The following is a 57,671-nucleotide window of genomic DNA, read 5'->3' as shown; positions in this document are numbered from 1 at the left end:
CGCAACTACATGTTAGAGCTCAGTGGTGGAGATTATTTCCGTTGTTGGCAAGATGCGCTTGCAGATTATATAAAGTAGACTAACCTTCAGATGGGGTTTTACCCCACCTGAAGGTTAGTCTACTTTATCCAGGGACTTGGCCGCTCGCCTGTGCCCTTTGGGTATAACTCCCACTTGTATACCCTAAAGGGCACAGGAAAGAGCGAGTCTTAGAGCGGGTTAGTCATCGGATAAACAAGGATAGATGAAACAAAGAAAATAATACAGCAGTAACTAAATAATAGTCTCCGGCATAGTATACATTGAAATGAACCCCATAATGATAGCTAAGCGGAAGGAGGGAATTTACATGGGCTTTGGTTTTGGCGGTTGTGGTGGCCATGGTCGCGGTGGGTCGTGGGTTGTGATCATCATCATTATAATATTGCTGTTATGCTGCTGCGGTGATGACGATAGTTGTAGCTGTTAAACCTATATGTATTTGAGCCAATACTTACAGATGAGCCGGTGCCTACGACTAGGCCCGGCTTATTAATTTATAAAGAAAACACGGCTTGCACCGAGCCTCTGGCGAGAGTGGAAGCCGATGAAAAAAGCTGCTGACTATGTCAGCAGCTTTAGCATTATTAGCCTATAAATTCTTGGGAAATCATGAGGCCGTATGGTCCACCCTTGATGATACCAATACCAACTTTAGTGAAGCCGGAGGATAAAATATTAGCCCTATGGCCTGGAGAGTTCATTAGTGAAGTGTGAGCACGATCTACTGTTGAATTACCGGCAATATTCTCACCAGCGGTGCGGTAGGTAATGCCTTGGGCTTTCAACATATTCGAAGGAGAACCATAAGTCGGCGATTGATGACTAAAGTAATTATTCTTAATCATATCCAGGCTTTTCATTCGTGCTACTTTTAACAGACGTGTGTCCATTTGCAGCGGGGAAAGCTTATTAGCTACCCGATCTTTGTTTACCAGATCAAGCATCTGCTGTTCCAGGGCAGTAATAGGGGCCGAGAGCAAGGCACTATCGGTTGTTGGAGCAGGAGTGGTAGTTGGGGTAGTGGGAGTTGTGGGCGTAGTAGGAGTAGGCTTAGTCGGAGTAGTTTTCGCTCTTAAAGCAGCAAGCTGTTGGTATAATCTAGTTTGTAGGCTCGAGTATGGTGAGGTAAAGGTGTAGCTTGCAGCAGAAGCGGGAAGCATGGACGATGCTAAGAAGGCTGTTGTCAACGCAACTGCGAGTACCTTACGAAGTTTTTTCATCCAATTCCTCCAATCGATTTGATAATAGTGATTATAAACGAATATTTATTATTCGGCACTATTGAATTTTTGCTTTTAGGGGTGATTGACGTGGTTTGGCTTGTACATAATCGGTAAAGCTCACTATTTTTTCATGTATCTTGGCTATGGATAATTAAGGTGTAGACTCAGTGAGAAGATTCGCAATAAATAACACCTGTGTATACAAAAAACAGATTGATTTTTGTATACACAGGTGTTATAATGAATTCAAGAATAAAGTATACATAGCCGATTGGCGACAGAATGAATGTAATTATTCGGGGTCTGCCGCTAGTCGTGTCGGAGTATACGCTTTATAAAAAAGCCCCATCATGGAGTTCCGGATGTACCGGAATTGCATGATGGGGCTTTTTCAACCGTTACAGACGGGGCATCCTTGCATGCGAAAGGGTTTTTCCAGGTGGGCTCTGTCCAAAAGTTCCTGGTCATTGAAAATATCTAATGTTGGGCCGTCAGCGATGACTCTACCGGCGCTGATGACCACCGTGCGGGCGCAGAGGTCTAAGACTAAATCAAGATCATGGGTAGCAATGATCTTGGTATGTTCAAAGGTTTTGAGCAAGTTAATTAATTGTCGGCGGGCCAGCGGGTCAAGTCCAGCTGTAGGCTCGTCCATGACTAATATGCACGGATCCATCGCCAGAACAGCCGCAATGGCTACAGAACGCTTTTGGCCGCCCGAGAGTCTATAGGGGGTACGCCCTTTAAGATGCAGTGCCCCTACAGTAGTTAGGGCAGCTGTTACGCGGGCATCTACTTCAGCAGGTGGAAGTCCCAGGTTTAAGGGCCCAAAGGCAACATCATCATATACGGTTGGCATAAATAGCTGGTCATCCGAGTTTTGAAAGACCATACCAACGGCGCGGCGGACATGGGGCAAGGTTTGTTTGGTGACAGGATAGCCGCCAATATTGATTGTGCCCTCAGTTGGAAAGAGCACGCCAATCAGATGCGACAACAGTGTAGTTTTCCCAGAACCATTAGCGCCGACGATAGCTACTGATTCGCCATGAGTAATACGGACAGACAGGCCGCAGAGTGCTTCCGTCTGGTCCGGATAGGTGTATTTTACATCTTTTAGTTCGACAATATGATGACTCATTACTAGACCCCCAAGACTAATTTACCGAGAAGTTGTGGAAGGCTGAAGAAGCGGGCACAGAGAAAGAAGACAATCCAAAAGGAAAAATAGATGATATCTGGTGTATGTAATGTGCTGGTGCGCATGAGGCGCACTTCACCATCAAATCCCCGGCATAGCATTGACTGATAAACACGGTTGGCCCGGTCAATGGAACGAATCAGGAGTTGGCCCAGTAGAGAGCCCCAGGCTTTAAAGCGGACACCTTCGCCATGGAAGGAGCGTAAACTGTAGGCCTGAATACTACGGACAAATTCTTCAATTAAAACATGAAGGTAGCGGTACATAAACAGCAATTGAACAACAATGATTTTGGGAACACCAATACGGAGCAGTGCTGAACCCAGGGCATCAATTCCAGTTGTTGCTACTAGAATTAAGGCAGTAGTCACGGTCAGACATAACCGGAGGGTGATAGAGATAAAAGAAATCCAGCCGCCTGTTACGACAAAGGAGCCTATAGTGGCGACTGGCGAATGGTCAAGTAATGGGTTAAATATTCCAACGAAAATTACAAAGGGAGCAACCAAAAGCAACCTCTTTAGAATCGGCCCAGTGGGCAAATCCCCTAGTGAAATTAGGACTGCCGGAAAAAAGAAAAAAGGCAGAAGGCCAGTAATTTCATATTTGGGGAAGGAAGTAACAGTAAGTATAAAAATAAGAGCGGCCATTAACTTGACAGTAGGATTGAGCTGGTGAATAAGGGTCCTTTTAGCGGACAGTGTGTCAAGATAACGTAAATCAATCCAGTTCGCTTCTATCTTTATCATATAACATCCTCTTTCATAAGGTAGGAGGGGATACGACCTAAAGGCCGTATCCCTATTCTCTTAATGACTACTGTTTCGCGAAATGCTGCAGGCCTTTTCCGATCGTATAGGCCAGCACTAAGGTCAGGAAAGAGCCAACAATACCGGCAGCCGAGGTACCTGTGTCCACAGATGGCCAGGACGGAGCAGCTTTTTCATTGGTTTCGGCTGTGGCAGGCTGTTCTGTTTGTTTAAAGTTATAGTCAGGTAGGAAAGCAATTTTTTCTTGTATTTCGGCAAGGACACCGTGAATTCCTTCAGGGGTTTTTAACTCATCTTCACCAGCGACATTGGCAATGGACCATTCAAGCCCGTCAGGATTGCTAGAGGCAAACCACGATAAACCACCGGCAGTAAGTACTGTAGCAATGACAAGAGCTGTTACTACTCGTTTATAAGAAATAGCGGCGAACGACGAACTTTTAGTAGATTTTTTGAGAATTTCAGGTGCTTCCTTCCAAATAAACAGGATAACTGTTGCCGTAATCAGGCCTTCGACAAAACCGATAGCCAGGTGAATTGGCTGCATGAGAAGAACAAAAGCGCCGAATGGCAGTTCGGAAATTCCTGAGAGGAAGGTCTCGAGGACAACTCCGAACGCACCTATTTGTAACCCAATCACGGCTGATAACACTGCAGCAAAGAACAGGCGGCCCTGTGACGGATTATCACCAACCAAAGGTTTATAAATAAACGGATATGCGATAAAGGCCGGGAAAAAGCCCATGTTAAAGATGTTACAGCCAAGCGCTAACAGGCCGCCATCGGCAAAAAACAAAGCCTGAATTGTCAATATTGATGATATGGTTAAGAATGCAGCCTGCGGCCCAAGCAAAATGGCGAGCAGGAGTCCACCACCCAAGTGACCACTGGAACCTGTAGCCGGGATAGTAAAATTAATCATTTGGGCTGCAAAAACGAAGGCTCCCAGCACACCCATCAGGGGAACTTTCCGCTCATCAATATCGTGCTGCACTTTCTTGGCGGCGTAGGCAGCCAAACCAGCTGTTGCTGCCCACATAGCCCCGCCGACTGCTGGGGAAATTAACGCGTCTGCCATATGCATGTCAAATCACTCCTAATAAATATAAATTAATATTTCCGGTTGCTCATTACCAACAAAAAAAGACTACCCAAGAAACCCCATGCACTGCTGCAGGGATGAGACTTTCGTAGCCTTGTTTCACCGGTATAAGATTGGATGAAAACACAGGACAAGGGTAGTTCTTCAGAACCTAGGTATCTTCATGATACACTATATTGTGAATATTTTCATCAATGTGAATTATTCGCTATTGAGTTTGTTATTCCTGCTTATTTGATTTTTTTTTTTTGCAGGTTTTTGGATATTGGGACAGAATAATATGGAAGTACTTTATAATATGTATCCGGAGGCTATTATCATTGATGAAAGGTTTAAAACGCATACTAATAAGCATCGTGTTGCTTCTCTTTGTTGTACCAGGCGCAGGTTGTGGGCCTAGTGCGCTATTTGCCCCCAAACCATATAAAGAAACGCAGTTTCTTATGGATACCATCATCGATATCACAGCTTATGGCTCAGGAAATGAGGCGGCAGTTAAAGCAGCTTTTGCCGAGTTTAAGCGAATAAACGATTTGACTAACCGGTTTGATGAGAATACTCAGGTATCTAAGATTAATCAAGCAGCCGGCAAAGAGAAGGTGCAGGTTGATGCTGACGTGATTGCCATGCTTAAGCTGGCGCGCAGCCGCTCCGAGCAGCTTGATGGCGCCTTGGATGTAACCGTAGGAGTGCTGACCGAGCTGTGGAGTGTAGGGCATAAAGGCGAGTTTGTGCCAAGCCAGGCCGAGGTCAAAGCTCTGCTGCCGTTGGTCAATTACCGGCTAATCGAGATTGACGACAAAGCCAATACTGTATTTTTACCCCAAGCTGGTATGAGAATTGATTTAGGCGCGGTAGCTAAGGGCTACGCTAACCGTAAAGCCATTGATGTGTTAAAGGCCAAGGGTATTAAGTCAGCGCTGGTTAATGCCGGTGGTGATGTGCGGGTTATCGGAACCCGGCCGGAGGGTCAGCCTTGGCGTATTGGTGTACAGGATCCGCGCAATTTGGAGAACATAGCCGCAAAACTGTCACTTTCTGAATGGGATGTACTCGAAACTTCGGGTGACTACCAGCGTTTTTTTGAGAAAGATAATGTGCGCTACTCTCATATTATTGATCCGCGTACTGGTTTCCAGCCGCGAGAAGTGGCTAGTGTAACCATAGTTGCCAAGTCTGGCAACTATGTCGATATTCTAAGTACAGCCATATTCGTGCTTGGCGTTGAGCGAGGTCAGGAATTGCTAAAGCAATATCCTGGAACTGAAGCCATCATTATTACTGCTGATGGTAAAAAGATTGCTACACCCGGTTTAGCGGGAAAAATAGAATTTTAGGTGATACTATGGATGCCGATAAAATTAAAAACCGACTGGCCGCTGCTTTGCACGGCCGAATAGCGAAGATTGCCAACGCTGACGATTACTTGCAGGCGGCTGTTACAGTACCGCTTGTGGATATTGCCGGTCAGCCGTCTGTTTTATTTGAGGTGCGTTCAGGCAAGCTGCAGTGGCAGCCTGGAGAAATTTGCTTTCCCGGTGGCCGGATTGAGGCCGATGATATTAGCCCATTACATGCCGCGGTGCGTGAGACAGTTGAAGAGCTGGGAGTACAGCCGGAGAATATCGAGGTTCTAGGCCCGCTTGATATTATGGTCAGCGCCATCGGTGTTATGCTCTATCCGTTTGCCGTACAGTTGACGGCTCAGTGGCCGCTTGCGCATAATGCTGATGAAGTGGCTGAAGTGTTTACTGTACCCCTGGAATTCCTGCTTAATACCAAGCCGCAGGTGGCTGCGATGGAGACGGCGACCAAGCCGCTAACTGGGTTTCCCTTTGACCTGATGCCGCCTGATTACCCACAAGGCTACCGGCGTCGGGCCAAATACCCGGTGCTTTTCTACCAATATAAGCATTATGTCATATGGGGGCTGACAGCCAGGATTTTAGACGATTTCCTCAACCTGTGCAGGGAAAGATTGGGTGGAGATAAAGAAATATGATACCCCATATCATCCTACTTGTCAGTATAACTGGTCTGATATTTACCTACCCCTTTGATGGCTATTTCCGTTTTACGCTAAGTGTGGCAGTACTCGCCACACTACTCTTATATTTTGAGCGGTTGCCGATTGTGCGGGTGGCGGCGGCTTCGGGCAGTCTGATCCTTTTGTTTCGTACAATCATTAAGTATCCATTTATTAATGAGACACTGCTAAATGCGGCTCTTCACAACTTACCGTCTTTTGGATATTACCTAGCCTATGGCTTGCTGTTTAAAATGCTTAGGGTGCGTGATTACACTGGTAATGTGCCTGCATTGATTCTGTTACTAAGTATTTGTGATATTGGCAGTAACTGTATTGAATTGATTATTCGCTGGGAGCTAGTTGGTCGGAGCTTGGAGACTGTATTAACAAGTGTCGTATCAGTAGGGATTGGCCGTGCCGTATTGGCAGTAGCCGGCTATTACTCGCTGAAACGCTATCGGGACTTTGTACTGGCTGAAGACCATGCGGCCCGCTATGCTGAGCTGATTTTAATTATCGCCAGGCTTAAAGCCGAGTTATTCTACCTGAAAAAATCATCAGCCGATATTGAACTGGTTATGGAAAAAGGGTATACACTTTATCAAAACCTTAACGCTGCCTACCCAGGTGAGCTGGCCAAAGTCGACTCGCCAGCCGCGCGGGCTTTGGCTATAGCCCGTGATATCCATGAAGTAAAAAAAGACTATTATCGTGTAACCCGCGGGATTGAGGAGATCCTGGATGTAGCCGTCAGTGATGAAGGATTGCCCTTAGACGAGTTTTTTCAAATTGTTGAACAAAATACCAGGAGGTATATTAGCAGCCTAGACAAGCCTGTCACTATTACCTTTGATAATGACGGCAAGCTAATTACTGATCAGTACTATGCTGTTGTTTCCATCTTGGATAACCTGATTACCAACGCAGCCGAAGCTGTCCAGCCAGCTGGTGTCATTGCTGTAACCGGACTTTGCAGCGGTGGCAGGTTGGTTCTTACCGTAGCAGACAATGGTCCTGGCATTCGCCCTGAGGACCAGGAACTTATCTTTGCACCAGGGTATTCAACCAAATTTTCAGAGGTAACTGGGCAAATGTCAACAGGGCTGGGCCTCAGTCATGTTAAGAATCTGGCTGAACTATTGGGCGGTGAGATCACAGTGGTATCGGTACCCGGGAAAACAGTATTTACTGTGTCTTTGCCACTGGCTAAGCTGGCAGTAGCAAAGACGAGCCAGTAGGCACAGGGAGAGCTTGATGGGAGTGTGGGGCTATGAGGTTTGTAATTATTGAAGATGATGTTAGTGTCCGAAAGATTATCGGCAATATTATTGATAAATACCAGTTGGGGACGGTGGTAGCCGAATGCGGTGACGGTCTTAAGGCTGAGTCAATTATTGGCGAATATTCGCCAGATGTGGCCTTGGTTGATATGCTTTTGCCAGGCCAGGACGGGGTAGAACTGATCAGGAAATTGCTGGAGAAAAGAATTGAGACTTCTTTCATTATGGTTTCTGAAAGTACCAGCCAGCCAATGATCACTAAGGCGTATCAGACCGGTATTGACTTCTATATTCATAAGCCGATCAACGTCTTGGAGATTGTATCAGTCATCCGTAAGGTAGAAGAAAGCAGGCGACTGAGGGCCGTTATGTCGCTGATTTCCCAAACCACCGCCCGGTATGGCAGCCCAGCATCCCGAACGGCTGACTCTGACGATAATACTAAAAAGAACCGGATTAACCGAATGTTTTCTGAGCTAGGTATTATTGGTGAAGCCGGAGCAAAGAACATTCATCAGCTTATTCAATTGGTGGATTCCCGGCTAACCGGCGGGGACAATCAGTCCTACCAATTGCACGAATTGTATCAAGAACTGTCATTGTCGATTGGACAAGATGTCAAGACAATTGAGCAGCGGGTGCGCCGGGCGATTGCTAAAGCCATGCAGAATGTTGCCAATACGGGTATTGAAGATTATCATAACGAGAAATTCGAATTGTACAGCGGAGCGCTGTTTGACTTTAAGGAAATCCGCCAGGAAATGGCTTTTATTCAAGGTAAAGGCTTGTATCGGGGCAAAATAAATATCAAAAAATTTCTTGAAGGGCTGCTGTTTTTAGCTGCTTCTGAATGACCCCGCTGGGCGGGGTCATTGCATTTTGTATACATGCTGGCTTGTCGTGAAACTTTGTGTCTGTTTTTGTAGTTTTTTATAGAGAGACATTTACATTATATTCAGACATATTAATCAAGTTAGAATATATAAAAGGAGGTAATGTGTATGTCTCACACTGAAACTGCTAACCCGAAAAAAGGCATAGGTTTAACAACTCAAATTTTTATCGGTCTTATCCTTGGTGTCATTTTTGGCTATGCCTTCCCTAAGTACGCAGTAGAGCTTAAACCGGTTGGCGACATGTTTATCCGTATGATTAAGATGATTGTTGTGCCATTGGTAGTAAGCTCATTGGTAATGGGTATTGCCGGTACCGGTGATTTCAAAAAACTTGGCCGCTTAGGTGTTAAATCTATCCTCTGGTTCGAACTCGCTACAACCATAGCGCTGTTTGTCGGCCTTTTTGTGGTCAACGTGTTCCAGCCTGGCGTAGGTGTTAACGTTGTAGCCAGTGATGCCGGTTCTGCCGCTGCTGCAGCTAAGAAGACCATTGACATGACCCAAATGCTGGTCAACCTTGTTCCGACCAACTTTGTGGATGCAATGGTTCGCGGCGATATGCTCCAAATCATCGTGTTTTCAACTTTCTTCGGCGTAGCTGCCGCTGCTATGGGTGCAAAAGGTAAACCGGTAGTAGACATTTGCATCAGCGTTGCTGAAATCATGTTCAAGTTTACCTTCTATGTAATGAAGCTGGCTCCTATCGGCGTATTTGCGCTTATTGCCTTCACTGTTGGCAAATTCGGTCTGGGTATGCTGCTTCCGCTGGCTAAATTAATTGGTTCGCTGTACTTTGCTTTGATTTTATTCCTCGCCCTGATTGTGGCCGGTGCTACGCTGGTTCTGCGGGTAAACTTCTTCCACCTGATCCGTGCAATAAAAGAGCCAATGCTTATTGGCTTCTCGACTGCTTCTAGTGAAGCCGCTTTGCCGCTTGCTATGGAAAAGCTTGAGAAATTTGGTGTGCCCAAGCATATTGTCACTTTTGTACTGCCAACCGGCTATACCTTTAACCTGGACGGTTCGACACTGTATAGTGCTCTGGCTGTTGTGTTTATTGCTCAAGTATATGGTATACCATTTGATTACTCCCAACAATTACTCATGCTAATTACCCTGATGTTATCCACCAAAGGAATTGCTGCTGTACCTGGTGCTTCGCTCATCGTTATCGCCGGTACTCTTGCTGCCTTCGGTCTGCCTGTTGAAGGTATCGGTATTATCCTGGGTGTTGACCGTATTTTGGATATGGCCCGTACTGCCTGCAATCTCACTGGTAACTGTATAGCTGCCGTTGTTGTTGCTCGTTGGGAACAAGAACTGCCTGACGAAGTGCTGCAAGTGGCTTATGCTCAAAGCTACGAAGACTAATTAAATTACAATAGTACGTATTACAGACTGCCTCACGGCAGTCTGTAATTTTTTCACCTCTTTACTTTAGCGAAAAAAAGGATAAAAGAAGAAATGGTAGAATTAGTATAGGTATAAATATCCAGTGTGAATGGAGATCAGTATGACGAAACAATTTCCCCTGGACTTTGGGCTCAAGGAGCTTATGATTAGTCTTCCCCAAGAGCGCTTAGTTGAGGTTATTGAAGGTCAGGAAACAGAGGCTATCAAGGATGTTCCTGCAGCGGTGCGCGAGGCACTTAACTACCCGAGTGACTCGCTGGCTTTGCGGGAGGTGGTAGGCCCGGGCGATAAAGTAGTGATTATTGCTTCAGACATTACCAGGCAGTGGGTGCGCCATGACCTGTTCCTGCCAGCGTTGTTGGATGAACTCAATGCGGCGGGTGTTGCTGATTACAATATAACATTGGTGACAGCGCTGGGGGCGCATCGATATCATACGATGGAAGATAATAAGCTGACCTATGGTCATGAAGTGGTTAGCCGGATATCTATTATACAAAGCTGCGCGCTGGATAATGCTGATTTTGTTCATATCGGGCGTACCAGCCGGGGGACAGAGGTACATATAAACCGGCATGTCGTCAATGCCGACAAAGTCATACTGACCGGTGGTATTGCCTATCACTCGATGGCTGGTTTTGGCGGCGGACGTAAAGCTATCATTCCGGGGGTGGCAGGTTATGATACAATCCAGGCTAACCACCGGCTTTGTTTAAGTCCGGAGCAGGGGCACGGGCCCCATCCGGAATGCTGCCAGGGGAATCTTACAACAAACGGCATGCATCTTGATATGCTCGAAATTGCTGCTATGGTTAACCCGGCTTTTCTCCTTAATGCTGTATTCACTGCTGAGGGAGACTTCGCTGCATTTGTTGCGGGTCACTGGTATGAGGCGTGGCTGCTAGGCTGCCGCAAAGCGGAAGAGATTGCCGGTGTACTGGTAACCGAGGCGGCTGATGTTGTCATTGCGTCCGCAGGTGGCTATCCCAAAGACATCAACTTTTATCAGGCATCTAAGGCCATTGAGAATGCTTGCCTGGCTGTCAAGGCAGGCGGTATGCTGATTGTTGCCATGGAATGCCCGGAAATCAGCGAGCCGCCTGATTTTAGTCAATGGTTTGATTATCCTACCCTTGATGCGAGGGAGGCTGCCCTGAGAAAGGCCTTTACTGTACCAGGTTTTGTTGCCTTAAAGCTTGGCTTTATTGCTAAAACAACCCCGGTCATTGTCGTTTCGCGGCCAGATAACCAAAGATTTCTAGAAAAGGCAGGCATGTTGTTTGCTATTTCGCTGGAGGCTGCGCTAAAGCTGGCGGCAGAAAAGCTTGGACGGCAAGACTTTCTTGTCAGTATTATGCCGCACGGTGGCAGTGTTGTCCCTTGCAAAAGTCCGGCAAGTGAAGACTATGTGCATAATAATACTAGAAACAAAGACAAAACCAATATAATGTAATGTGCAGGAAATTTACACTATTATGGAGAATTACAAAAAAAATAAATTTAATAAATATTACTTAGGAGGGGATTTTTATGCAGAAAAAGTTAATTTCGCTGCTACTAATGGCAGCTATGCTGGCCATGGTAGTTGCCGGCTGCGGAGCCAATAAACCCGCACAGCAGGCAGCACCACAAGCAGCAGAGAAAAAGCCCATCATTATTGCCTATACTCCCTGGACGGGATATGGCCCGTTGTTTGTCGCTAAAGAAAAAGGTATGTTTAAAAACAAGGGCGTTGACGTTGAGCTTCAGGCTATTGAGGGGGTTGGCGACCGTAAACAGGCACTGGTAGCCGGTAAGATTCAAGCTATGGCTGCTTCACTTGACGTATCGGTTTCGGCAGCTGGCGAGGGTGTTCCCATGAAATTTGTCTGGGCATTTGATGCATCCAACGGCGCTGACGGTCTTATTGTAAAAAAAGGTAAAGGCATTGAAAAAATTGCTGATCTCAAGGGGAAAGAGGTAGCTTTTCACCGTGGTTCGGCAGCCCACTTCTTCCTGTCGACCTTACTAGAGAAAGCTGGTCTTCAGGAAAGCGATATCAAGGCTGTTGACATGAAGGCCAGCGAGGCCGCCGCAGCTTTCATGGCTGGCAAGGTTGATGCCGCTGTTACCTGGGAACCGCATCTTGGCAAAGCCAAGGCTGCTGGTGAAACTGTTTTGGCAACTACAAAAGATACTCCAGGACTCATTGCAGACGTACTAGCTTTCAGAGAGGACATGACTAAAACCAACCCTGAAACCGTGCAGGCTGTAGTGGCTGCATTAGCTGAGGCTACTGAGTTTATGAGTAAAAACCCTGAAGAGACCAACAAAATTCTGGCAGCTGCTTTTAAGATGAAGCCTGAAGAAGTGGCAGCCGATATTGCTACCGTTAAGTTCTATGGTTTGAAAGACAATCTTGAGTTCTACGGCACCAAAGAAAAACCAGGCGCAATCTATGATGTAGGTAAACGGGCAGGGGACTTCTATGTCAAACTCAAGCTCTTAGCTCAAGCGCCTGATTTAACTAAATATGTTGATAATACCTTTATTACTAAAGTTAAGTAGCTATATTCCGCATTGAAGAATTTTGCAGGCTCAGGCGGATGGTGCATTGACAACGCTCCACCGCTGGCGCTTGACTTCCGCTTTTGCCAATACACCACCTGTCTGCAAAACTTTAATGCGTTATAGCTAGCGAGGGCAATGAGGTCGCGCTAGAGGCGTTCCCGCTTCTACGCGGCCTTTATCCATAAAAGGAGGATGCATTATGGTCAAGTGCAAGCTTTTGACACCCAAAGCTGAAATTTCCGCGCCGCTGTATCTGACGTTAAGCGCATTGACCTTTGCTCTGCTGGCAGCCGTATGGTCAGCGCTAACCTACAGCGATCTAATTCCCCCAATGTTTTTACCGCCGCCTGACAAGGTGGTAAAAGATGGTATATTATTATTTTCCCACTTTAACCTGATTGATGATATCGGGGCCAGTGTCTTCCGGGTGACTGTCGGCTTCCTGCTGGCCGCAGTGATTGCCGTGCCGCTGGGCATTATGATGGGCAGTCTCAAGGTATGTGAGGCGCTAGTTGAGCCGCTCCTTAGTTTTATCCGGTATATGCCGGCATCGGCCTTTATCCCACTTTTTATCTTATGGCTGGGTATTGGCGAGAGCGAAAAAATCGCCGTTATTTTTTTCGGCACCTTTTTCCCATTGGCACTCATGATCATGGATGTTACCAAAAATGTACCTCATGATTTGATTGATACTGCATACACACTGGGCGTATCGCGTGTTGGCGTGTTTCGCCGGGTAATACTGCCGGCCAGTATGCCTGGTATTGTTGATACACTGAGAATTGCTTTTGGCTGGGCATGGACGTATTTAGTTGTGGCCGAAATAGTAGCTGCCGGTTCAGGTTTGGGCTACATGATTATGCAGTCTCAACGTTTTTTAAAGACCGGCAACATTATTGTCGGTATTATTGTCATTGGGGTAATTGGCATTATTATTGATGTGGTATTCAAATGGCTGTATGCCAAAACGTTCCCCTGGATGGGTAAAGGAGGCCGGTAGTATGACCGATAAGGCGCAGGATAAATTAATCATCGAGGGCGTTAGTAAAACATTTACCGGCAAAGAGCGCCAGGTTGTCGCGCTGGCTGAGGCCAGTTTCAGTGTCAAACCCAGCGAGTTTGTCACCATCCTGGGACCGTCAGGCTGCGGCAAATCCACCATCTTGAAAATTGTCGCCGGGCTGGAGGCCCCGACCTCAGGCCGGGTACTCCTAGATGGCCGTGAAATAACCGAACCCGGTCGTGACCGGGGCATGGTGTTCCAGACCTATACCCTGTTTCCCTGGCTCACGGTGCAGGAGAATATTGAGTTTGGCCTGGATGTTGCTGGCAAAACCAAGCAGGAGCGTAAAGAGGTATCAGAGCATTATATTGAAAAAATCGGCTTAAGAGGCTTTGAAAGCTTTTTTCCTCGTGACCTGTCCGGCGGTATGAAGCAGCGGGTAGCCATTGCCCGGGCATTGGCTAATGATCCGGAAGTGCTGTTAATGGACGAGCCGTTTGGCGCACTGGATGCCCAAACCCGGACAGTTATGCAGGAACTCTTACTGGATGTATGGGATGAATCCCATAAGACAATCCTGTTTGTCACTCATGATGTCGACGAAGCCGTCTTTATTGGTGATACGATTTATGTAATGACAGCCAGGCCAGGACAGATTAAAGCCAGGATTGATGTGGGTCTACCTGATCAACGAACCTTTGATCTAAAGCTGAGTGAAGAGTTTATGCAGATAAAGCGTCAAGTCATGGGGCTAATCCGGGAAGAAGCCTGGAAAGCCGCCAATACCAATACGTAGTGCGGAGGGATAGCCTGCAATGAAACCGTTGTCGATAATTACCGAGACTTTTTCCGAATCAGTGATTCGCGAAATGACCAGAATTTGTGATGAGGCTGGTGGCTATAACCTGTCGCAGGGCTTTCCCGATTTTGAAAGCCCCAAGGCCATTCAGGAAGCAGCGATTCGCGCCATTACAGCAGGGTATAATCAGTACCCTGTGACCTTTGGCGAGCCTGAGCTAAGAGAAGCCATCAGCCGCAAGGTACGGCAATACAATAATATTGAATGTAACCCCAAGACAGATATTACTGTCACCTGCGGCGCTACCGAGGCTATGATTGCCACCTTGAAAGCGCTGATTAACCCCGGGGATGAAATAATTATCTTCGAACCATTTTATGAGAACTACGGCCCTGACTCCATTCTGTCAGGTGCTACGCCACGCTATGTTACGCTCTATGGCCCTGATTGGCGCTACTCCTCAGATGAACTAGCAGCCGCCTTCAATGAAAAGACCAAGGCCATTATTATTAATACACCCAACAATCCGACAGGCAAGGTGTTCACTAAGGCTGAGCTAGAGGAAATTGCTGCACTCTGCATCAAGTGGGATGCCTATGCCGTAGCTGATGAAATCTATGAACATATCCTCTATGACGGAACTGAGCATATTTCGATTGCCTCACTGCCAGGCATGGCTGAACGGACAATTACCATTAATTCGATCTCCAAGACCTATTCAGTCACCGGTTGGCGGGTGGGCTGGGCCATAGCTGCGCCACCGATCACCAAGCGTATCCGGAAAGTACATGACTTTTTCACTGTTGGCGCGCCGACACCCTTCCAACATGCTGCCGCCGAGGCTATGACTTATGGACCAGAATACTATGAAGGGCTAAAAAGCCATTATGCCGAGGCCCGGGACTTTATCCTGGGTGCCCTCCGCACAGCCGGATTTCAGTGTGAGCTGCCTAAAGGCGCCTATTATGTGCTTGCTGACGCCAGTGGCATTATGGAGCGCTTAGGTCTTACCGATGATACTGCCTTTAGCCGTAAGTTGATTGAGCTTACTGGTGTGGCTACCGTACCAGGCTCATCATTTTATGCAGAGAAAGCCAAGGGCAGTCGTCAAGTCAGGTTCTGTTTCTGCAAAAAGTGGGAGACGCTGGAGAGTGTGGCACAGGCGCTGACGGCCAAGCTGCCTAAGTAGAGATAATTTCAAAACGAATTTCAGGCATAAGAACTGTCACTCAGACAATACTAGGGTTGAGAGAATTCAACGAAAGTAATGGAAAGGGTGACAGTTTTGCGTATTAATCATCACAGTAAAGGGATCGCAAGTGTTCTCCTTGTTCTTTTTGTCATAGCTGCCGTATTTGCTGGCGGCTGCGGCACAAACAAACCGGCGCCTAAGCCTCTAGACCCGACGGCCCCTGGTGCAAAAAATGCTCCTCCAGGCGCACCAGGCAATGTTGCTATGCCGCCGCGGATGGTTATTGGTTACTACGAAAATCCCTGGCCAGGGACACCTGACCAATCCGGCTCATTCCCCAGTATGAAAACCTATGCCAAGAGCATGTCGGCCGTTGGTCCTTTCTGGTATAAAGCCACCAAAGACGGAACACTTGAAGCCAAGGATAGCCAGCTGGTCTTTGATACCGCCCGGCAGCTTGGTCTTAAAATGTATCCGCTGGTGACCAATAAAACCGGTGCTACCGACATGGTGCTTGGTGATCCGGCAGTACGTACCAAAGTAACTGACAGCATTGTCAAAATGGTGCAGGAGAAGGGCTATGACGGCATTAATATTGACTTTGAACTGCTGCCGCCTAAACATAAAGATAACCTGACTGCCTTTATGGCAGAATTGTACCCCAAGATGAAGGCCATTAATAAACTGGTGATTATCTCGGTATTTCCGCGGGTCGAAGTGGCCGAAGACGTATCTGGGGCGTATGACTATCCGAAACTGGCTCCAAATACTGATTTTTTGCAGATTATGACCTATGATAAGCACTGGGCGACCTCAGAACCTGGTGCAATTGCCCCGGTAGACTGGTATGAAAAGAATATTAAATACGCCATCGAACAGAGTGGCGGTCCCCATAAAGTCATTATCGGCATTAGTGCCTATGGCTATGACTGGGTTGGCAAAGAAGGTGAGACAATTAAATATGTTGATGCCATTGTCCTAGCTGAAAAAAATGGTGCCAAAATAAACTATGACGAAAAAGCGCAGGCACCCTGGTTTAAGTACAAAAATCATGAAGTATGGTTTGAAAATGATAAAAGTACGGCCGCTAAGCTGGACATTGTGGCTAAATATAATCCTGCTGGTATTGCTATCTGGCGGCTTGGTCAAGAGCAGCCAGAGATTTGGGGAATTATTGATAAGAAGTTTCCTAAGGGACAGTAATAATAGCAAAATAACTGGAATCTGCCCATGCCGCCGGCATGCGGCAGGTTTTTTTTACCTATAACACGAATAATAGTAAAAAGAAAATCAGCAGGGAGGACAAAGATATGGAAAAACATATAATAACAGTGGAAGGTATGAGCTGCGGTCATTGCAAAAACGCGGTAGAAAAGGCTGTACTCGCTTTGTCTGGCGTAGCCGCTGCGGAAGTAAATCTTGCAGCTAAAACGCTGACAATCGAAATCGACGAGGCTAAGATTGGTCTGACTCAAATTAAAGAAACCATAGAGGAACAAGGCTTTACGGCTCTATAGCCCTCACCAAAAAATGCTTGACCGTTTAAATGATTATTTGCTATACTTCAAGACAAGCCCCCGGCGACAGGGGGCTTGTCTTGTTATGTAATATTATGTAGTAACAAATGATAAAAAGACGATGAAAGGGTGATTGTGTCATGACATCACGCCTCGAAAAACGGCTTGTTGATCAGCGCAAAAACCGGCGCAACCGATTTTTGCTTATGCTAACCTGTTTACTACTGTTCATCAGTGTGGCTGGCGCCACATATTATTGGTCAACAGGCGGTAAATTCGAGAAGGCAAGGAAGGCAGGTGCTATTACAGGGCTGCCGCATAAAGTCAATATTCTGGTTATGGGGGTAGACGAGCGCAGCGATGATGTCGGCCGTTCGGATACCATGTTTGTCGTTACTGTTGACACCTCGACCAAGGCGGTTTCAATGCTCTCAGTGCCGCGTGACACCAGGGTAAAGATTCCTGGTTACGGCTGGGATAAAATTAACCACGCTTACGCGGAAGGTGGATATAAGCTGTCGCAGCGTTCGGTTGAGGATTTATTAGGCATTCCTATGGATTACTATGCCATTATTAACTTTGCTGCCTTTAACAAAATTGTCGATGCTGTTGGCGGCGTAACCATTGATGTCGAAAAGCGCATGTATTACGAGGACCCATATGATAACCTTTTAATCGATCTAAAGCCAGGTGAACAAAAGATGGATGGCCGAACAGCTATTAAATATGTACGCTACCGGGACGAAGAAGGGGATATAGGCCGGATTGAGCGTCAGCAGAAATTTATTAAAGCTATGCTTAAAGAAGTGACTAGCCCCTTTATCTTGCCGAGGATACCAGGCATCATTCGGGAAGTCAACTCAGCCCTTCAGACAGATATGACTACTGCCGAAATGCTGAACTTGGCCAAACTCCTAAGCGATGCGTCTAAAGCTGGACTAAAAGCAGAGACTGTCCCGGGGAAACCGGCCTATATTTCAGATATTAGCTATTGGCTGCCTGATATAGTTGAACTGAGGAACTATGTGGCTCTTTCGCAAGGGATGACTGCAGACGACAAGTTTGTGGCCTCGGCACGGACGACAGCCACCCAGTATGAGCGATCTATCCCGCAGGAAATGAAAATTATTGACGTCCCCAAGAAACCGGCTGCCGAATCCAAGGATGCCAAAAAGACTACTGTAATTGATCCTAAGGCGCCGGAGAAACCCAAAACGACAGATAAACCTAAGGCTCCTGAATCCAAGCCGGTTGCTAGCAGTAAACTGCGGTTTGAGGTAGTTAACGCCAGCGGCGTTCCTGAAGCTGGCGATAAAATGGCGGCAGCACTACGCAGCCAGGGCTACGATGTGGTCAGTGTGGCCGGTATTAGTACTGCTAATAAGAACACCGTGGTTGTGGCAAATAGCACTGAAGCCAGTAGCAAATTAACAGGGCTGCCTTTCCGTTATGCACTGCAGGTTAACCAAGATGACAGCAGAGCCAATACGGTAAAAGTAATAGTAGGTAAAGATTACGTGAGTCAATAATGGTTTGGCCTTCCGCTTTTATGGAAGGCCAAGCTATTTTTTTTGCCCATTTTTGGGATACTAGGTATGTTAAATTCCTACTGTTTAGAGAAAAGAGGACAATATATGTGGGACGAGAAAAGCCGTCGCATTAAGATATTAGCCATCATTGTCGTCGGTATAGTTAGCCTGCTGGTGCTCAGGCTGGTATGGATGCAGCTCTTTCAGGGAGCACAATATAAGAAAATTGCCGAGCAGAATCGCATTAGACAAATTACTGCCCAGGCGCCGCGTGGCACCATCTATGATAAAAATGGTGCAATCATTGTGGCCAACCGGCCAAGTTTTGCTGTATCCATCATTCCTGGCGAGTATTCCAATCCGCAAGAGGCTACGCCATTGCTTGCCGTAATTACTGGTGTACCGGTTGATGAGATTAATAAATTACTAAAGGGCAGTGAGGATTATCCTTACACGCCAGTACGCATTAAACGCGATGTTGATGCCACTACTGTAGCCAAGATTGAGGAACGGCAATACTATCTGCCAGGAGTGGTTATTGAGGCTATTCCTGTCAGGCAATATGTCTATAAGGAGCTGGCAGCCCATATACTGGGTTTTGTCGGCAGCATTAGCGAAGAAGAATATGTCAGGCGCAAAAAGCAAGGGGTTCATCCCAATGATTTAGTCGGCAAAGACGGGCTGGAGCGCGAGTGGGAAGAAGCACTGCGTGGTACAGATGGTGGCCGCCAATTGGAGGTAAATGCTGTAGGCGAAGATGTACGGTCGCTGGGTGAACGCGCTTCCACCCCCGGTAAGGGACTGGTGCTGACGATTGACGCCAACCTGCAGAAAGCAACAGAAGAAGCGTTAAATGTTCAAGTGGAAGCCAGCCGTAAAATGGGCCAACCGGCTAAGGGGGGGGCAGTGGTAGCGCTTGATGTTAAAACAGGTGGTGTGCTGGTGATGGCTAGTACCCCGGCTTTTGACCCAAATATTTTCGCTGGGGGCATTACCAGCAAGGATTGGAATCAGCTTATCACCAATTCGAATCATCCGCTGAATAACCGTGCACTTCAAAACTCCTACCCGCCTGCGTCGGTATTTAAGATTGTCACAGCCGCTGCCGCGCTTGAAATGAACCTAACTACACCGCAGGAGATTTTTGATGATCGTGGCGTATATGTATTAAATGGGTGGAGTTTTTATGGCTGGGAGACCAAGGGGCTTGGCAAATTAACAATTATCGACGGCCTGGCATGGTCGAGTGACCCAGTGTTTTATGAATTGGGCCGCCGCCTGGGTGCCGATAACCTAGCCTCGTATGCGCTGACTTTTGGTTTTGGCGAGAAAACTGGAATAAAATTGGCTGGCGAAGAAAAGGGGATAGTGCCCACTGCCGACTGGAAAGAGGCTAATTATGGTGAGTCCTGGTATCCTGGCGAAACCCTGATTGCTGCTATTGGCCAAGGCTATTACCTGGTCACCCCCCTGCAGCAGGCTATGCTGACAATGGCAGTTGCCAACGGTGGCATTGTCTACAAGCCAATGCTTGTAGACAAGGTACTGACGCCAGATGGCAGCCTTATCGAGAAACTACAGCCAGAGGTATTGCGGACTATCTATCTGCGGCCTGAGGTGTGGGACACTGTTCGTCAGGGAATGATGGCTGTCACAGCCAAGGGGACAGGGGCTGCCGTTTTTAAGGGGTTTCCGAAAACAGTGGCGGGTAAATCAGGCTCAGGCGAGACTGGGCGGGGAACCACCCATTCCTGGTTTGCCTGCTATGCTCCGGCTGAAGCCCCCGAAATTGCTGTGGCCGTTCTTGTTGAAGAAGGGGGCGAAGGGTCGATGGCGGCTGCGCCTGTCACCCGCCGTGTGCTGGAGGCTTACTTTAGTATCCAAAGTAAGCCTCTGCCGCCGGCACCTAGGACAGATTAAGGTAAAATAGTGTGGGAAATATTATAAATAAAGTAATAAAAAAATGGATGCTGGGCCAGGGATAGGGAAAGCCTGGCCCCAGCATTATTTTATTTGCAATAAAAAGGAAAATTACCATTTGCCCGCGAAATATGATAAAATACTTGTGGCACAATAACTCATCCAGGACGTGAAATGTATGGAGTTATACCCGATAAATCTTAAATTGGCCGGACGGCGCGCTGCTGTCATCGGCGGCGGGGGAGTAGCTGAGCGGAAGGCGACATCACTGCTTGCAGCAGGCGCTGAGGTAAGCGTATTTAGCCCTGAATTGACACCAGGGTTAAGCGCTCTACATGAGGCTGGCCGCTTGGTGTGGGTGCCGCGTGCCTATCAGTCCGGCGATTTACATAAATTTTTCCTGGTGTTTTGCGCCACCAATCAGGCAGATATCAACCGACAGGCGGCTGTGGAAGCCCGGGCAGCGGGTGCCTTAGTCAATATCGCTGATGCGCCTGAGTTGTCTGATTTCTATGTGCCGGCGCATATTGCGCAGGGTGACCTGTTGATTACAGTATCAACAGGCGGCGGCAGCCCAGCCTTAGCCAGACGGCTTAAAGAAGATATTGCCGCACGGTATGGCCCTGAATATGGCCAGTATCTGGCTCTTATTGCAAAACTTAGACCAGAGATGAAATCCCGCTTGGCAACAGCCAAAGAGCGGGAGAGTTTTTGGCGGGAAACCATTGACCATGAGGCGCTTTACTTACTTAAAGAGGGCAAGTTTAGCGAAGCAGAGGAGAGAATACGACATGCAGCTTGTTGTACTGGGCCTGAATCATAGAACCGCCCCGGTAGAAGTCCGGGAATGTTTCTCCTTTTCTGAAGAACAAATCAAAGCAGCCTTTAAGTGCCTTCATGAATATGACGATATTCGGGAATGCGTTATTTTGTCTACCTGTAACAGGACAGAAATGTACGCTGTTGTTGAGGATGCAGATGATGCCCTGCCTGTTATGCAAGAGTTTCTTGATCATATGGCACCTGGCGTGTTAGCTGAGACAAGCTATGATTATCTGTTCTATTTCCAGGAAGAGGAATGTATTCGGCATTTGTTCAGAGTAAGTGCCAGCCTTGATTCACTGGTACTTGGCGAAGGACAGATACTAAGCCAGGTTAAAAACGCGTATGCTATGGCTCGGATGGCAGGCACTACGAGCACAGTGCTCAACACATTGTTTAATAAAGCCATTGCTGTCGGCAAAAAAGTCCGCACAACCACCCGGATCGCCTATAGCGCCGTATCTGTCAGTTATGCAGCTGTTGAGTTGGCGAAAAAGGTATTGGGAGATTTGTCTACATCTAACGTCTTAGTGCTAGGCGCAGGCGAAATGAGTGAACTGACAGCCAAGCATCTGGTAGCCAGCGGCGTCAAGACGGTGTTTGTATCTAATCGTAATTTCGAGCGGGCAGTTTCTTTGGCAGATAAGTTTCGCGGGGTGGCTGTACCATTCGAGAATTTCATGAAATCTGCTGTTGATGCCGATATAGTCATTACCTCGACAGGTGCGCCGCACTACATCATTAAGGCTTGGGATGTGGCCCATCTTATGCCTAAGCGGCAGGGGCGGCCTATATTTTTTATTGATATTGCTGTACCGCGAGATATAGAGCCTGAGGTTGGAGCCATAGCTGGCGCAACGCTATATAATATTGATGATCTGGAAGCTGTTGTTGAATCCAATATGCGGGGACGGGAACAGGAAGCAAAAGAAGCCGAAAAGTTGATTGATGAAGAAATGGCTGGGATAGTTGAGCGTTTCCGTTATTTATCATATAGGCCGACATTGGCCAGGCTGACCGACAAGGCCGAGCGCATCCGCCAGCGCGAACTCAAGCGGGCAATGGCCAAGCTGTCAGATATTACCGCTGAGGAGCGGCGGATTGTTGAAAATATGTCAAAAATGATTGTACGGAAAATGCTCCGCGATCCTATTATCAGGCTTAATGAAGCAGCTGGTACTGACAAAGAGTACTACTACCAGGATGCCATGCGCAAGATGTTTAAGCTTGACATAGCTCTAGAAATGGCGAGGGAAGACCTTTTAGGAGAGGAACAAGAAAGTGAAACAAAAACTTGTCATCGGTACGCGCGGCAGTAAGCTTGCTTTATGGCAGGCCAATTATGTGGCAGCCTGTTTGCGTGAGCGCTACCCGGAAGTAGTGATAGAACTTAAAAATATGGTAACAACAGGGGATCGAATCCTCGATGTGCCGCTGGCCAAAATTGGTGGCAAGGGTCTGTTTACCAAGGAACTGGAAGTCGCTATGCTGAGCAGTGAAATCGACTTGGCTGTGCATAGTCTGAAAGATATGCCCACAGACTTGCCAGAAGGGCTGATTCTGGCAGCTGTAACTGACCGGGTTGACCCAGGGGATGCGTTAATCAGCCCTGAATATAAAACACTGGCAAATCTGCCGGTTAATGCCAAGGTAGGCACCTCAAGCCTCCGGCGCAAAGCCCAATTGTTACATGCAAGACCTGATCTTACCATTGTCGACTTACGCGGCAATTTGGATACCAGACTGAAAAAGCTGACAACTGAAAACCTTGACGCCATCATGCTGGCTGTAGCCGGGCTTAAACGCTTAGGCTGGGATGAGCACATCACCCAGGTACTGCCGCAAGATATTTGTCTGCCTGCGGTAGGGCAGGGGGCATTGGCCCTTGAAGCGAGAGAAAATGACGCTGAGACACTCGCGATGCTGGAGTTTTTAAATCATGAGCCAACTCGTCTGGCTACACTGGCTGAACGTGCCTTTTTGGCTGAAGCCGAGGGTGGCTGTCAGATTCCCATTGGTGTTTACGGTCAGCTTAATCAGCAGGGGCAGCTTAGCCTAAACGCAGTAATCATGTCGCCTGATGGCAGAGAAGCTGTACGTGATACCATCGTCGGCAGTCCGGCAGAAGCTGCGGCAATTGGCCAGACACTGGCGGTGCGCATGCTGGATCACGGCGGGCGCGAGATATTGGCGAAACTATTTGAGGCTAAATAAAGACGCAATGCCGTGTCAAGGGGACGGTTCTCGTGACACGATGTTAAAAGAAGAGTGTGTCAAAAGAACCGTCCCCTTGACACATATAAGTACTGTGATTTTAGGGAGGATTCTATGAAGCAGGGAATTGTCTACTTAGTTGGCGCCGGTCCTGGTGACTACGGGCTGATTAGTATAAAAGCAATAGAATGTATCAAACAGGCAGATACTATCGTGTACGACCGGCTGGCCGATGACCGCCTGCTTGCCCATGCCAGGCCAAATGTTGAACTTATCTATGTTGGTAAAGCCTCAAGTGACCATACCATGCGGCAGGAGGATATCAACCAACTGCTTGTAGATAAAGCGCAAGAAGATAAAGTTGTCGTCAGGCTCAAAGGCGGCGACCCCTTTGTGTTTGGGCGCGGTGGTGAAGAAGCGCTTAAATTATTAGAGAATAACATTCTTTTTGAGGTTGTGCCAGGCATTACTTCGGCCATTTCCGTGCCTGCCTATGCGGGTATTCCGGTCACTCACCGGGGCATTGCCACCTCGTTTGCCGTCATTACCGGCCATGAAGATCCTACTAAAGCTGAATCGACTATTAAATGGGATAAGCTGGCCACTGCTGTTGATACACTGGTGTTTCTCATGGGCGTAGAAAACCTGCCCCATATCACCGGTAAACTGATAGAACATGGCCGCCCCGCTGATACCCCGTCTGCTGTCATCCGCTGGGGCACCAAGCCGGAACAAGAGGTGCTTGTGACCACTGTCGGTGAGGCAGCACACGATGTTGCCGTCAAAGGCTTAAAGCCGCCTGCTATTTTCATTGTGGGGCATGTTGTCACTCTGCGTGATAAACTGGCCTGGTTTGACAATAAACTCATGTTCGGCAAAAAGGTATTGGTGACCAGAGCTCGCGAACAAGCCAGCGCCCTCACTGATGGCCTTGCTAAACTGGGAGCAGACTGTATTGAGGCGCCGGCCATCAAGATTGTACCACCTGAAAGCTATGGGCCGCTTGATGAGGCCATTGCTAACATTAAAGAATATGAATGGCTGATTTTCACCAGTGTTAACGGTGTAGATCATTTCTTCAGCCGTATGGCTGCCGCAGGACTTGATACCAGGGCTATTCACGCCAAGGTGGCTGCTATTGGCTCCCAGACGGCTAATTGGCTGAAAAACTATGGCATTACTGCCGATATTGTTCCGGCTGAATTTAGAGCTGAAGGCATTATTGAGGTGTTGGAGCCGTACGTTAAACCTGGCATGAAAGTGCTTATTCCCCGCGCCTTGGTTGCCAGGGATATTCTGCCGGTCAAACTGACAGAGCTGGGAGCAGACGTTACTGTTGCACCAGCGTACCGCACTGTTGTCGGTGACACAGACGGGCGGGAACTGGCTGAAAAATTAGAACAAGGTGCAATTGAACTTGTTACTTTTACCAGTTCATCAACTGTCACGAATCTATTAAACCTTTTAGGTGAAAACGGCGCTCAGCTTGTTGCCAAGGCCAAAGTGGCTTGTATTGGGCCGATTACTGCTGAAACCTGCCTGGATAATGGCATTAAGCCTGATGTCATTGCTGAGGAATATACCATCAAGGGGTTAATTGAAACCATTACGGCCATGTACAGGGAGGAATGAACATGTCTATGATTCACCGTCCCCGGCGGCTGAGAGCTACCGGCGGTATCCGTAGTATGGTGCGGGAGACGTCATTAACCGCCGCCAACCTTGTCTATCCTTTGTTTGTTGTGCCTGGTACAAATGTCAAAAAGGAGATTGGCTCCTTGCCAGGAAACTTCCACTTGTCACCCGATATGGCAGTTGAGATGGCGCGGGAGGCGTATGATTTGGGTATTCCTGCCGTGCTGGTATTTGGCTTGCCTGAATACAAAGATGAGCGCGGCAGCAGTGCCTGGGATATGAACAGTCCGGTGCAGCAGGCCGTCATGGCTATTAAGCAGGTGCTTCCTGAGCTTGTGGTTATCACAGATGTCTGTTTGTGCCAGTATACCAGCCATGGACATTGTGGTCTCTTAAATGGCAATAAAGTAGATAATGACCCGACACTGCCGCTGTTAGCTGAGGTGGCACTCAGTCATGCTAAGGCCGGTGCTGACATGGTGGCTCCATCAGATATGATGGACGGCAGGGTGGCGGCTATTCGTGATTTGCTTGATCGCTCAGGCTGCAGTGATGTCAGCATTATGTCGTATGCGGCTAAATATGCTTCAGCCTATTATGGCCCTTTCCGGGATGCTGCCGATTCTACGCCGCAGTTTGGTGACCGAAGGGCATATCAGATGGATCCAGCCAACTCAAGGGAAGCACTTAGAGAAGTGGCGCTTGATATTGAGGAAGGGGCAGACATTATTATCGTTAAGCCGGCGTTGGCTTACCTTGATATTGTCCGGCAAGTAAAAGATAAGTTTCTGCTGCCTGTGGCTGCCTATAATGTCAGTGGTGAATACGCCATGGTGAAAGCGGCAGCAGCCCAGGGGCTGATTGATGAACCGCGCCTGGTTATTGAAACATTAACTAGTATGAAACGCGCTGGTGCAGATATTATTATTACTTATCATGCGCTTGATGCTGTACGCTGGTTGTGAGGAGAGGGGATACAATATGGCTTTTAAATTAGATAAATCAGCAGCTGCTTTTGCTGAGGCAAAACAATACATTCCAGGTGGTGTCAACAGTCCGGTACGTTCGTTCCGGGGGGTTGGCGGAACACCGCCCTTTATTGCCAAAGCGGCTGGCAGCAGGATCTATGATATTGATGGCAATTCTTACATTGATTATGTAGGCTCCTGGGGGCCGATGATATTGGGCCATGCCCACCCTGAAGTGACCAGCGAGCTGCGGGAGGCGCTTGAACGCGGTACCAGTTACGGTGCGCCGACACTTTTGGAGACCGAATTGGCGCGGCTGATCACCGAGGCTGTGCCGTCGATGGAACTTGTCCGCTTTGTCAACTCAGGTACTGAAGCCACTATGAGTGTTCTTAGACTGGCGCGTGCGTATACAAAACGCAGCAAAATTGTCAAATTTGCCGGCTGTTATCACGGGCACCATGACAGTCTATTGGTAAAAGCCGGGTCGGGTGCTTTGACGCTGGGTGTGCCTGATAGCCCTGGTGTACCGGAGAGTATTGCCGGCAATACCCTCACTGTCGAATATAATGATGTCAAGGGATTGACGCAGGTATTTGAGCAGCATGGGGAAGATATTGCCGCTGTAATTATCGAGCCGGTGCCAGGTAATATGGGGCTGGTTTTGCCCCGATCTGGTTATCTGGATAAAGTCCGGGAAATTACCGAAGGGTATGGAACACTCCTGATTTTTGACGAGGTCATGTCAGGTTTCCGCGTGGCTTACGGCGGTGCACAGGAGGTATATAATATTACACCAGACCTTACTTGTCTGGGGAAAGTAATTGGCGGAGGATTACCTGTTGGTGCCTACGGCGGGCGGCGGGATATTATGGAACAGATTGCTCCGGCCGGTCCTGTATACCAGGCTGGAACATTGAGCGGTAACCCGCTTGCTATGACAGCCGGACTTGCGACTTTGCGATTGTTATCTGAGACTGCAGATTTTTACGAAAAACTGATAACGATGACTGCCGCGCTGTGTGCTGGGGTTCAGGCGCAAGCTGAGTCTTATGGATTTAAATTCCAGTTCCATCAGGCTGGCACTATGTTTGGTTTGTTCTTCAGTGAAAAACCGGTATATGATTATGAAAGTGCCAAGAAGTCAGATATTGCAGCCTTCAATGTCTTTTTTCATGCTATGCTTGAACAGGGGGTTTATCTGGCGCCATCTCAGTTTGAGGCTGCCTTCATGTCTGGTGCTCACACTCACACCGACATCGGTGCAACCATTGCAGCCAGTGGCAATGCTTTTGCGAAAGTCGCTGAATACTATCGGCAGAATAAGCGCTAATAAAAAGTACTCCCTGTGTACACAGTTACACAGGGAGTACTTTTTATGGCGGATTTTGTAGAAATATACGAGAACTTGCGTCAGGTTTTTTCTTACATGCAGTCGAGTTTAACTTTACATTTTCCCTGATAAGTATGATAATATATTACTAGAATACACTAATCTGCTCCTGGATTGCAAAGGAGTTTGGGCAATGAGTGCAATAAACCGCGTGCATGCTGCCAGAGTGTGGGGGGACTCCGCCTCTCAGCTGCAGATTGTCACTAGGCGAATAAGTACTATTTCGGCAATGTTTACACTGGTGGCTACAGTGCTCAATCCGAGTACGCACTGGGCTCTTATTGTCGTGATGTCTGTTATTTATGTCATTTATAATACAGCCTTAAGCTGGCGGCGGAGTAAGCCTCAATTGGGTGAGCTTATGGTAAATCTCGCGCTGTGCGCGGGGCTTACTATTGTTGGGGCTGTGTATAGTAATGTCTTATATCACCTGCTTTTACTGCGGATGGTGCTAAAGGTAGGGCGTGATCGTGCTATGCGCATGGCAGTGGCTGTTTCCTTCGTGTATTTGGCAGCCAACATGATTAAGGTTGACTCTGTGGCAGCTGCCTTTCTACTGGAGACAATCTACAATGTGATTGGATTTGCTGTTTTATCATTTACTGCCGTATATATGCACAATGTCATGGAAACGCAGATGCGGAATGAAGGCCAAATTGCCGAGCTTATGCGGCAAAACGCCCATCATTATCAGATGGCGCATACTGATGGTTTGACAGGACTCCTCAACCACCGGGCCTATTTGGAAAAAACAGCCGATTTACCCCAATATGTTCTGCTCATAGTTGACATTGACCACTTCAAAAAATTAAATGATACCTATGGTCATCTGTTTGGCGATCAAGTGTTGACAACCATCGGCAATATTATAAAAATGAGTATTCGCAATAAAGATATGGCATTTCGCTATGGCGGGGAGGAATTTGCTCTTGTTTTGCCAGGAACCTCGCTTGATTTGGGCCTCAAAATTGCCGAACGGTTGAGGTATCAGGTGGCTAATTGCGAATTTTTCCATAATAGCGAACAGGTAAAGGTTACCATCAGCATTGGCGTGTCACGAAAGAATCCGAGTGTCGCTTGCCAGGATGCCTTCCGCGAAGCTGACAGTGCCTTATATCGTGCCAAACGACAAGGCCGTAACCAATGTGCTGTGTTTTAGACAAAAGGGACGAATCACTTGATGTGACTCGTCCCTTTATTTATTAGTTAACCTAAGATGGCTTTTAAGTCTTCGTCTGGAGTTGTAATGGCTTGGAGACCAAACTTTTCATTAAGAACACTGAATACTCCAGGGGATACGAAGGCTGGAGCCGATGGTCCGAGACGGATGTCCTTAACGCCTAAGGCTAAAAGTGTGAGCAGGATCGCGACTGCCTTTTGTTCAAACCAGGACAGTACGAACGAGAGCGGCAGGTCGTTTACGCCACAGTTGAATACTTTGGCCAGGGCGACTGCAACTTGGATGCCAGAGTAGGCGTTGTTGCACTGACCCAGGTCAATCAGGCGGGGAATACCGTCAATGGTACCAAAATCAAGATGGTTAAAGCGGTATTTACCACAGGCTACTGTCAGGATTACGCAATCTTTCGGCACCTTTTCAGCCAGTTCGGTGTAGTAGTTGCGGCCAGGTTTAGCTCCATCGCAGCCGCCAATAAGGAAGAAGCGCTTAATTTTACCGGCTTTAACAGCGTCGACGATTTTGTCAGCCAGGCCGAGGATAGCGTTGTGATGGAACCCGGTTGTCAGGGTGTAGTCGCCAGCTTTGTCAGGCAATACAGGCAGGGCCTTGGCTTTGGCAATTACCGCTGAAAAATCGCGGTCAGTAACATGGCTGCCGCCTTGCAGGCCGGTCAGGCTGCGAGTGAAGATCCGGTCGCCATAGTTTTCGTTGGCAGTAAGCGGCATAACGCAGTTAGTGGTAACAAGAATTGCGCCAGGGAAGGCGGTAAATTCTTTACGCTGGTTCTGCCAGGCAGTACCGAAGTTACCAACAAGGTGCTTATATTTTTTGAGCTCAGGATAAGCGTGAGCTGGCAGCATCTCACCATGGGTGTAGATGTTGATGCCAGTGCCTTCGGTTTGTTTAAGCAGCTCTTCCAAGTCTAGCAGATCATGACCTGTAATTACGATGCCATGACCTGCTTTGAAACCTGTAAATACCTCGGTAGGTACAGGTGAACCAAAGCGGTCAACATGGGCTTTGTCTAACAACTCCATAACTTTGAGATTGATTTCACCACATTTTAGTACCATTTCAATATGCTTTTCCAGGCTAAAGTTTACATTAGTCAAGGTGAAGAACAGGGCATCATGGGCGAAAGCATCAACCTCTTCGTCGCGGGCGCCCAGTTCGCGGGCATGATGGGCATAGGCGGCAATGCCTTTGAGGCCGAAAATCAGGGTGTCCTGAAGGCTGGCGATATCTTCGTTCTTACCGCAGACGCCAATCTTGGTACAGCCAGCACCACCGGCCGTTTGTTCACATTGATGACAGAACATACTCATTTTTGAAATCCCCCTCGTTTTTTTGTAGCTTATGACCTAATTATAGATGGAAAATCAAAACTGGACTGTGACGTGCGTCACAGTCCAGTGTGATTTTCCTATCCTGTTATATTTCTGATATTTTTAGATCCACACTGTCACCATTCTTAACGAAGGCCGTATATTCGGTAGGCAGCCCGTTTAACAGCAGCGTTACTCTGCTGGCAGCAGGCAGGCTACGGGGATCGAAATCGGCAGCTAAGAGTACATCGCTGATTAATGGCTGATAGTCCGCAGCCGTAATCAGTTCAATGGCGCTATGGAGCGGGGCTGGTTGGCTGGATTCAGCCGGACGTCCGTCAACAAGGATAGAGTGGCGGCGGATGGGGACAGGGCAGGTGACGCCGTTAAACAACACTGTGATGGGAGCGTCAGTTTCGGTGTTAATACCCAGAATTTCTCCCAGCGTAGGGGGGGGCAGCTTGAGTGTCTCAATGGCATCTCCTGAGGCTAACAGGCTGTCAAGTGAGGCAAGCTGATGATTAATGGTGTATTTGGGCCATACTTTATAAGAACGCTTAGCCCCGTTTACCTGATAGATATGCTCGACAGGCTCAGGTTTAAGGCCAAGCTTATGGAGTGCCTGGGCAAGCGTGAGGCCTTTATGGGAATCAATCTGATCGCGGTCACGTAAAACAGTGTCAGCCGCTGCCGGTTGTCCGTTGATCGTCACCTGTGGTTCAAGCGTATAGCTTTTGCCATTGGCTTTAATGTTGACAGGTGCAGGCATAGCAGTCACATCTTTAAGCAGCGGCGCTGGGGCTGTTCCGTCAGCACCAAGTGTTACCACAAGCACATCCTGATCATTCAAGGTAGTGCTAAGCTGGACAGGTTGGCTACCCTGCAGTATTTGACCTGGGGTGCCATGGCTTCCGGCAATAAACCGGGTTTCCCCATTAACCGTGATTGTCAAACCCATGCCAGGGCGGCCACGCAGCGCCCGTATGTCAATGCCTGCAGCTAAAAGCGCGTCAGCCACTGTCAAGCGGCTTAAATTAAACAGGCGGATAGGCCTTTCATTAACTGTGATATTAACGAAGTTTAAGGCACGACCGCCTGCCAGTTTTAAAATCCCCAGCGGGGTTACGGCATCAGGTGTGCACAGCTCGGCCGGTATGCCAGTAATGCCTTCCAGAGAATCGGGACGGCGGATCGCCACTCTGGCTGACGGTATGTCAAGTGCCTGGGCAAGCGCTTCAGGCAAAAATGGCGTTAGGGCACCGCCGCCGACTAAGAGTACGGCTTGCGGGGCGGCGGTGTTAAGTGCCAGTATCTCAGTAGCAATGGCCTGGCCCAATTCAGCCACTTTAGCAGTCGTTGCATCAATAATGGTTTTAGCTGGCAGCTTGTGATCCATGCCCAACACATCGGTAAATGATAGTTTTTTATTCTTACCGCCAAGCTGGCGCTTGACAGTCTCGGCAACATTAAAGTCTAAGAGAAATTGTTGTGATATTGTTTCGGTAATTTCGTCACCGGCAAAGGGCACCATGCCATAGGCAATAACTGAACCGTCGCGGGTAATGGCCACGTCTGACGTGCCGGCGCCAACATCGACCAGTACCAGATTGAGGTGACGCATGGTTGAAGGGATGAGTACATTGATAGCGGCAATCGGTTCAAGGGTAAGAGTAGCCATTTCCAGGCCAACTGTCTGAATGGCCGACTGCAGCGAATCAATAACCTGCCGTGGCAGAAAGGTGGCGATAACTTCAATGCCAGCACGTTTGCCGCGCTGACCGACAAGGCTTTTGATGCGGGTACTGTCTAAACTAAAGTTGACAACACTATAGCCGACGCAATAATAGTCTGCTGGGTCAGGTACAGCGCCAGAGGTGGCCAGTTCGGCCTGAGCCGTCTGAATGGCAGCCAGTTCAAGTGAGCGTTCATCCTCCTGGGTCAGTGTACCGCGGGAAGCGGTTTCAAGCTCCGCAGCTGCCCGAAGCGTACACAGGGCACGGCCAGCAGCTGCCACCGCAACCTTGGTCAATGGGCCGACTGTCGCTTCCAAACGGGCTTTTACTGATGCCAATACCTCGGCTACCTCTCGCACATCATGAATTTGTCCGTCCAGCATGGCGCGGGTGTGGTGCTCTTCGCGGTCTGACGCTAAGAGTTTGATAGCGCCGTTCTCAGCCTTGCCGACCAGGCCGACGACACTTCGTGTACCGATATCTAAAGCAAAGAGAAGCTGGTTATCCATAAGTACTCCTTACGGTGGCATTTCTAAGCCGCCTAAATGTGTGTGTATGTGGGTTAATTCGCCGCGGATTTTTCTATTTCCTGTCAGGAAAGAGAAGATTGAAGTATTCTTTGCGATTTTTGTCAGGCAACCCTGGCAACATTTTTGTGTATTTGCGTTAGATTATTTGGTAAAATATAGTTTAGGTATTAGGAGAGGAGTTTACGCAAGTTGCCAACTATACATATAGTGCTTGACAGCACTGCCCATGCATCACCAGAAATGCTGGTAGCTCATCCCAATCTTCATATTGTACCACTAACAGTTATGTTGGGGGATACTGTGTGGAAGGAGCCGGAGCTGAGCAGTGCCGAGTTGTTTCGTCTTGTCAAAGAAAAAGGAATTCATCCGCGCACTTCACAACCAGCCCCTGGTGAGTTCGCCAAGGTGTTTGCTCCAGCGGCTGAAGGAAATCCGATTATTATGATTGGGGTCTCCGGCGGTTTGAGTGGTACAGTAAATGGTGCGAGGGCAGCAGCCAGAGAATTTAAAGGAAGAGAAATTTATGTAGTTGATTCTTGCACTGCTGCCATTGGCACGGTAAAATTGGCTGAAGCAGCGCTTAATATGGCGGCAGCCGGTCAGGCTGCCAGTGTCATAGCCGAGCGGCTGCAGCAGATGGCTGACGCTACTCAGACGCTGATTCTGCCTGATTCCCTGGAATATCTCCACAAGGGCGGACGGATTGGTGGGGCAGCGGCTCTGTTTGGTTCCATTTTGCAGATTAAGCCAATACTAAAGCTGCAAGATGGCAAAATACAGGTGTTTGATAAAGTACGTACTAAACCGCGTGCCGTGGCACGTATGCTCGAAGAACTGGATAAGCACGGGGAGCTCGCCTATATCGGTGTCGCCCACGGCGAAGCGCCGGTTGTTGCTGGAGAAATATATGCTACTGTATGTCAGCGTTATCCTAACATACCTGTTTCGCTGACTGGTATTGGGTCAGCGTTAAGCGCCCATCTAGGGCCAGGCGTTATTGGACTATTTTTTCAGACAAAATGTTAATCCGATGACTAACCTTCAGATGGGGCTAAAACTCCACCTGAAGCTAAGTCTACTTTATACTTTCGTAGAGGGGGTAGATGTATGCAGCCAAGTATCGATGTAATAGATGGCAAAGATTTTCGACGCATGATTGCCGGAGCGTATGGTGCCTTTATGCGCGAACATGAATATATTAACAGTTTAAATGTCTTCCCTGTTCCGGATGGTGACACTGGCACCAATATGCTGCTGACGCTTGGCGCGGTGGCCCAAGCAGTGTCTGAGGCACCAGATGAGGGAATTGGCTCGCTGTCACGCCGTGCAGCAGATAGCGCTATTATGGGCGCACGGGGTAACTCGGGCGTTATTCTGTCCCAACTCCTACGAGGTATTGCCCGGGGGCTGTCCGGTAAAGATCAAGCAACGTCGGCTGAGGTTGGCAAAGCATTTCAGTATGGCGTGCTTTATGCGTATCGTGCAGTTTCCAGACCGGTTGAAGGCACAATTCTGACAGTTGCCAAAGGTATTGCCAAAGGTACACACCGAGCCGTGCGGGAACATGCGGCATTTGCCGATATTTTGACTGAAGCCATTGGTGCTGGGCGGGAGGAGCTTAAGCGTACACCTGAACTCCTGCCGGCACTTAAGGCCGCTGGGGTAGTTGACGCCGGCGGCCAGGGCCTCATTGTATTTCTTAGCGGCTGCCTTGAGGGTTTGGAAGGACGCTTTAGCGGGCCAGAGGCCGATTTTGGCCGCACTCTTACCGTGCCAGGTATAGTGACCGAAATTAACATTTCTCACCCCTATTGCACTGAGTTTATTGTTAAACAGTTTGCGGCCGGCCTCGATGAAGTGAAGCGCCAACTGGAGCAAATGGGGGATTCCTTGGTGCTCGCGCCAGGCGAGAGTATCCTAAAGGTACATATTCATACAGCCCACCCTGGCGCTGTACTCGAGTCAGCTATTGCCTGGGGGACACTCCATGATATTAAGATTGACAATATGGCCGATCAGCATCGCAAAATAGCCGAAACCGGACCGCTGAATCCAGTTAAGGCTGAGACGGCTTTGCCTCCGGAAAGATCTGGTCTAGCGGTTATCAGTGTCGTGTCAGGAGACGGTCTTGCTGATATTATGCGCCAAATGGGCGCAGGTATCATTGTTTCTGGCGGGCAAACCATGAACCCGCCTGTAGAGGAGTTTATGGCTGCCGTTCATAATGGCCCGGCTGAAAAATACATTATTTTGCCTAATAATAAAAACATTGTGCTCGCTGTTGCCCAGGCCAAAAAACTATTAGGCGACAGAGTGGCTGTTGTGCCAACTGTCAATGTGCCACAGGGTTTGGCTGCTTTGCTGGCCTTTGATCCTAATCTCGATATTGAGGCGAATGTGGACCGGATGACCGAGGCGCAAGCAACTGTTAAATCAGGCAGTCTGACGATTGCTGTCCGCGACTCGCAGGTAGATGGCCAGACTGTGCCTGAAGGCGCGTATATTGGCGTAATCGAGGGCAGTGTGGCTGTCTGGGCTGATAGCCTGACTGGCGCGCTTACAGCACTGGTTGAACGCTTGGCCGGTCCTGAGACCGGCATTGTCAGTCTATACTATGGAGCTGAGCTGACCGCGTCTGAGGCCGAGGCGCTAGCCAGCGTGCTGCGAGAACGGCTTAACGGTGTTGAGGTCGAAGTATATTCTGGTGGGCAGCCGCACTATCAGTGTATTATCAGTGTGGAGTGAGACTGCCCCAATTGTCAGTGGTGAAATAGTAAGGGAGAGGATAAATATGCTTAGCTCACTCAGCATCAACGAATTTGCTGCGAAAATGGCTTCAGACGACGTGCCGCCAGGCGGGGGCAGCGCGGCAGCCATGTATGGTTTAATGGCAACTGCGCTCTTGGAAATGGCAGTAAACTATTCGCTAAAGAGTCCTAAGTTGGCAGAACACGATGAAGTATTGATTGTCAAACAGGCCGATTTATCCAGGCTGCATATTGAACTAACCATTCTTATTGACAGAGATGCATTGGCACTCAGAGCTCTCTTAGCTACAGCCGGGATGCCTGAATTGACGCCTGAAGCAAAGCAGGTACGCGCTGTGGCCCTGCAGAAAGCACTAAAGCAGGCAGCTGAAGTGCCGCTTGAAACAGCCAGGGCTTGTCTTGAGGTGATCGAGATTGGCAAAGCCATTGTTGACCTGGTAGACAAAATGGTTGTTAGTGATCTGATGGCAGGCGCCGCTGCCGCTCATGCTGGGATTATCGGGGGACTCTTGAGTACAGCGATAAACTTAAGTGAAATTCACGATGATACCCTTGTCAGTGGGCTGAAAGGCCAAATCTATCTGTTAAGAACAGCGGCTGATGAGCTTAGAAACGCTCTTGAGAATAGAGTGTATTGCTGTGAGCCGTTTAGTGTGATGATATAAAGAAAAGACCCTGTATACAGGTTTATAAATCTGCATGCAGGGTCTTTTCTTTGAAAGATATCGATAAACTGAGCAACCTTCTCAGGTCATCCCTTTTCTGTTTAATATTTGGGTTAATGAACTCATCTAATTTTAAAAATTAGATATGACCGTAATTGTTAAAGTAGGAATAAAAACACAAAATCATAGAAAACATTAAAGGATTTTGTGTTTTTATGGTAAATGTATTGGATATGTAATGTCATGGCTATTGAGAGTTATGATGGATGTGAGGAAGCAAGGTGCATAGACTGATGAATGTTATGGAAATAGCTGATAATATAGCCAATCAACGGCATGTTGAGGCCATGCGCCGCGGAGTGTTGCTTACTATGCCGCTGGTCGTCATAGGTGCCTTTTCTACAATGATGGCCAATGTATCTGTGATGTGGTACCAGCAAATGATGATCTTTTGCTTTGGGCCTAACTGGACAGTATTGTGGCAAGCCATTGCAAGCGCTTCCCTCAACGGCATTTCGATTTTATTAGTATTCTCGGTCAGCTACTTTCTCGCTGAGAAGCATGAGCAAGTGAGGTTCGGGCAGCTACATCCGCTAATAATTGCCCTGGTATCTTTTGCTTGTCTAATGATGCTAATGCAGCCATTCACTCATGGGGAAATTAAGGGGTTACCATTTATATGGACGGGATTAGGCGGAATTTTTTTTGCGGTTGTTACTGCGCTTACCTCGACTGAACTTTTCTTGTGGCTTTTTTCGATTAAAAAGAACACTATACGACTATTTGCCGATGTAGCCGATCCAATTTTGTCGCAGGCGTTAGCCTGTATTTTCCCGGCAACCGGAACAATATTTGCTTTTGCTTTGATCAAAATGGGGGCAGCAGATGTTAATGTGCAGGATATTCATATGCATTTTTATGCACAGGTGGAAAGTTTGTTTCAAAACATCCAGAACCCCCTGGGTGAGATCATTGTATTTAATTTGCTGGTTCACTTATTGTGGTTTTTCGGCTTACATGGCAACAGTATTATGGAGCCTGTATTACAACATATACAGTTAACCGACATTCAGGCGGCCGGTAAACTAGCCGGTGCGGGTGATCAAGCAGGTTCAGCACTAACCAAAACCTTTTTCGATGCCTTTGTATTAATCGGTGGATCTGGCTCAACAGTATGCCTCATGTTAGCCCTTTTTTTGGTTTCGAGGAGAGGCAATATGGCATGGCTGGCCAAATTATCTATTGTGCCAGCGCTCTTTAACATTAACGAATTATTGATATTTGGCCTGCCGATTGTACTCAATCCAATTTTTTTGATTCCCTTCGTGCTGGTGCCGGCAGTACTGGCTTGCGTGTCGTACTTGGCAATCAGCATGGGGTTGGTATCAATGGTAGTACAAAGTGTGCATTGGACTACGCCGCCTTTGCTCAGCGGCTATATTGCAACCAATTCATGGAGTGGAGCAGGATTGCAACTGCTAGAAGTCGCAATTGGTGCAATCATTTATTTGCCCTTTGTAATCATTAACGAAAAACAAAAAACTAGAGAAATAAGTAAGGCCTTTGATATCCTTGTAGAAGAAACGCAAACGGCTGCTCCTCAGTTTCGCAAACAACTCTTGATAAGGCGGGATGGAGTGGGAACTTTGGCTCGGCTGCTCGTTCATGATCTAAAGAGTGCATTAGCCAACGGAGAGTTCTTTCTCGAATACCAACCTCAGGTTAACCAATGCAATCGCGTTGTTGGTGTTGAAGCACTGCTACGCTGGTCTCACAAGCTGTATGGAAGAGTTCCCCCGTTGTTGACCGTCGTCGTCGCCGAGGAAGCTGGGTTAATCCAGAGTATTGGAAAGTTGGTGATTGATACTGCTTGTCACCAACTGTGCAAGTGGAAGAGTATCGGTGTAGATGGCATCCGCATGTCGATAAATGTTTCAGCAATACAACTGCAAGATCAATCTTTCGCTGATAATATCCTGGTGACAATTAGGGCTAATGCTTTGCAGCCTCAGGACATTGAAATTGAGATTACCGAAAGCATTGCTCTGAACGATGATGCAAGGACTAATTATAACCTGACAAAAATGAGGCAAGCAGGGATCAGAATTGCCATTGACGATTTTGGTATGGGACATACGTCACTCAGATATATCAAGCACTTTCCTGTGGATACGCTAAAGATTGACGGTATGTTGAGCAGAGATGTTATTCAGGATAAGAACTGTCAGGAAATCATTACTTCTATTGTTTCGCTGTGTTCTTCACTGAAAATAGATACAATCGTAGAATATGTAGAGACACAGGAGCAGCGGGATATTCTAAGAAAACTGGGGTGCATGCAATACCAGGGCTATTACTACAGTCAGCCGCTCTCATCTTCGCAGTTAGCCGACTATGTGCTCGGTCAAAATACCCCCGATTCCTGTGACGTGGCTGATGTGTCCAACTAATGTCTTTTTATTCCCTAGGTACTTGTTTCAGGCTGAGGCCGATACGCTGGCGCTGTTCGTCTACACTGATTACCATTACGTCGATGATGTCGCCTACTGAGATGACATCAATGGGGTGGCGGAAAGGCTTGTGACTGAGTTCAGAGCGGTGGATGAGTCCATTAATTTTGATGCCAATATCAACAAAGGCGCCAAAGTCGGTAACATTATGAACTGTTCCTTTAACAAGGGTGCCAGGGGTAATATCAGAAAGTTTGACGATATTCTTGCGGGTCTGGGGAGGCGGGACATCTTCGCGCGGATCACGTCCGGGTTTGGCTAAAGCGCCTAGGATATCGCGTACTGTCGGTTCACCGGCGTTGAGCTCGGCTGCCAGTCTGGCTGCATCTGCTGTAGGTGCTGTCTGTTGCAGGATTGTGAGTTTATGTTTATCGGACAAGTCTTTTAACGTGAAGCCTAGTTTGGCCAGTATGGCTTCAGCTGTAGCATAAGACTCAGGGTGAACAGGCGTATTATCTAATGGATTAGCCGCCTGGGCGATGCGTAGAAAGCCGGCACATTGGGTGTAGGCGGCAGGTCCCAGACGGGCAACCTTTAAGAGTTCTTTGCGATTTTTAAATATGCCGTTTTCAGTACGGTAGGCTACGATGTTTTTGGCAACACTGGCAGTGATGCCGGCAACATGGGTTAAAAGCGCGGGGGAAGCCGTATTAAGCTCAACGCCAACATGGTTAACGCAAGACTCTACGACATTGGATAATGTACCGCCAAGTTCTTTTTGATTTACATCATGCTGATATTGACCAACGCCGATGGACTTGGGGTCAATCTTGACCAGTTCAGCGAGCGGGTCTTGAATCCGGCGAGCGATTGACACAGCACCCCGGATGGAGACATCAAGATCAGGCAGCTCGTCTTTGGCTAGTTTGGAAGCCGAATAAACCGAGGCGCCAGCCTCATTGGCAATGACATAATGAACATTTAAATTATGGGTATTGATAAGAGTGGCAGCAAATTCTTCGGTTTCGTAAGAGGCCGTGCCGTTACCGATTGATAGTAAGGTTACGCCATGGCGTTTAATTGCGTCAAGTACCTGGCTTTCGGCTTTTTGCCTGGCGGAATCACTCATGGTAAGGTAAAGGGTATTGGTCGCAAGTACTGCCCCGGTAGGACTAACAACTGCCATTTTGCAGCCGGTGCGGTAACCGGGGTCAAGCCCCATAACGGTGTGGCCGCTGAGCGGTGCCTGGAGCAGCAGTTGGCGAAGATTAAGACCAAATACGCGGATGGCTTGTTTCTCGGCGTTTTCTGTCAGTAGGGCGCGGATTTCCCGGTCGAGCGCTGGAAACAACAGGCGTTTGTAGCCGTCAGCAATGGCTTCTTTAATAAGTTCACTAAAGATTGATTGTCCAGTAATTACCTTATGGGTAATGAGCTGAATATTTGCTTCATGGCCAGCAATCAGGTCAACCTTGAGGGTTCCTTTCGTTTCGCCACGGTTAACTGCCAGAATCCGGTGAGCCGGCATGCGTTTTACAGGCTCTCGATACTCTTTGTACATCAAAAATTCTTTGGCTTCAGCCTCAGCAACGGCAAGCTGGCTGGTGATTTCGGCTTTTTGCCACAATTCTTTACGAAGGTTTGCACGAATGTCGGCCTGCTCGCTGATTGTTTCGGCAATAATATCCTGAGCGCCGGCTAGTGCCAGCTCTGCAGTTGTTACCTCATGTTCAGCATTTATGTACTCCCCGGCCAGCTTGAGTGGGTCACCGGTAGTTAATTGCTGTGCCAACATGGTTTCTGCCAGCGGCTCAAGGCCCTTTTCGCGGGCGATTTGGGCTCTTGTTCTTTTCTTAGGGCGATAGGGCAGGTAAAGGTCTTCTAACTCTTGAAGTTTGACTGCCGACTGAATGGCTGCAGTCAGTTCTGGGGTCAGTTTGCCTTGAGTCTCAATACTGGCCAGAATTTCTTCCTGGCGCTTAATGAGGTTTCTTAAGTATTGGGTACGGTCTTCCACTGAGCGGATATGCTCTTCGTTAAGTTCGCCGGTTGCTTCTTTACGGTAACGGGCAATAAACGGGACCGTGTTGCCGTCGTCCAACAGGCTCATAGTTGCTGTTACCTGATGAGGTTTGACGCCCAGTTCGCGGGCAATAATGCCAGGGATTTCAGTAATAAGCATATATTCACCATCTTCATTCATAAGTTACTTTATTATTATAATCAGTTTGACCTGTTAGAACAATATAATTGCAGCTAATTTCAAGGGTACAGGATTATTTTTGCAGGATGCAGAAAAAGTATAGGGAGAGGGTCTTACAGGGGGACTAACACACGTGATTTTATCAATCAATAAATATATGCGCAGACAAGTGATTAAGCTTGCCTGGCCGGTGATTTTTGAAGGCGTTGGCGTGATGGCTGTTAATGTGTTTGTTACTGCCATGGTTGGGCAGCTTGGGGCTGTGCCGTTAGCAGCTGTTGGACTGGCGACCATGATGCAATTTACGGCAGCCATGGTGTTTGCGGCTGCAGGTACAGGCGCAGCTTCCATTATTGCAAGGGAGAGCGGGGCGGGCCATTGGCACGAAGTACGGAATGTCACAGGGCAGGCTATTATGCTGGGGGCAGCGTTTGGTGCCGTGTTGGCGGCTTTAGGGCTGTTAACGGCTGATAAGGTATTGGCTTTAACGGGGGCTGAGCCCGAGGTGGCAGGATTGGCCGCCGGATTAGTTAAGATTATGTTTATGTTTACGCCGTTTTTTTTGATTATGTCTATTGCTAATGCGGCGCTCCGCGGGATGGGCAAAACAGAGACTGCTTTTTATATAACCATTTTCAGTAATGCTACAGCCCTGATCATCTCATACTTATTGGTATTTGGGCATGGCTTTCCGCGATTTGGCGCTTATGGTGCGGCCTGGGGACTGGGAATGTCGCAATTGGCTGGGGGAATGGCTGCGCTCTTGGCGCTGAACAGTCTTAGTACTGTCCGGTTATCCTGGCGTCATATAGTGTCATTTCAGCAGCGAACCATTAGGCGGATCATTGATATTAGTGTGCCGGCTGCTTTAGAGCAGGTGGCTATGCAGGGCGGTCGCCTGGTATTCACCTTTATGCTGGCTGGGGTGGGGGCACTGCAGTTTGCTGCCCATCAAATCGCTATTCAGGTTGAATCTATGTCGTTTATGCCAGGATTTGGCTTCTCTGTGGCATCAATGACACTTGTCGGGCAGTATCTGGGGAAAGGTATGCCGCACCGGGCCGTGCAGTTTGCCTGGATGACCAATAAGATTGCTTTTTGGAGCATGGCAGCTACTGGTATTGCTATCTTTACTTTTGCTAAGCCGCTGGCCTCCCTCTTTATTGACGACATGCAAGTTGTCTATTGGGGTGCGCTGTGTGTGATGATTGCCGTATTGGAGCAGCCGACACTTGCCGTGTGTTTTGTCCTGGGTGGGGCGCTCCGTGGGGCAGGGGACACCCGCTGGCCGATGTATGTAACGACATTTGGCGTGTGGCTGATCCGTCTGCCGCTGGTGTATCTGTTTATCATCGTATGGGGCTATGATATTACAGCTGCCTGGTACATTACGGCCGGAGATTTTTTAATCAGGAGTGCCATACTATGGTGGCGGTTTGGCTCAGAAAAGTGGATGGAGAAATAAGGAACGTCACGCGTGACTCGCGTGACGTTTTGTTTTATTCTGCTATCACATCGGTGATCGCGATATTGGGCTTCATGGCAAGATCAATTAGCTGGCCGGTGGCAGTCAGGCCGTTCGTCCGCGTGTTCTGTTCAGCAACCTCTACAATGGGAGTAGCAGCAAAACGGACTTTGTTTTTCACGACATAAGCCAACTGATTGGTCGTAAGCCGAACCAGGCTGCCGACTGGATACAGTGGTGCTGTATGGAAAAAAGCGCGTAACAGATACAGATCAAACTGGGTATTGCCGCCTGCCAGCATATCCTCGGCCAGTGTGTGGCGTGGGGCGCCTGTTTTGCTGGCAGCTGTCATCTCGTTATCAAAATGATTGACAATAGCTACCAGTCGTGACAGGGGGTGGATTTCTTTGCCCACTAATCCCGAAGGATAACCCTGCCCATCATAGCGTTCGTGGTGTTCAGCCGCAATGCGTGCTGCGATTGATCCGACTTTGTTTTTTAATAAAAGTTGCTGGCCGTAAATGGGATGCAGTCGCTCAGGGTCGGATGCCGGACCATTGATCGCGGGGACGACAGCTTTGCCCAAATCGTGAAAAAGGGCTCCTAGTGCTAAATCCATCAATACAGGGCGCGGCAGCTTAATATAAAGCCCTGTTGCTATCGCCATCAGGCAAACGTTGACAGCATGTCCAATCTCATCCTCGGTTGGCTGGCGTACCTGGATATTAATGATTTGAGGAAGTTTTTTTTCTGTCTCGTCAATGACTGTTCTCACAGATTGCTGAATCTCTGTAACATAGTCTGAGTTGAGTCCGGAATTTAGTATTTCAGGGCTTTTTTTATTAAATAGTGAGCGAAAGCAGGTGATAAGGTTTTCTCTGATTTCAGTGGCAATAACGGTATTTTTTTTTAATTCGGCGGCGTATGGGTCATAGATAGGAATACTGTTTAATCCCATCTGTTTAAGGCGGGTAATGTAGAATTCAGTGAGGGCAATGCCTTCTTCTAAAAGTAGATTGCCCCTGTCATCAACAATATCGCGTGCCAGCGTCATGCCAGCTTTTACCTCGTTGAGAAGCATAAGGCAGACCTCCTTGAATTTCTACCATTATTATACATAAACCAACAAAGAAAAGAAATATTCTAAAGTCCTAGTTACCTGGGACTTTAGTCTGATATCTGCCGTGGGGCACACCGAAGCATATTATGGCATATTATGTTAGTAGCAGCGTTAGCGGCTTTATTTTGGCTAAGAAAGGGGGATAATGATGTCACTTTTAGTAAATACGCTAAAAGCTAATGTTCATTTGGCGGCACTTACATCAGGATTATTTGGTATATTGGGGTTGTTTTCCTGGATGCCGCAGATGTTCTATATGGTGTATCCGAGTGACGCTTACCTTGTCATCCATACAGTTGCCGAAATCAGCTGTATGGCAATTGGATTAAGCGTATTTATCGTAGTTTGGTATAGCTGGCCCCAAACCCAAAACAGCCGCGACCTGGCAATTGCGATGGTATTCCTGGCCGTTGGTCTTTTAGATTTTGCTCATCTGATGTCATATAAAGGTATGCCGGATTTTATAACTGCCAATAGTGAGAATAAGGCATCAACCTACTGGATTATTAGCCGTTTGCTTGCAAGTATAGGATTACTGGCTGCTGTGTACATCCCGCGACGCAGTAAGAATCCAGCGTTTCACCGGCTATATCTTTTGACCGTAACTTTGACAACAGCTATGGCGCTTATCTTGATTGTATCGCTGTTTGAGAACGCCTTAATCCCGATGTTCCTGCCTGGTCAGGGGCAGACGATGGAGAAAATCGCTTTTGAGTATGTAATTATGCTGTTAAACCTTCTTGCTATTTACTTGTACGGTCATCGCAACCCGTCACAGCAGTCAGTATTTCTGCTGCGGGTCAGCCTGGTTTTTAACTTTGTGGCTGGAATGGCTTTTACTCTGTACTCGAGCGCCTATGACAGTTTCAACCTAATTGGCCATGTGTATAAAATTGCTGCCTATTACTGTATTTTACGATCTCTCTTGCAGACCTCGATTTTGCGTCCCTATATGCGTATTTCGCGCCTTAACCGTGCACTCAGGAGTATGGTTGCAAAAAATATGAGTTTGTACAAAGATACAAAAGATAGTGAGCGTATTTTGCAGCAAGCTTTTATTCAGTTGGGAGCTACCCTTGCGACCAAACATGATCTGGAAGCCATGCTGCAGCAGGTAGTAACCGCTACCGGTACAGTTTTCCAATGCGACCATGTTTATCTGGCGCTGGTTGAAAATAATAAAACGCTAAAGATCGTAGCCTATATCAGTAGCTTTAAGCCGCCAGAGCGGTTTCAGTTTGATAAATGCTTTATGGGTAAGGTGTTTACTGAAAAAAAACCAGTGGTTATTGATAATATTGAGCATCATCAGGAGCGAATCATCGAAGCTGTTCGTCAGGCAGGGTTAAAATCTATGGTTGGCGCGCCCATCAGGCATAATGGCGATGTCATTGGCGTGCTCGAGATCTTCTCGCGTAAAGAAAGAGAGTTTACTCAGCATGATGCCCAGTTTCTCAGTGTATTTTCCCATCATGCTGGTGAGGCTATTAAAAATGCCCGTGCTTATGAGACGACGGTGGAAAGCCTTGCCGAGCTTAGTCTGCTATATAGTGTTGTCAAAGATTTAGCTGTCCAGCAGTCGCCGTCAGGTATTTTGACCAAAATAGCGGAAAAGTTGCATAATCTGTTTTCTGCCAATGGCACAGTAGCTTTCATTATGCATCATCGGGATGATGGTATTCACACCGAACCGGTTTTTTCCATTGGATTTGAACAAAAAGAGATCGATCATCTACAGCGGGTATTTTCTGATGGCAAAATGACCTGGCCGTGGAGCGGGTTAAGTGCCATGGATGAAAATACTGCTGGTGAGAATGAACGTGGGCTTATTACTATGTCGGTACTTATGTCCCGGCGCCTTAATATATTACCACTCCTGGCCAGCGGCAAGCTGCAGGGGCTGATTGTGCTCGGATGGAATGACCCCATGCAGGAAGTTCCGCCAGGCAAGGACCTTGTTCTTAGCACAATTGCCAGCCAGACAGCGATTGGTCTGGAACGTGCCTATTTATATGATCATTTTCAGGCCATGGCATTGACTGATCCACTTACCCGTTTGGCTAATCGTCGTCAGCTTGACATCTATTTGTGCCGTGAAATCAGCCGTACACTCAGTTATCATCGTCCGTTGAGTCTGATTATGCTGGATATCGACTTTTTTAAGAAGGTCAACGATACCTGGGGTCACCTGGCCGGTGATGTCATTCTGCAAAGGATGGGAGCCATGATTAAAGAGCGCTTTCGCCCCACTGACATGAGCGCCCGGTATGGTGGCGAAGAATTTGCTGTTGTTTTACCTGAGACTTGCCTTGAAGAAGCGGCCAACCTGGCGGAAACTTTTCGTCAGTATATTGAAGCCGCTAAGTTTGAAATGGATGTAAATGTCATTACAATTACAATAAGTTTAGGTGTAGCAACCCTTGAAAGTCAGAGCGAGTGGGAAGATCCCAAGGATGGGCTTATTGACGCAGCTGATCAGGCCCTGTATCAGGCCAAGCAACAAGGACGAAACCGCGTAGAATGTCACCGGTAATAATAACTAAAATAATAAATAATACCCAAATCGAGAATAGTTGGCGCAAGTCTAACACATGCTATTGCTGAAAAACCGAAAAGGAGGGATACCTGTGTTATCATCAAAAGAGCTAATGCACTTGGAGGATTTCCTTGGCATGGAACAAAGCTGCGCTAAGACAATGAATTATTTTGCCAGCAGTGTCCAGGATACTCAGTCTAAGCAACTGTTCCAACAACTTGCCCAAAAAAGCCAGCAGCATTTCCAAACGCTAAGTAAGCATTTAAATGCAGGCCAAAACTTACAATAATTGAGGTGAACAACTGTGGCACAAATGAATCAACAATCAGGGCAAACCATGCAAGCCGGCATGAGTGGCCAGGGCGCCAGTCTGTCTGACCGCGAGCTTTTGCAACTTGCTCTTAATGAAACAAAACTTACAGCAGCTTCTGTCAACACATTTGCGTTAGAAGCTTCCAGCGATACTCTCCGCCGCGATTATCTAACTGTTCTGGGAGATGTTCATAACCAGGAGAAACAAATTTTTGACCTTATGCAGCAAAAAGGCTACTACAATGTCAAAAATGCCAATCCGCAAGAAATTGCGCAGGCTAAATCCAAGTTTAGCGGCCAAGCTCAGTAATATTTGTTTCGGACTCAGCTTAACTATCAGAAAATCAGGTGGAAGGTCTACTCCACCTGATTTTCTTTCGCCAAATTCTTGTATAAAATTACCTTGACGTAATCAGCAGTGAGAGTTAAAATTAAACAAGAACTATTCGATAACTATTTTCCACTGGTAATTTGTATAAGGGAAGGCGAGAGTAGTGGACATTTGCGTTACAACATTGCTACGGGACAAGGGTTTCAAAGTTACGCCACAACGGTTGGCCATTTATAGTGCCTTGGCTGCCACCAAGGCCCACCCAAGCGCAGAGATGATTTACAATGAGCTTCAACCACTCTATCCAACGATGAGCTTGGCGACAGTGTATAAGACCATCGAGATTTTGAAAGAACTTAATCTGGTGCAGGTGCTTAATGTTGGAGAAGACAGTTTCCGTTATGATGCTGACACCGCCAATCATCCACATGTCCGTTGCATGTGCTGCGGTCGGGTTGATGATTTGTACGGCGTCGACTCTACAGAGTTTATCGGCAAAGTAGCAGCACAGACAGAGTATACTCTTCAAGGTCAGCAATTCTATTTTTATGGTGTGTGTCCTGCTTGCCAGGTAACGACCTCAGCCGTAAGCTAGAAAAATACATCCCAAGGCCATAGTGGTCTTGGGATGTATTTTTTTATATACCGTTATTCGTTAGGGAGTACTGAGGATAGCTACTCCTGCGCTGGTACCAATTCTGGTAGCACCGGCGCTAAGCATAGCTAGTGCTTGCTGGCGAGTTTTAATGCCGCCTGATGCTTTAATCCCACAACGACTTGTGTCGCCGATAATTGATTTAAATAGTGTAATATCTTCTATTGTCGCACCACCTGGGACAAAACCGGTTGAAGTTTTGATAAAATGGGCTCCAGAGGTAAGAACAAGTTCACAAATGCGGCGTTTTTCATCCAGGTCAAGAAGTGCGGTTTCAACAATTACTTTGACCAGCTTATCCTCTGCTGCAGCAACAACGGCTTTAATATCTTGTAGTACAGCATCCCATTGACCGCTTTTTAACGCGCTTAAATTAATTACCATATCGAGCTCATCAACCTTAGCCTCAAGTGCTGTCTGCACTTCAAGAACCTTACACGCTGAAAAGGTAGCTCCAAGCGGGAAGCCTATGACAGTTGCCGTTTTTACTTTACTTCCTGAGAGCAAATTAGAGGCCAAGCCTGCATAACAAGGATTAACGCAAACGGCGGCAAATTGATAAGTGATAGCCTCCTCGCATAATTGGATGATCTGGTCTACTGTTGCATCTGGTTTCAGTAACGTATGATCGACAAATTTGTTTAACTCAACGTTCATTGCAGTTCCCCCTGAAAATTTTTAGAGCAGATAAATAGATGAGGATAAGTACAATGGATAATATATCCAAATAACATTATAGCATACTATTGAACGCTGCCAATAGAGTTAAACATTAACTTTACATAAAACACCTGTAGAAGTAAACTTGAACGCATGGTATAATGTCCTCTACTTACTAGAGAGGAGGGCAGCTAACATGCGTGCTTTTATACAAATGATTCCCGGTGGCGTGCCAGCAGTGATTGGTCTAGTCTTGGCTTGTCTGTTTTTTAGCATGATTCCGGGGCGTCCGCAAATGTGGCTGTACCCTCTGGTACGGCAGGCAATGCAGCTGAAAATTGACTATCAGACCAAAGATATGCTGGCTAAGGAAACGCCGCATTTTATTATTAAATATACTGAGAATGATGCTGATATGGTTAACATGGTGGCTGAAGCGGCTGAGGCTGCGTATGAGCCTGTGACTGCGGCGCTCAATTATGCGCCAGGCGGTAGAGCACTAATTTTGGTATACTCTGACCGTCAGGCGATGAAAAAGGCATATGGCTGGGCAGGTGATGCCAGTGCGATGGGCTTTTACTGGGGTGGCGTGATTCAAATTTTGTCGCCCAAAGCCTGGATGAAGAATAGTCAATCGACTAACGAGTTTATTGCTACAGGTCCGATTGCTCACGAATACACGCATTTGGTGCTTGATCACCTGGCCAAGGGAAATTACAGCCGTTGGTTTACTGAGGGCTTAGCCCAATATGTAGAATACAAGGCTAACGGTTACGAATGGGTGACTGTTGACAACCGGCTAACAGGTAAAATATACACTATGGACGAAATGGATGCTGATTTTGACGAGTTGCCCAACCAATCGCTGGCTTACCGGCAGTCATTGGCGGCAGTGCGTTACATTGCCGAGGTACATGGCGATGCCAAGCTGAATCAGGTGCTTAATTATCTCAAGGCTGGTGTGAAGGTAGACCGCGCCATTGAAAAGACGCTCAGGATGGATTACGCCACCTATGAGACCATGGTTAACCTATGGGCCAAAGGCAATATGAAGCAATATAGCAAGAACGCGAATTAAGGGGATGTGCCATGGGCATATCCTCTTTGTTACATATAAAAGCCATAGTTGGGAAAATTATCATTACGATTGCCTAAGGGGGGAGTCAAATGCTTACCCGGCGGGATTTTCTCAAAAGCTGTATGTCTACAGCTTTGACCGCTAGTCTGACCGACCATCTAATGCCTATTATGCGCCAAGCCTTTGCCGAGAGCAAGCTGACAAAACCGCCTGTTATCTGGCTGGAGCTTGGGTCTTGCACCGGTAATTCGATTTCTCTGGACAATGCTATTAATCCAACGTTTTATCAGGTTCTGACAGATATGATCGATATGAGGTATAATTGGCTGCTCAATGTTGGTCAGGGCGAGCAGGTCGTCCAGGCCATCATGGATACAGTAGAAAAGGAGGCAGGACAGTTTTGGCTGGTTGTTGAGGGTTCGGTTATGACGGCCGATAATGGCCGGTTCAATCATGTCTTTATGCGGGGCAACGAGCTTATCACTGGGATGGCAGCGCTTAAGGAATTTGCACCCAAGGCTAAACACGTCATTGCGGTTGGCACCTGTGCCTGCTTTGGCGGCCCAGGGGCGGCGTATCCTAACCCTGGTGGTGGCAAGGGGGTATGGGAAGTAATCAAACAGCCTGTTATCAACATCCCTGGGTGTCCGATCCATCCTGATTGGGTGACAGGCACCTTTAGTCATTTGATTATGTATGGCCTGCCTGAGATGGACAGCTATAACCGCCCTAAGATGTTTTTTGGACAAACTATCCATGATTTGTGCCAACGCCGCCAGCAGTTTGAAGACGGAATTTTTGCCTCTTTCCCCGGTGAAAGCGGCTGTCTATTTAGAGTAGGGTGCAAAGGGCCGATTACACATGCGGATTGTCCTAAACGCCAATGGAACCATTATGTCAATTGGCCAGTAAGAGCCGGAGCACCATGTATTGGCTGTGCCAGTCCGGGATTTCCTGACAGTACAATGCCTTTTTATAATCACCTTCCCGATATTCAGACACCTATGGGAGCGCTAAATGTTAAGAAATTCGGTGCAGCCGCTGCCGGGTTGGGGGCTGCCGCAGTAGGTACTTACCTGGTTACAGGGGTTATTGCCAAACGGGTAGGAAAACATTGGCTAGACGGCACAAAGCCCAATGAACCTGATCCGCCCGAAAATCTGGAGCAGCTCAAACAAGAGCTTGATGACCTGATCCGCCAACAGAATGCACTCATTAGCGAAAGCAAAAGCCTGAGTAAGAGTAAGGTTAAGCGCAAATTGCCCCGAACTTTGCGTCAGAAGGTAGTTGACTTCTTTCGTCCAGGGCAAAAGCATAGGAGGTAGCACATATGGCTGTGCAGACAATATTTCCGGTAACACGGATTCACGAGCCGCTCAGGGCTGATGTTGAAGTACAAAATGGCAAGATAACTGATGCCTGGCTAGGAGCGCATTTATTCCGGGGAATGGAGAATATGCTGCAAAACCGCGACCCGCGGGATGCCGCGTTATTTACCCAGCGTATTTGCGGCATTTGTTCATCAGCCCACGCCATAGCAGCCAGTATGGCGCAGCAGCAGGCGTTCAAGGTTCAGCCGACACCAGCCGGCCAGCATATTACTAATCTGATATTTGCTGCTGACATTATCCAGAACAATCTCCGGCATTTTTATGTGCTTGTTCTCTACGATTACGTGAAAGGCCCTGACATGCCCCCTTATGTGCCACGCCCGCAAGGTGACTACCGCCTGCCGCCGAAGGTTAATGCCGAACTCTTACAACATGCCAAAGAAGCCGCTCTTCAGTCGGTACGGGCTCATGAGGCTATGGCTGTTTTCGGTGCTAAGGCGCCTCACCAGCAGACCATTCTGGCAACAGGCGTAACCGAACAGGCTTCGGTTGAGAGAATCATGGCTTACAGCAGTATTTTACAGGAACTGACTGAGTGGATAGAGAATTTTTACATAAATGATGTGATGACAATTGCCGAGTACTATAAAGACTATTATAGTATTGGGGCTGGCTACGGCAACTTCTTTTCGGTTGGCATGTTTCCGGCTCCCCTGACTGGTGAACGCGCTTTTAAGGCTGGTCTTGTTGTCAACCAAGGTCAGCCTGGGCCGCTTGATGTAAATCATTTTGGTGAAGAAATTCGCTACAGCTGGTATAAAGACGATGCAGCCCGCCGGTCACCTGTTGAAGGCCGGACAGAACCTAATCGCGATAAAACAGAAGCCTATTCATGGGTTAAAGCGCCGCGTTACCAAGAGATGCCGGTGGAATGCGGTCCTTTGGCCAGAGGGTTTGTTAACGGAGATTACCGGCGCGGGGTATCGGTCATGGACAGGTTGATTGCCAGAGCTAAGGAGACACTCAAAATATGCAAATTAGCCCAAGGCTTCTTACACGAAATTGTGCCCAACTCGCCCAGCTATCAGCCATTTACACCGCCTGATACCGGGAGCGGTGTGGGGCTGACTGATGCTATGCGGGGCGTGCTGGGGCACTGGATGGAATACAAACATAATAAAGTGACGCATTACCAACTGGTAACACCCACAACCTGGAATTTTTCGCCGCGTGACAGCAGGGGCATTCGCGGTCCAGTCGAACAAGCGCTTATCGGCACACCAGTGGCTGACGGCGGAGGTCTGATCGAGGCTGGACGCGTTATCCGCTCATTTGACCCATGCTTTACCTGTGCTGTGCATATGTTAGAGCGTTAATACTGGCCCACTTTTCTAAAATCGCGTTTAATCCCTGGCATACCAGGCTCCCAGCCAGCTGGGACGCCTTCACCGGTTGCTTCGCCGTATTGCGTGCCTTCAAGAGTGCGGACAATTTCACGGACATTGCGGCCAACCTCGCGCGGATAGACCGAATAGTAGCGGATTATGCCCTCAGGATCAATCAGAAAGGTCGCTCGAAATGAGGCACCAGCCTCAAAATTGTAGACCCCATACGACTTGGTAATATTGCCGGTGCGGTCAGATAAAAGTGGATACTGGACTTTACTTGCATTTGGCGAAATCTCGTGAAAGATTTTATGTGAGTAGACACTGTCAGTACTGATAGCTATGGCGTCGGCGCCAAGTCTTCTAATATGCGGATAATGGGCGGCAACTGCCGCCAGTTCGGTCGGTCAAACAAAAGTGAAATCACTGGAATAAAAGAATACGAGCAGCCACTTACCTAAATAATCCTCCAAGCAAACCTCAATTTCACGCCCACAGTAATATGCACTTGTGCAAAAGTTTGGTGCTCTTTCGCCAATCCCTATGCGCGGACACTCCTGGACACATGACTCAGTCAAGCATTTTTTCATAGATAAACCTCCTTCCTGCTTTATCCGAAGACTAACCCGCTCTAAGACTCCCACTTCTACAAGTGAGAGTTATACCCAAAGGGCACAGGCGAGCGGCTAAGTCCCTGGATAAGGGCGACTAACCTTCAGGTGGGGTTAAAACCCCATCTGAAGCTAAGTCTACTTTATGTTATGTAACATGAGTGGGGAAGGTGACTAGTTGAAGACTAGGTAACGGCATGATACAATATTTGCTAGCAGAATAAAGACTTGGCCTTATGCCAAGTCTTTTACATACCGGAAAGGGGACAAGTATGAATATTTTTCAAGCTTGTGATATACGTGGCGTGGCTGGCAGAGAGCTAACCGATGTTATGGCCAGGCGTATTGCTTTAGCGGTTGGTGTTAAGCTTACCGGACAGAAGGTAGTGGTAGGAGGCGATATCAGACTGTCTACGCCCAGCCTGCAGCGTATTATGATTGATGGTTTAGCCGAATCAGGCTGTCAGGTCATTGACATTGGAACAGTTGCAACGCCAGTGTTCTACTATGCGCTCAAAGCCACTGGCGCAACTGGCGGCGTTATGGTTACGGCCTCCCATAACCCGGCCCAGTATAATGGTTTTAAGCTGGTACTTGGCCCACAGCCGGTCAGTGAAGAGGATGTAGCGCAAATTGGGCAGATGGTAGCAATAAACGCCCGTACGCAGGGCCAGGGTTCAGTGAGACAGCTGCCGGTTATTGCTGACTATATTGAGCATACAGCAAGCAAGGCTCGCTCAGGCAGGTTGAAAGTCGTGGTTGATGCTGGAAACGGTGCGACGGCGACTATTGCTCCTAAGTTGTTTCAACGGCTGGGGTATGAAGTAATTGAAATTAACTGTACACCTGACGGGCGTTTCCCCAATCATCCACCTAATCCGGCGCTTGCCGAAAACCTAACAGCCCTCGGTGAAGCCGTGCGTGCAAGTGGTGCTGCGCTGGGGATCGGTTTTGACGGTGATGGTGACAGGGTAGGCTTTGTCGATGAAACCGGCCATGCACTTGATAATGATGATATTATGGTGCTAATTGCCCAGTTTTACCTTGCCCGCGAAAAAGGTGCAATTATCTATGATGCCAAATGCTCCATGGTTGTGCCGGAAGAAGTGACTAAAGCCGGCGGTCGTGCCATCATGGCGCGGGCGGGACATACCTTTAGCAAAGCGGCTTTTTTAAGGGAGAATGCCCTATTTGCCGGTGAAATTAGCGGTCACTTCTTTTTCCGCGAGCTAGGTTATGATGACGGTATGTTCTCAGGACTCAAAGTATGTGAGTTAGTGGCTGACCAAGGCAGTCTGGCCGCACAGGTGGATAATATTCCCAACTATTTACTAACACCAGATATTCGCGTTCCGTACCTAGGGGCAGATAAAGCGGCCGTACTCATGCAGGTGGCCGATAAGCTTGTAAACTACAGTCCCAACCTGATTGATGGTGTACGGATTGAGTTTGACGATGGGTGGGGTATGATTCGAGCTTCTGTTACCGAACCGCTTTTTACCTTGCGGTTTGAGGCTAAATCTGAGGGCCGGTTGAAAGAAATTACAGCAATTCTGCTAAATGCACTACCGTCTGATGTACGAGTAGCTGTTAGCGACAAGCTGCCCAAACAATGCGTGCAAAGTACTGGAAAGTTGTGTGTTTGAACCCATAATTGCTGCAGTTAAAAAGGATTTGCCGCATTTAAGTCGAATATATTCCTCGTTAATAAGGTATATTCAAAAGAGGTAATTATGCAAATTCAAGTTTTAGCCAGCGGCAGTACTGGGAATGCAATATTTATTGAAATAGACAATACCAAGCTGTTGGTTGATGCTGGCATCAGTGCGCGGCGCATCAAACAGTCGCTTGATAACATTGGTACCAAGGTTGAAGATCTTGATGGCGTGTTCATCACCCACGAGCACCGCGACCATGTTAGCGGCTTACAGACACTACTTAAAAAATACCGTTTGCCTGCCTACGCCCGGCCTGATACCTGGCAGTCAATGTACTGCAGGACGTCGCTGCCTGATGAGTGTTGCAAGACACTCCCTGACAGTCTTGATATTGGCAAGGTAAAGGTTGAGCCTTTTAGCATTTCCCATGATGCAGCAGATCCTGTGGGCTTTCGTCTGCAGGCCGGCAATACCAAGGTTTGTGTTGCCACAGACCTCGGCTTTGTCACGCCGACAGTTAAGGATGCCTTGGCGCTGTCTGATGTGTTGGTTTTGGAATCCAACCACGATGTTGACATGCTGAAAAATGGCAGCTACCCCTGGCATTTAAAAAAACGGATTATGAGCAACCGTGGCCATCTTGCCAATACTGACGCAGGCTGGGCTCTGGCAAGACTCAACCGTAAGGCCCATACACATGTTTTTTTGGCTCACATGAGCCAGGAAAATAATCGGCCTGAATTAGCAGAGGAGACGGTGGGCGCGATTTTAACAGATCAAGGCTGCAAACTAGGTCAAGATATTACTTTGCAACTTACCTATCCTCAACAAATTTCGGGATTTCCCGCCCTGTAAGAAAATATAACTTTCCGTCTGGATAAGGGCAACATTACCCAAAGGGCACAGGCGGCTTTTCCGCTGTCGCCAAAGGCTCGGCGCAAGTCGTGTTTTCTTTAGTCTACCAGAATTTATAACGCAATTCTGTTGCCATAAGAACGACTAAGGCTTCTGCCGGTGTCCTGAAGGACTTGGCACAAGCTAAGTCTTTTCTTAAAAATAAGTAGGAGGCGATCGCATGAAATGGTTTAAAAGGTTAACTCCCTATATCGCAATATCATTAATCAGCATGATTATTGGCGCTACCTTAGTGGTAGGCTGTGGCGGCAATATAGCAGATAAAGCAAAAAAACCAGATGCTGCAGGTATGCCGTTCAAAGGTTTGCAGCCGCCAACTGCGCAGGCGAATGTATCAGAATCACGCAATACGCCCATCGTGCGGGCCGCTCAATCTGTCGGTCCGGCGGTTGTCGGCATTACGAACAAAGCATTTGCTCGTGATATGTTCAACCGTAAAGTACTTGTTGAACAAGGCTCGGGCTCAGGGGTTATCTTTGATGCCCAAGGTTATATAGCTACAAACTTCCATGTAGTGCAAAACGCCCAGGAGATTGCCGTATCCTTAGCTGATGGCCGCAATCTGACCGGCAAAGTTATTGGTAGTGACCAGGCGACTGATTTAGCAGTTGTCAAAGTGGATGCGACGGATCTGCCGGTGGCTACACTGGGTGACTCGGACTCACTCATGGTAGGTGAACCCGCCATTGCTATTGGCAATCCGCTTGGTTTGGAGTTTAAAGGCAGTGTAACTGCTGGAGTAGTCAGCGCCCTTAACCGCTCACTTGATATCGGTGAGCGTCGCTTCAAGCTAATTCAAACTGATGCCGCCATTAACCCCGGAAATTCCGGCGGGGCTCTCGTCAATGCTGACGGTGTGGTTGTTGGTATCAATAGCGCAAAAATTGCTCTATCTGGTGTAGAAGGCATTGGCTTTGCCATCCCCATTAACAGTGCTAGGCCCATCCTCCAGTCGCTGATCGACAAGGGGCGGGTAATCAGAGCCTACCTTGGTGTAGGCGCATTAGACCAGGCGTCTGCTGCGAAATACGGCTATGAACTCAACCTCGAAAAAGGCGTGTATCTTGCCAAGGTATCACAGAGCGGCCCAGCTTATAAATCAGGTATGCGCGAAGGTGATATCATCTTGAAAGTAGCCGGTGCCGAGACTAACAGTGTAGCCGAGCTTAGAGCAGTTCTCGACACTCAGCAAGTAGGCGGACACGTTGATGTCATCATCAAAAGGAATGGACAGAACCAGACCATTAACGTGCTTTTAGAAGAAATGCCTGGCCAATAATATGAAGATTACTATTGTAACGGTAGGTAAAATAAAAGAGAAGTATCTGACTGCGGGAATTCAGGAATTCTTAAAACGTTTGACCCCGTTCTGCAAGCTCGACATCGTTGAGCTTGCAGAAGAGCGTATGCCTGATAGCCCCTCCCCAGCTGAAAAAACACAAGCGCTCACCCGTGAGGGTGAGCGCATTTTAAAAGCCGTTCGTCAGGGCAGCTATCTAATTGTGCTCGATGTAGCAGGACAAGCAATGTCATCTGAGCAGCTTGCTGCCAAGTTTGATAGCCTGGCACTGAGCGGGCAAAGCGATATCACCTTCGTGATCGGCGGAGCCTTTGGCTTGTCTGCCGAGGTCGTGGGGGCCGCTAAGGAAAGGCTGTCGTTTTCTAAGATGACGTTTACGCATCAGATGATTCGGCTGCTCCTCGTTGAGCAGGTGTATCGGGCGTTTAAGATTAGTCGGGGAGAACCGTATCATTGGTAATGGTGCACAAAATGGTAGGTAAAGACCCGGTAAGTCTAGAAGACAGCTTTACCGGGTTTTCTGTTTTTTTTGCCAACGGTTTTTTTGATGCTTAAACTATTAGGCTTATATCTCCGCATTCCGTTCTAACAGTAGCCACTTTATAACCTTTTACATCACCCGCAAGTTCTGTCTGTGGTTCTTCAAACCGTATAACAAGGCTTTTTAAAGAAAAAACTTCATAGTAAAATATAATCAGGAGCGGTTGTGATTAATATTTCAGAAAATTAGTCTTAAGGGAGGAACTCTATGTCAAATCTGCGAGTTGATGATTCAGCCAGACTGGTTGGTTCATTCCGGTTGGGGGATAATGTTTACATAGCTCAGGGGTCGGTTCTGCGGTCGACAGATAATTCCTTAAAGATTGGCAATAACACTTGGGTCCTTGAGAACTCGGTCATAATCGGTACGTCTGAGCATCCTGTCAGAGTTGGCAGCAAAACTGTATTTGGGCATAAATGCATTGCCATCGGAGCGCAGATTGGCGATTTATGTGAGATAGGCAATGGTACCATCTTTCTTCCAGGCTCTAACATTGGCAATATGTGCATATTTGGTGAAGGTACGATTGTACCAGCAGGAACTATGATTCCTGACGAATCTGTTGTTGTCGGTAGGCCGGGCCGAGTAATTAGAAAATTGACTGATAAGGACAAAAATATGATTGCAAGGATGCGGGGCAATGATATTGGTTTACGTTTAGTGGAAGAAGTCAGTCTAGTATTTGGGCCGATGGGAGGTAAACAAATGGGGAAACTTTACAACTACGGTGACAGGTATCCGATAATTGACGATTCAGCGGTTATATTTGATTCCGCCGAAATTACAGGAAACGTTAAGATAGGTAGTAACTCAATAATTGCCTCAGGCGTGAGAATTATTGGAAACTCACACGGTCCAGTGAAGATCGGCAGCAATGTGCAAATCCTTGAAAACACAGTTTTGCATTTGCTGCCTGATAATGAACTAATTATCGAGGACAATGTTACGATTGGACCTGGATGCGTCATTCATGGAACCACAATTGGTCCTAATTCTATCATTGAGTCTGGTTCTATTGTCTGCGATTATAGTGTGCTGGGTACAAATACTTTAGTAAAGTCTGGAAGTGTGGTTAAGCAAAGAAGCACTATTTTGGATAATCAGATTGTCGAAGGCTTTCCTGCAGATTTTGTGGGAGAAAATGTGGATATGATGGAGAGACCGTCATGGGCTTATAAGCAGATTAACGGATGATGAATCAATACCTCAACTTTGCTAATGGTACGATAAGTGCTTTTATTGTATAGAGTTCTTAACAGACCTTCTAGAATTATTCTGAAAGGTATTATATTGAATTGAAAAGCCTTATGTTTGCGGAAGACTCGCGGGGACGGTTCTGTGCGCCAAGAAGTGCACAGAGTATAGCGGGTGGGAATCCCGCCTGAGAAGGCTTAGCCAGCCACTCTGTATCTAGCCTTGGG

General features: G+C 47.7%; 49 protein-coding genes. 38 read left to right on the top strand and 11 right to left on the bottom strand.

Annotation, left to right across the window (positions count from 1 at the left end; translation table 11 throughout):
* Positions 1-626 precede the first annotated feature (626 nt).
* The 4 genes from B9A22_RS21590 to B9A22_RS21575 all read right to left on the bottom strand — a co-directional run bounded on the left by B9A22_RS21590 (position 627) and on the right by B9A22_RS21575 (position 4,320).
* Positions 627-1,262 carry a CAP domain-containing protein gene (locus tag B9A22_RS21590; RefSeq protein ID WP_084578021.1) on the bottom strand — a complete coding sequence of 212 codons (636 nt, stop codon included), beginning with the start codon at positions 1,260-1,262 and terminating at the stop codon, positions 627-629.
* A gap of 394 nt (positions 1,263-1,656) precedes the next feature.
* Positions 1,657-2,406, bottom strand: a complete 750-nt coding sequence (locus B9A22_RS21585; protein WP_084578020.1) for an energy-coupling factor ABC transporter ATP-binding protein — start codon at positions 2,404-2,406, stop codon at positions 1,657-1,659.
* A gap of 2 nt (positions 2,407-2,408) precedes the next feature.
* Positions 2,409-3,215: a cobalt ECF transporter T component CbiQ gene (gene cbiQ, locus B9A22_RS21580; RefSeq protein WP_084578019.1), complete on the bottom strand. Its 807-nt coding sequence runs from the start codon at positions 3,213-3,215 to the stop codon at positions 2,409-2,411.
* 67 nt (positions 3,216-3,282) lie between these two features.
* On the bottom strand, positions 3,283-4,320 hold the full coding sequence (locus B9A22_RS21575) for an energy-coupling factor ABC transporter permease (RefSeq protein WP_084578018.1): 1,038 nt from the start codon (positions 4,318-4,320) through the stop codon (positions 3,283-3,285).
* A gap of 341 nt (positions 4,321-4,661) precedes the next feature.
* Here B9A22_RS21575 and B9A22_RS21570 point away from each other — a divergent pair, with 341 nt between their 5' ends.
* From B9A22_RS21570 to B9A22_RS21470, 21 genes are all read left to right on the top strand, one after another.
* Entirely contained in the window at positions 4,662-5,675 is a 1,014-nt protein-coding gene (locus B9A22_RS21570) for an FAD:protein FMN transferase (RefSeq protein ID WP_139796340.1), read from the top strand.
* Between the two features lie 8 nt (positions 5,676-5,683).
* Entirely contained in the window at positions 5,684-6,340 is a 657-nt protein-coding gene (locus tag B9A22_RS21565) for an NUDIX hydrolase (RefSeq protein WP_084578016.1), read from the top strand.
* A complete protein-coding gene (locus B9A22_RS21560; RefSeq protein ID WP_084578015.1) occupies positions 6,337-7,605 on the top strand; it encodes a sensor histidine kinase in 1,269 nt (422 codons plus the stop codon). The genes B9A22_RS21565 and B9A22_RS21560 overlap by 4 nt, the downstream gene beginning before the upstream one ends.
* A gap of 32 nt (positions 7,606-7,637) precedes the next feature.
* Positions 7,638-8,501, top strand: coding sequence for a response regulator (locus B9A22_RS21555; protein ID WP_084578014.1), 864 nt, complete (start codon positions 7,638-7,640; stop codon positions 8,499-8,501).
* A gap of 147 nt (positions 8,502-8,648) precedes the next feature.
* Complete coding sequence (locus B9A22_RS21550) at positions 8,649-9,914, top strand: dicarboxylate/amino acid:cation symporter (RefSeq protein ID WP_084578013.1); 1,266 nt, start codon at positions 8,649-8,651, stop codon at positions 9,912-9,914.
* A gap of 142 nt (positions 9,915-10,056) precedes the next feature.
* On the top strand, positions 10,057-11,409 hold the full coding sequence (gene larAH10 / locus B9A22_RS21545; protein ID WP_084578012.1) for an NPN-dependent 2-hydroxyacid racemase, LarAH10 family: 1,353 nt from the start codon (positions 10,057-10,059) through the stop codon (positions 11,407-11,409).
* Between the two features lie 77 nt (positions 11,410-11,486).
* On the top strand, positions 11,487-12,503 hold the full coding sequence (locus B9A22_RS21540) for an ABC transporter substrate-binding protein (RefSeq protein WP_084578011.1): 1,017 nt from the start codon (positions 11,487-11,489) through the stop codon (positions 12,501-12,503).
* Between the two features lie 202 nt (positions 12,504-12,705).
* Positions 12,706-13,506 carry an ABC transporter permease gene (locus B9A22_RS21535; protein ID WP_084578010.1) on the top strand — a complete coding sequence of 267 codons (801 nt, stop codon included), beginning with the start codon at positions 12,706-12,708 and terminating at the stop codon, positions 13,504-13,506.
* 1 nt (position 13,507) lies between these two features.
* A complete protein-coding gene (locus B9A22_RS21530; protein WP_084578009.1) occupies positions 13,508-14,305 on the top strand; it encodes an ABC transporter ATP-binding protein in 798 nt (265 codons plus the stop codon).
* 19 nt (positions 14,306-14,324) lie between these two features.
* Positions 14,325-15,497, top strand: a complete 1,173-nt coding sequence (locus B9A22_RS21525) for a pyridoxal phosphate-dependent aminotransferase (protein WP_084578008.1) — start codon at positions 14,325-14,327, stop codon at positions 15,495-15,497.
* 78 nt (positions 15,498-15,575) lie between these two features.
* Positions 15,576-16,703, top strand: coding sequence for a glycosyl hydrolase family 18 protein (locus tag B9A22_RS21520; protein ID WP_245824095.1), 1,128 nt, complete (start codon positions 15,576-15,578; stop codon positions 16,701-16,703).
* 107 nt (positions 16,704-16,810) lie between these two features.
* Positions 16,811-17,017 carry a cation transporter gene (locus B9A22_RS21515; RefSeq protein WP_084578007.1) on the top strand — a complete coding sequence of 69 codons (207 nt, stop codon included), beginning with the start codon at positions 16,811-16,813 and terminating at the stop codon, positions 17,015-17,017.
* Positions 17,018-17,157: 140 nt separating this feature from the next.
* On the top strand, positions 17,158-18,546 hold the full coding sequence (locus tag B9A22_RS21510; protein ID WP_084578006.1) for an LCP family protein: 1,389 nt from the start codon (positions 17,158-17,160) through the stop codon (positions 18,544-18,546).
* A 105-nt stretch (positions 18,547-18,651) separates the two neighbouring features.
* Positions 18,652-20,466 (top strand): penicillin-binding protein 2, encoded by a 1,815-nt coding sequence (gene mrdA / locus B9A22_RS21505; RefSeq protein ID WP_084578005.1) that lies wholly within the window; start codon positions 18,652-18,654, stop codon positions 20,464-20,466.
* 178 nt (positions 20,467-20,644) lie between these two features.
* A complete protein-coding gene (locus B9A22_RS21500; protein ID WP_084578004.1) occupies positions 20,645-21,289 on the top strand; it encodes a precorrin-2 dehydrogenase/sirohydrochlorin ferrochelatase family protein in 645 nt (214 codons plus the stop codon).
* Positions 21,258-22,607, top strand: a complete 1,350-nt coding sequence (hemA, locus tag B9A22_RS21495) for a glutamyl-tRNA reductase (protein WP_084578003.1) — start codon at positions 21,258-21,260, stop codon at positions 22,605-22,607. The genes B9A22_RS21500 and hemA overlap by 32 nt, the downstream gene beginning before the upstream one ends.
* The gene (gene hemC / locus B9A22_RS21490) at positions 22,570-23,502 is read left to right on the top strand and encodes a hydroxymethylbilane synthase (RefSeq protein ID WP_084578002.1); all 933 of its coding nucleotides are present in this window, start codon (positions 22,570-22,572) and stop codon (positions 23,500-23,502) included. The genes hemA and hemC overlap by 38 nt, the downstream gene beginning before the upstream one ends.
* Positions 23,503-23,616: 114 nt before the next feature.
* Entirely contained in the window at positions 23,617-25,134 is a 1,518-nt protein-coding gene (gene cobA / locus B9A22_RS21485) for a uroporphyrinogen-III C-methyltransferase (protein WP_084578001.1), read from the top strand.
* Between the two features lie 2 nt (positions 25,135-25,136).
* The gene (gene hemB / locus B9A22_RS21480) at positions 25,137-26,102 is read left to right on the top strand and encodes a porphobilinogen synthase (protein WP_084578000.1); all 966 of its coding nucleotides are present in this window, start codon (positions 25,137-25,139) and stop codon (positions 26,100-26,102) included.
* Positions 26,103-26,118: 16 nt separating this feature from the next.
* On the top strand, positions 26,119-27,438 hold the full coding sequence (gene hemL, locus B9A22_RS21475) for a glutamate-1-semialdehyde 2,1-aminomutase (RefSeq protein WP_084577999.1): 1,320 nt from the start codon (positions 26,119-26,121) through the stop codon (positions 27,436-27,438).
* Between the two features lie 193 nt (positions 27,439-27,631).
* Positions 27,632-28,657: a GGDEF domain-containing protein gene (locus tag B9A22_RS21470; protein ID WP_084577998.1), complete on the top strand. Its 1,026-nt coding sequence runs from the start codon at positions 27,632-27,634 to the stop codon at positions 28,655-28,657.
* A 47-nt stretch (positions 28,658-28,704) separates the two neighbouring features.
* Here the strand turns inward: B9A22_RS21470 and hcp are convergent, their stop codons facing one another.
* Positions 28,705-30,003 (bottom strand): hydroxylamine reductase, encoded by a 1,299-nt coding sequence (gene hcp, locus B9A22_RS21465; protein ID WP_084577997.1) that lies wholly within the window; start codon positions 30,001-30,003, stop codon positions 28,705-28,707.
* Positions 30,004-30,109: 106 nt separating this feature from the next.
* A complete protein-coding gene (locus tag B9A22_RS21460; protein ID WP_084577996.1) occupies positions 30,110-32,245 on the bottom strand; it encodes a cell division protein FtsA in 2,136 nt (711 codons plus the stop codon).
* Positions 32,246-32,455: 210 nt separating this feature from the next.
* Here B9A22_RS21460 and B9A22_RS21455 point away from each other — a divergent pair, with 210 nt between their 5' ends.
* The 4 genes from B9A22_RS21455 (at position 32,456) to B9A22_RS21440 (ending at position 38,149) form a co-directional block, all read left to right on the top strand.
* Positions 32,456-33,292, top strand: a complete 837-nt coding sequence (locus B9A22_RS21455; protein ID WP_084577995.1) for a DegV family protein — start codon at positions 32,456-32,458, stop codon at positions 33,290-33,292.
* An 81-nt stretch (positions 33,293-33,373) separates the two neighbouring features.
* Positions 33,374-35,011, top strand: coding sequence for a DAK2 domain-containing protein (locus tag B9A22_RS21450; protein WP_084577994.1), 1,638 nt, complete (start codon positions 33,374-33,376; stop codon positions 35,009-35,011).
* A 46-nt stretch (positions 35,012-35,057) separates the two neighbouring features.
* Positions 35,058-35,699, top strand: a complete 642-nt coding sequence (locus B9A22_RS21445; RefSeq protein WP_084577993.1) for a cyclodeaminase/cyclohydrolase family protein — start codon at positions 35,058-35,060, stop codon at positions 35,697-35,699.
* A gap of 281 nt (positions 35,700-35,980) precedes the next feature.
* Positions 35,981-38,149 carry an EAL domain-containing protein gene (locus tag B9A22_RS21440; protein WP_139796338.1) on the top strand — a complete coding sequence of 723 codons (2,169 nt, stop codon included), beginning with the start codon at positions 35,981-35,983 and terminating at the stop codon, positions 38,147-38,149.
* 7 nt (positions 38,150-38,156) lie between these two features.
* Here B9A22_RS21440 and B9A22_RS21435 read toward each other — a convergent pair whose 3' ends face one another.
* Positions 38,157-40,331 (bottom strand): Tex family protein, encoded by a 2,175-nt coding sequence (locus B9A22_RS21435; RefSeq protein ID WP_084578035.1) that lies wholly within the window; start codon positions 40,329-40,331, stop codon positions 38,157-38,159.
* A 154-nt stretch (positions 40,332-40,485) separates the two neighbouring features.
* On the opposite strand from B9A22_RS21435, the gene B9A22_RS21430 reads away from it, so the two are divergent.
* Positions 40,486-41,817 (top strand): MATE family efflux transporter, encoded by a 1,332-nt coding sequence (locus tag B9A22_RS21430; protein WP_245824094.1) that lies wholly within the window; start codon positions 40,486-40,488, stop codon positions 41,815-41,817.
* 34 nt (positions 41,818-41,851) lie between these two features.
* Here the strand turns inward: B9A22_RS21430 and B9A22_RS21425 are convergent, their stop codons facing one another.
* Positions 41,852-42,898, bottom strand: a complete 1,047-nt coding sequence (locus B9A22_RS21425) for an HD-GYP domain-containing protein (protein WP_084577991.1) — start codon at positions 42,896-42,898, stop codon at positions 41,852-41,854.
* 187 nt (positions 42,899-43,085) lie between these two features.
* Between B9A22_RS21425 and B9A22_RS21420 the strand changes: the two genes are divergently transcribed.
* The 4 genes from B9A22_RS21420 (at position 43,086) to perR (ending at position 46,711) form a co-directional block, all read left to right on the top strand.
* Entirely contained in the window at positions 43,086-45,470 is a 2,385-nt protein-coding gene (locus tag B9A22_RS21420) for an MASE3 domain-containing protein (protein ID WP_176215639.1), read from the top strand.
* A 94-nt stretch (positions 45,471-45,564) separates the two neighbouring features.
* On the top strand, positions 45,565-45,762 hold the full coding sequence (locus tag B9A22_RS21415) for a ferritin family protein (protein ID WP_084577989.1): 198 nt from the start codon (positions 45,565-45,567) through the stop codon (positions 45,760-45,762).
* Positions 45,763-45,786: 24 nt separating this feature from the next.
* Complete coding sequence (locus tag B9A22_RS21410; RefSeq protein ID WP_245824098.1) at positions 45,787-46,095, top strand: spore coat protein; 309 nt, start codon at positions 45,787-45,789, stop codon at positions 46,093-46,095.
* A gap of 184 nt (positions 46,096-46,279) precedes the next feature.
* On the top strand, positions 46,280-46,711 hold the full coding sequence (perR, locus tag B9A22_RS21405) for a transcriptional regulator PerR (RefSeq protein ID WP_084577987.1): 432 nt from the start codon (positions 46,280-46,282) through the stop codon (positions 46,709-46,711).
* Between the two features lie 60 nt (positions 46,712-46,771).
* Here the strand turns inward: perR and deoC are convergent, their stop codons facing one another.
* Positions 46,772-47,428, bottom strand: coding sequence for a deoxyribose-phosphate aldolase (deoC, locus tag B9A22_RS21400; protein ID WP_084577986.1), 657 nt, complete (start codon positions 47,426-47,428; stop codon positions 46,772-46,774).
* A gap of 199 nt (positions 47,429-47,627) precedes the next feature.
* On the opposite strand from deoC, the gene B9A22_RS21395 reads away from it, so the two are divergent.
* The 3 genes from B9A22_RS21395 to B9A22_RS21385 all read left to right on the top strand — a co-directional run bounded on the left by B9A22_RS21395 (position 47,628) and on the right by B9A22_RS21385 (position 51,216).
* On the top strand, positions 47,628-48,509 hold the full coding sequence (locus B9A22_RS21395) for a peptidase MA family metallohydrolase (RefSeq protein WP_084577985.1): 882 nt from the start codon (positions 47,628-47,630) through the stop codon (positions 48,507-48,509).
* 89 nt (positions 48,510-48,598) lie between these two features.
* Positions 48,599-49,834: a hydrogenase small subunit gene (locus tag B9A22_RS21390; RefSeq protein ID WP_084577984.1), complete on the top strand. Its 1,236-nt coding sequence runs from the start codon at positions 48,599-48,601 to the stop codon at positions 49,832-49,834.
* Positions 49,835-49,839: 5 nt separating this feature from the next.
* A complete protein-coding gene (locus tag B9A22_RS21385) occupies positions 49,840-51,216 on the top strand; it encodes a nickel-dependent hydrogenase large subunit (protein ID WP_084577983.1) in 1,377 nt (458 codons plus the stop codon).
* Here the strand turns inward: B9A22_RS21385 and B9A22_RS21380 are convergent.
* Positions 51,213-51,623, bottom strand: coding sequence for a redoxin domain-containing protein (locus tag B9A22_RS21380; protein WP_084578033.1), 411 nt, complete (start codon positions 51,621-51,623; stop codon positions 51,213-51,215). The two genes, B9A22_RS21385 and B9A22_RS21380, sit on opposite strands and share 4 nt — an antisense overlap.
* Before the next feature lie 9 nt (positions 51,624-51,632).
* The gene (locus B9A22_RS26675) at positions 51,633-51,815 is read right to left on the bottom strand and encodes a redoxin domain-containing protein (RefSeq protein WP_084577982.1); all 183 of its coding nucleotides are present in this window, start codon (positions 51,813-51,815) and stop codon (positions 51,633-51,635) included.
* 293 nt (positions 51,816-52,108) lie between these two features.
* On the opposite strand from B9A22_RS26675, the gene B9A22_RS21370 reads away from it, so the two are divergent.
* The 5 genes from B9A22_RS21370 (at position 52,109) to B9A22_RS21350 (ending at position 57,444) form a co-directional block, all read left to right on the top strand.
* A complete protein-coding gene (locus B9A22_RS21370) occupies positions 52,109-53,482 on the top strand; it encodes a phosphomannomutase/phosphoglucomutase (protein WP_084577981.1) in 1,374 nt (457 codons plus the stop codon).
* Between the two features lie 87 nt (positions 53,483-53,569).
* A complete protein-coding gene (locus B9A22_RS21365; protein ID WP_084577980.1) occupies positions 53,570-54,349 on the top strand; it encodes an MBL fold metallo-hydrolase in 780 nt (259 codons plus the stop codon).
* A 220-nt stretch (positions 54,350-54,569) separates the two neighbouring features.
* Positions 54,570-55,688, top strand: coding sequence for a S1C family serine protease (locus B9A22_RS21360; protein ID WP_084577979.1), 1,119 nt, complete (start codon positions 54,570-54,572; stop codon positions 55,686-55,688).
* A gap of 1 nt (position 55,689) precedes the next feature.
* A complete protein-coding gene (gene rlmH, locus B9A22_RS21355) occupies positions 55,690-56,169 on the top strand; it encodes a 23S rRNA (pseudouridine(1915)-N(3))-methyltransferase RlmH (RefSeq protein WP_084577978.1) in 480 nt (159 codons plus the stop codon).
* Positions 56,170-56,457: 288 nt separating this feature from the next.
* Complete coding sequence (locus B9A22_RS21350; RefSeq protein ID WP_084577977.1) at positions 56,458-57,444, top strand: DapH/DapD/GlmU-related protein; 987 nt, start codon at positions 56,458-56,460, stop codon at positions 57,442-57,444.
* The last annotated feature ends 227 nt before the right edge of the window (positions 57,445-57,671 follow it).

The sequence above is a fragment of the Sporomusa malonica genome (genome assembly GCF_900176355.1).
Lineage (GTDB): Bacteria > Bacillota > Negativicutes > Sporomusales > Sporomusaceae > Sporomusa > Sporomusa malonica.
This window is presented reverse-complemented; position numbering and strand designations above follow the sequence as displayed.

Bases quoted from the DNA above. Each gene is read 5' to 3' on its own strand.
- B9A22_RS21590 (WP_084578021.1), bottom strand. From the start codon at position 1,262: ATGAAAAAACTTCGTAAGGTACTCGCAGTTGCGTTGACAACAGCCTTC.
- B9A22_RS21585 (WP_084578020.1), bottom strand. From the start codon at position 2,406: ATGAGTCATCATATTGTCGAACTAAAAGATGTAAAATACACCTATCCG.
- cbiQ (WP_084578019.1), bottom strand. From the start codon at position 3,215: ATGATAAAGATAGAAGCGAACTGGATTGATTTACGTTATCTTGACACA.
- B9A22_RS21575 (WP_084578018.1), bottom strand. From the start codon at position 4,320: ATGCATATGGCAGACGCGTTAATTTCCCCAGCAGTCGGCGGGGCTATG.
- B9A22_RS21570 (WP_139796340.1), top strand. From the start codon at position 4,662: ATGAAAGGTTTAAAACGCATACTAATAAGCATCGTGTTGCTTCTCTTT.
- B9A22_RS21565 (WP_084578016.1), top strand. From the start codon at position 5,684: ATGGATGCCGATAAAATTAAAAACCGACTGGCCGCTGCTTTGCACGGC.
- B9A22_RS21560 (WP_084578015.1), top strand. From the start codon at position 6,337: ATGATACCCCATATCATCCTACTTGTCAGTATAACTGGTCTGATATTT.
- B9A22_RS21555 (WP_084578014.1), top strand. From the start codon at position 7,638: ATGAGGTTTGTAATTATTGAAGATGATGTTAGTGTCCGAAAGATTATC.
- B9A22_RS21550 (WP_084578013.1), top strand. From the start codon at position 8,649: ATGTCTCACACTGAAACTGCTAACCCGAAAAAAGGCATAGGTTTAACA.
- larAH10 (WP_084578012.1), top strand. From the start codon at position 10,057: ATGACGAAACAATTTCCCCTGGACTTTGGGCTCAAGGAGCTTATGATT.
- B9A22_RS21540 (WP_084578011.1), top strand. From the start codon at position 11,487: ATGCAGAAAAAGTTAATTTCGCTGCTACTAATGGCAGCTATGCTGGCC.
- B9A22_RS21535 (WP_084578010.1), top strand. From the start codon at position 12,706: ATGGTCAAGTGCAAGCTTTTGACACCCAAAGCTGAAATTTCCGCGCCG.
- B9A22_RS21530 (WP_084578009.1), top strand. From the start codon at position 13,508: ATGACCGATAAGGCGCAGGATAAATTAATCATCGAGGGCGTTAGTAAA.
- B9A22_RS21525 (WP_084578008.1), top strand. From the start codon at position 14,325: ATGAAACCGTTGTCGATAATTACCGAGACTTTTTCCGAATCAGTGATT.
- B9A22_RS21520 (WP_245824095.1), top strand. From the start codon at position 15,576: ATGGAAAGGGTGACAGTTTTGCGTATTAATCATCACAGTAAAGGGATC.
- B9A22_RS21515 (WP_084578007.1), top strand. From the start codon at position 16,811: ATGGAAAAACATATAATAACAGTGGAAGGTATGAGCTGCGGTCATTGC.
- B9A22_RS21510 (WP_084578006.1), top strand. From the start codon at position 17,158: ATGACATCACGCCTCGAAAAACGGCTTGTTGATCAGCGCAAAAACCGG.
- mrdA (WP_084578005.1), top strand. From the start codon at position 18,652: ATGTGGGACGAGAAAAGCCGTCGCATTAAGATATTAGCCATCATTGTC.
- B9A22_RS21500 (WP_084578004.1), top strand. From the start codon at position 20,645: ATGGAGTTATACCCGATAAATCTTAAATTGGCCGGACGGCGCGCTGCT.
- hemA (WP_084578003.1), top strand. From the start codon at position 21,258: ATGCAGCTTGTTGTACTGGGCCTGAATCATAGAACCGCCCCGGTAGAA.
- cobA (WP_084578001.1), top strand. From the start codon at position 23,617: ATGAAGCAGGGAATTGTCTACTTAGTTGGCGCCGGTCCTGGTGACTAC.
- hemB (WP_084578000.1), top strand. From the start codon at position 25,137: ATGTCTATGATTCACCGTCCCCGGCGGCTGAGAGCTACCGGCGGTATC.
- hemL (WP_084577999.1), top strand. From the start codon at position 26,119: ATGGCTTTTAAATTAGATAAATCAGCAGCTGCTTTTGCTGAGGCAAAA.
- B9A22_RS21470 (WP_084577998.1), top strand. From the start codon at position 27,632: ATGAGTGCAATAAACCGCGTGCATGCTGCCAGAGTGTGGGGGGACTCC.
- hcp (WP_084577997.1), bottom strand. From the start codon at position 30,003: ATGAGTATGTTCTGTCATCAATGTGAACAAACGGCCGGTGGTGCTGGC.
- B9A22_RS21460 (WP_084577996.1), bottom strand. From the start codon at position 32,245: ATGGATAACCAGCTTCTCTTTGCTTTAGATATCGGTACACGAAGTGTC.
- B9A22_RS21450 (WP_084577994.1), top strand. From the start codon at position 33,374: ATGCAGCCAAGTATCGATGTAATAGATGGCAAAGATTTTCGACGCATG.
- B9A22_RS21445 (WP_084577993.1), top strand. From the start codon at position 35,058: ATGCTTAGCTCACTCAGCATCAACGAATTTGCTGCGAAAATGGCTTCA.
- B9A22_RS21435 (WP_084578035.1), bottom strand. From the start codon at position 40,331: ATGCTTATTACTGAAATCCCTGGCATTATTGCCCGCGAACTGGGCGTC.
- B9A22_RS21425 (WP_084577991.1), bottom strand. From the start codon at position 42,898: ATGCTTCTCAACGAGGTAAAAGCTGGCATGACGCTGGCACGCGATATT.
- B9A22_RS21420 (WP_176215639.1), top strand. From the start codon at position 43,086: ATGTCACTTTTAGTAAATACGCTAAAAGCTAATGTTCATTTGGCGGCA.
- B9A22_RS21410 (WP_245824098.1), top strand. From the start codon at position 45,787: ATGAATCAACAATCAGGGCAAACCATGCAAGCCGGCATGAGTGGCCAG.
- deoC (WP_084577986.1), bottom strand. From the start codon at position 47,428: ATGAACGTTGAGTTAAACAAATTTGTCGATCATACGTTACTGAAACCA.
- B9A22_RS21395 (WP_084577985.1), top strand. From the start codon at position 47,628: ATGCGTGCTTTTATACAAATGATTCCCGGTGGCGTGCCAGCAGTGATT.
- B9A22_RS21390 (WP_084577984.1), top strand. From the start codon at position 48,599: ATGCTTACCCGGCGGGATTTTCTCAAAAGCTGTATGTCTACAGCTTTG.
- B9A22_RS21385 (WP_084577983.1), top strand. From the start codon at position 49,840: ATGGCTGTGCAGACAATATTTCCGGTAACACGGATTCACGAGCCGCTC.
- B9A22_RS26675 (WP_084577982.1), bottom strand. From the start codon at position 51,815: ATGAAAAAATGCTTGACTGAGTCATGTGTCCAGGAGTGTCCGCGCATA.
- B9A22_RS21370 (WP_084577981.1), top strand. From the start codon at position 52,109: ATGAATATTTTTCAAGCTTGTGATATACGTGGCGTGGCTGGCAGAGAG.
- B9A22_RS21365 (WP_084577980.1), top strand. From the start codon at position 53,570: ATGCAAATTCAAGTTTTAGCCAGCGGCAGTACTGGGAATGCAATATTT.
- B9A22_RS21360 (WP_084577979.1), top strand. From the start codon at position 54,570: ATGAAATGGTTTAAAAGGTTAACTCCCTATATCGCAATATCATTAATC.
- rlmH (WP_084577978.1), top strand. From the start codon at position 55,690: ATGAAGATTACTATTGTAACGGTAGGTAAAATAAAAGAGAAGTATCTG.
- B9A22_RS21350 (WP_084577977.1), top strand. From the start codon at position 56,458: ATGTCAAATCTGCGAGTTGATGATTCAGCCAGACTGGTTGGTTCATTC.